At 52.5% G+C, this 51838-nt stretch carries 43 protein-coding genes and 3 tRNA genes; 37 read left to right on the top strand and 9 right to left on the bottom strand.

Annotated features, from left to right (window positions below):
- Positions 1–288, top strand: a 288-nt coding sequence (locus KJ970_10290; protein ID MBU2691306.1) for a hypothetical protein, incomplete at its 5' end; no start/stop codon positions are given.
- An 85-nt stretch (positions 289–373) separates the two neighbouring features.
- Here KJ970_10290 and KJ970_10285 read toward each other — a convergent pair.
- Positions 374–1588 (bottom strand): hypothetical protein, encoded by a 1215-nt coding sequence (locus KJ970_10285; protein ID MBU2691305.1) that lies wholly within the window; start codon positions 1586–1588, stop codon positions 374–376.
- Between the two features lie 197 nt (positions 1589–1785).
- Here KJ970_10285 and KJ970_10280 point away from each other — a divergent pair.
- From KJ970_10280 to KJ970_10235, 10 genes are all read left to right on the top strand, one after another.
- Positions 1786–1857: transfer RNA gene (locus tag KJ970_10280), tRNA-Gly, on the top strand.
- A 62-nt stretch (positions 1858–1919) separates the two neighbouring features.
- Positions 1920–3275 (top strand): DUF512 domain-containing protein, encoded by a 1356-nt coding sequence (locus KJ970_10275; GenBank protein MBU2691304.1) that lies wholly within the window; start codon positions 1920–1922, stop codon positions 3273–3275.
- A 54-nt stretch (positions 3276–3329) separates the two neighbouring features.
- Complete coding sequence (der, locus tag KJ970_10270) at positions 3330–4646, top strand: ribosome biogenesis GTPase Der (protein ID MBU2691303.1); 1317 nt, start codon at positions 3330–3332, stop codon at positions 4644–4646.
- A gap of 33 nt (positions 4647–4679) precedes the next feature.
- The gene (gene plsY, locus KJ970_10265; GenBank protein MBU2691302.1) at positions 4680–5294 is read left to right on the top strand and encodes a glycerol-3-phosphate 1-O-acyltransferase PlsY; all 615 of its coding nucleotides are present in this window, start codon (positions 4680–4682) and stop codon (positions 5292–5294) included.
- Positions 5291–6349 carry an NAD(P)-dependent glycerol-3-phosphate dehydrogenase gene (locus tag KJ970_10260; GenBank protein MBU2691301.1) on the top strand — a complete coding sequence of 353 codons (1059 nt, stop codon included), beginning with the start codon at positions 5291–5293 and terminating at the stop codon, positions 6347–6349. Before plsY ends, KJ970_10260 begins: the two co-directional genes overlap by 4 nt.
- Complete coding sequence (locus tag KJ970_10255) at positions 6303–6737, top strand: MerR family transcriptional regulator (GenBank protein ID MBU2691300.1); 435 nt, start codon at positions 6303–6305, stop codon at positions 6735–6737. The genes KJ970_10260 and KJ970_10255 overlap by 47 nt, the downstream gene beginning before the upstream one ends.
- A 76-nt stretch (positions 6738–6813) precedes the next feature.
- Positions 6814–6887, top strand: a tRNA-Pro gene (locus tag KJ970_10250).
- 102 nt (positions 6888–6989) lie between these two features.
- Complete coding sequence (surE, locus tag KJ970_10245) at positions 6990–7766, top strand: 5'/3'-nucleotidase SurE (protein ID MBU2691299.1); 777 nt, start codon at positions 6990–6992, stop codon at positions 7764–7766.
- Between the two features lie 65 nt (positions 7767–7831).
- Positions 7832–8446 (top strand): protein-L-isoaspartate(D-aspartate) O-methyltransferase, encoded by a 615-nt coding sequence (locus KJ970_10240; protein ID MBU2691298.1) that lies wholly within the window; start codon positions 7832–7834, stop codon positions 8444–8446.
- Positions 8434–8934 carry a small multi-drug export protein gene (locus KJ970_10235; protein ID MBU2691297.1) on the top strand — a complete coding sequence of 167 codons (501 nt, stop codon included), beginning with the start codon at positions 8434–8436 and terminating at the stop codon, positions 8932–8934. Before KJ970_10240 ends, KJ970_10235 begins: the two co-directional genes overlap by 13 nt.
- A 3-nt stretch (positions 8935–8937) precedes the next feature.
- On the opposite strand, the gene KJ970_10230 is transcribed toward KJ970_10235, so the two are convergent.
- On the bottom strand, positions 8938–9651 hold the full coding sequence (locus KJ970_10230; protein ID MBU2691296.1) for a glycosyltransferase family 2 protein: 714 nt from the start codon (positions 9649–9651) through the stop codon (positions 8938–8940).
- 145 nt (positions 9652–9796) lie between these two features.
- On the opposite strand from KJ970_10230, the gene KJ970_10225 reads away from it, so the two are divergent.
- From KJ970_10225 to KJ970_10145, 17 genes are all read left to right on the top strand, one after another.
- Positions 9797–10324 (top strand): PqqD family protein, encoded by a 528-nt coding sequence (locus KJ970_10225; protein ID MBU2691295.1) that lies wholly within the window; start codon positions 9797–9799, stop codon positions 10322–10324.
- Positions 10325–10335: 11 nt separating this feature from the next.
- Positions 10336–11067 carry a glycosyltransferase family 2 protein gene (locus KJ970_10220; protein ID MBU2691294.1) on the top strand — a complete coding sequence of 244 codons (732 nt, stop codon included), beginning with the start codon at positions 10336–10338 and terminating at the stop codon, positions 11065–11067.
- 4 nt (positions 11068–11071) lie between these two features.
- On the top strand, positions 11072–12244 hold the full coding sequence (locus tag KJ970_10215) for a nucleotidyltransferase family protein (GenBank protein ID MBU2691293.1): 1173 nt from the start codon (positions 11072–11074) through the stop codon (positions 12242–12244).
- Positions 12241–13977 (top strand): ABC transporter ATP-binding protein/permease, encoded by a 1737-nt coding sequence (locus KJ970_10210; GenBank protein ID MBU2691292.1) that lies wholly within the window; start codon positions 12241–12243, stop codon positions 13975–13977. The genes KJ970_10215 and KJ970_10210 overlap by 4 nt, the downstream gene beginning before the upstream one ends.
- Positions 13974–15782: a glycosyltransferase gene (locus tag KJ970_10205; GenBank protein MBU2691291.1), complete on the top strand. Its 1809-nt coding sequence runs from the start codon at positions 13974–13976 to the stop codon at positions 15780–15782. The genes KJ970_10210 and KJ970_10205 overlap by 4 nt, the downstream gene beginning before the upstream one ends.
- 156 nt (positions 15783–15938) lie before the next feature.
- A tRNA-Pro gene (locus tag KJ970_10200) sits at positions 15939–16015 on the top strand.
- Positions 16016–16067: 52 nt separating this feature from the next.
- Positions 16068–17195, top strand: a complete 1128-nt coding sequence (locus KJ970_10195; protein MBU2691290.1) for an RNA polymerase sigma factor RpoD/SigA — start codon at positions 16068–16070, stop codon at positions 17193–17195.
- Positions 17196–17293: 98 nt separating this feature from the next.
- Complete coding sequence (locus tag KJ970_10190) at positions 17294–17833, top strand: adenine phosphoribosyltransferase (protein MBU2691289.1); 540 nt, start codon at positions 17294–17296, stop codon at positions 17831–17833.
- A 164-nt stretch (positions 17834–17997) separates the two neighbouring features.
- Positions 17998–18954: a hypothetical protein gene (locus KJ970_10185; protein ID MBU2691288.1), complete on the top strand. Its 957-nt coding sequence runs from the start codon at positions 17998–18000 to the stop codon at positions 18952–18954.
- A gap of 250 nt (positions 18955–19204) precedes the next feature.
- Positions 19205–21028 carry a sensor histidine kinase gene (locus KJ970_10180; protein ID MBU2691287.1) on the top strand — a complete coding sequence of 608 codons (1824 nt, stop codon included), beginning with the start codon at positions 19205–19207 and terminating at the stop codon, positions 21026–21028.
- The gene (locus tag KJ970_10175; protein MBU2691286.1) at positions 21025–22398 is read left to right on the top strand and encodes a sigma-54 dependent transcriptional regulator; all 1374 of its coding nucleotides are present in this window, start codon (positions 21025–21027) and stop codon (positions 22396–22398) included. Before KJ970_10180 ends, KJ970_10175 begins: the two co-directional genes overlap by 4 nt.
- Before the next feature lie 216 nt (positions 22399–22614).
- Positions 22615–23001 carry a response regulator gene (locus KJ970_10170; protein ID MBU2691285.1) on the top strand — a complete coding sequence of 129 codons (387 nt, stop codon included), beginning with the start codon at positions 22615–22617 and terminating at the stop codon, positions 22999–23001.
- Complete coding sequence (locus KJ970_10165; protein MBU2691284.1) at positions 22988–24307, top strand: TolC family protein; 1320 nt, start codon at positions 22988–22990, stop codon at positions 24305–24307. The genes KJ970_10170 and KJ970_10165 overlap by 14 nt, the downstream gene beginning before the upstream one ends.
- 4 nt (positions 24308–24311) lie before the next feature.
- Positions 24312–26273, top strand: a complete 1962-nt coding sequence (locus tag KJ970_10160) for an efflux RND transporter periplasmic adaptor subunit (GenBank protein MBU2691283.1) — start codon at positions 24312–24314, stop codon at positions 26271–26273.
- The gene (locus tag KJ970_10155) at positions 26260–30078 is read left to right on the top strand and encodes an efflux RND transporter permease subunit (GenBank protein ID MBU2691282.1); all 3819 of its coding nucleotides are present in this window, start codon (positions 26260–26262) and stop codon (positions 30076–30078) included. The genes KJ970_10160 and KJ970_10155 overlap by 14 nt, the downstream gene beginning before the upstream one ends.
- Before the next feature lie 68 nt (positions 30079–30146).
- Positions 30147–31469: a permease gene (locus KJ970_10150; protein MBU2691281.1), complete on the top strand. Its 1323-nt coding sequence runs from the start codon at positions 30147–30149 to the stop codon at positions 31467–31469.
- 192 nt (positions 31470–31661) lie between these two features.
- Positions 31662–33098 (top strand): T9SS type A sorting domain-containing protein, encoded by a 1437-nt coding sequence (locus tag KJ970_10145; GenBank protein ID MBU2691280.1) that lies wholly within the window; start codon positions 31662–31664, stop codon positions 33096–33098.
- Positions 33099–33146: 48 nt separating this feature from the next.
- Here KJ970_10145 and KJ970_10140 read toward each other — a convergent pair whose 3' ends face one another.
- Together KJ970_10140 and KJ970_10135 are read right to left on the bottom strand one after the other, a co-directional pair.
- Positions 33147–36209 (bottom strand): protein kinase, encoded by a 3063-nt coding sequence (locus tag KJ970_10140; protein MBU2691279.1) that lies wholly within the window; start codon positions 36207–36209, stop codon positions 33147–33149.
- Between the two features lie 9 nt (positions 36210–36218).
- Positions 36219–37694 carry an RNB domain-containing ribonuclease gene (locus KJ970_10135; GenBank protein MBU2691278.1) on the bottom strand — a complete coding sequence of 492 codons (1476 nt, stop codon included), beginning with the start codon at positions 37692–37694 and terminating at the stop codon, positions 36219–36221.
- Positions 37695–37949: 255 nt separating this feature from the next.
- Between KJ970_10135 and KJ970_10130 the strand changes: the two genes are divergently transcribed.
- The 3 genes from KJ970_10130 (at position 37950) to KJ970_10120 (ending at position 40349) form a co-directional block, all read left to right on the top strand.
- Positions 37950–38549, top strand: coding sequence for an MCP four helix bundle domain-containing protein (locus tag KJ970_10130; protein ID MBU2691277.1), 600 nt, complete (start codon positions 37950–37952; stop codon positions 38547–38549).
- Between the two features lie 26 nt (positions 38550–38575).
- Positions 38576–39727, top strand: a complete 1152-nt coding sequence (locus KJ970_10125; protein MBU2691276.1) for a PAS domain S-box protein — start codon at positions 38576–38578, stop codon at positions 39725–39727.
- A 121-nt stretch (positions 39728–39848) separates the two neighbouring features.
- Entirely contained in the window at positions 39849–40349 is a 501-nt protein-coding gene (locus KJ970_10120) for a response regulator (protein ID MBU2691275.1), read from the top strand.
- 56 nt (positions 40350–40405) lie between these two features.
- Here the strand turns inward: KJ970_10120 and KJ970_10115 are convergent, their stop codons facing one another.
- Positions 40406–41167, bottom strand: a complete 762-nt coding sequence (locus KJ970_10115) for a hypothetical protein (GenBank protein ID MBU2691274.1) — start codon at positions 41165–41167, stop codon at positions 40406–40408.
- 427 nt (positions 41168–41594) lie between these two features.
- Here KJ970_10115 and KJ970_10110 point away from each other — a divergent pair, with 427 nt between their 5' ends.
- On the top strand, positions 41595–43139 hold the full coding sequence (locus KJ970_10110) for a B12-binding domain-containing radical SAM protein (GenBank protein ID MBU2691273.1): 1545 nt from the start codon (positions 41595–41597) through the stop codon (positions 43137–43139).
- Here KJ970_10110 and KJ970_10105 read toward each other — a convergent pair.
- Genes KJ970_10105 through KJ970_10090 form a run of 4 tightly spaced genes read right to left on the bottom strand, consistent with a single transcriptional unit; the run spans position 43136 to position 46598 of the window.
- Complete coding sequence (locus tag KJ970_10105) at positions 43136–43765, bottom strand: hypothetical protein (GenBank protein ID MBU2691272.1); 630 nt, start codon at positions 43763–43765, stop codon at positions 43136–43138. The two genes, KJ970_10110 and KJ970_10105, sit on opposite strands and share 4 nt — an antisense overlap.
- Before the next feature lie 30 nt (positions 43766–43795).
- Positions 43796–44653, bottom strand: a complete 858-nt coding sequence (locus tag KJ970_10100) for a hypothetical protein (GenBank protein MBU2691271.1) — start codon at positions 44651–44653, stop codon at positions 43796–43798.
- Between the two features lie 4 nt (positions 44654–44657).
- Complete coding sequence (locus KJ970_10095; GenBank protein MBU2691270.1) at positions 44658–45302, bottom strand: hypothetical protein; 645 nt, start codon at positions 45300–45302, stop codon at positions 44658–44660.
- Positions 45303–45353: 51 nt separating this feature from the next.
- Positions 45354–46598 (bottom strand): hypothetical protein, encoded by a 1245-nt coding sequence (locus tag KJ970_10090; protein MBU2691269.1) that lies wholly within the window; start codon positions 46596–46598, stop codon positions 45354–45356.
- A gap of 225 nt (positions 46599–46823) precedes the next feature.
- Here KJ970_10090 and KJ970_10085 point away from each other — a divergent pair, with 225 nt between their 5' ends.
- The 5 genes from KJ970_10085 (at position 46824) to KJ970_10065 (ending at position 51737) form a co-directional block, all read left to right on the top strand.
- Positions 46824–47813, top strand: coding sequence for a dihydroorotate dehydrogenase-like protein (locus KJ970_10085; protein ID MBU2691268.1), 990 nt, complete (start codon positions 46824–46826; stop codon positions 47811–47813).
- 274 nt (positions 47814–48087) lie between these two features.
- Positions 48088–48567, top strand: coding sequence for a hypothetical protein (locus KJ970_10080; GenBank protein ID MBU2691267.1), 480 nt, complete (start codon positions 48088–48090; stop codon positions 48565–48567).
- Positions 48568–48629: 62 nt separating this feature from the next.
- Positions 48630–49112 (top strand): hypothetical protein, encoded by a 483-nt coding sequence (locus tag KJ970_10075; protein ID MBU2691266.1) that lies wholly within the window; start codon positions 48630–48632, stop codon positions 49110–49112.
- The gene (locus tag KJ970_10070; protein MBU2691265.1) at positions 49109–49891 is read left to right on the top strand and encodes a hypothetical protein; all 783 of its coding nucleotides are present in this window, start codon (positions 49109–49111) and stop codon (positions 49889–49891) included. The genes KJ970_10075 and KJ970_10070 overlap by 4 nt, the downstream gene beginning before the upstream one ends.
- A 253-nt stretch (positions 49892–50144) precedes the next feature.
- On the top strand, positions 50145–51737 hold the full coding sequence (locus tag KJ970_10065) for a hypothetical protein (protein MBU2691264.1): 1593 nt from the start codon (positions 50145–50147) through the stop codon (positions 51735–51737).
- The last annotated feature ends 101 nt before the right edge of the window (positions 51738–51838 follow it).

The raw sequence follows: 51838 nt of genomic DNA, 5'->3' as shown, positions 1-51838 counted from the left end.
GAGACGATCGCTTTCAGCAAGCGCCGGCAGAGCGCCGCCGAGCGGCTGGCGATCCTTCAGGTCTGGAGGAATTTCATCAAGCCCTTTTCGGAGCGTTATAATAGCGAGTCACCGGCGCAAAGGCTGGGTTTATTCGATCGAAAGCTGCGGGTTGATGAGATCCTGGCCAAGAGGCTCTTTGCCACACGGACGCGCTTACCGCGAAGGCTCAAACAATATTACAACCGCACGATTGAGACGCGCTGCATCCCGAAAAACCGCCGTCATGAGCTGAAATACGCCTATTAGACCCACGGCGAGCATGAAAAGCGCCCGGCGGCCGCATGGACCGCCGGGCGCTTGACCCCCTCAGATGCAATTTCCGAAGCACAACCTAATACTCAAAGCAGATTATTTCCATTGGCGCCGCATCTTCGTCGCCCTCGCCAGCCAGACCTTGCATGCTGACAGCCGCATCAAGGAGTCCAGTGACGAGAACGACCCGGTGGTCGCCTGCAAACATCAGAAAGTCCTTTCTTCCGTCGCCCTCACCGGCGACATCGACTTGCTTGATGAAATGACCCTCTTTATCAAAGACATCATACGTGGCGATGACGTTCTCGTTTTCATTCCGTTGGCCGTGGCTGGTCAGGACCCATAGCAGACCGGCGGAATCAACGAAGAGGCGGCTGATATCGGGTTCCGTCTCTTCAATGGATGTTTTGATTTCGAAGGGAAACTGAGCGCGGGCCGCCTCCATCGCCGAGTTGATCAGGTTCATCTCCGTTTCATTCCGTTTGACCGGCTCATATTCGCGCTCAATGATCCGGTCTATCGTTCCGTCCGGTTTGTAAACATTGATGATGTAGTCATTGCGATAGGGGGTGGTATAGACACGCCCGTCTTCGGAGAGGGCCGTATAACGCCCGTGCGGGAAATATTGGTTCTTCTCGCTGAGCTCGAAATTGGTGAAATCCCAAATTTGATTCTGTTCGTAGTACCTGACTTTTTCATTCCCCTCCAAATCAAAGGAGGCTATAAAGTGGGTTCTTGTCTGGCCCGTCTCGCCGGGTGTGATCTTGACGCCGCTGATGATAAGGCCAGTCTCATTTCCCGCGGCATTGGTAAAGACAACAAGTCCTTCGGCGGCCTCGCCGCTGGTGGCCGTGATATTCCCCGCGGGATTCCCCTCGAGATCAACTTTGACAATCTTACCCGGCATTGCCTGCAGGATCCCCAGAGTGCCATCGGGTAGAAAGAGCATATCGGCCGGTCCCCGGATCTCTCCCGGTCCGTCTCCTTCGCGGCTGAGGGTTTTGATATTCACACCCTCGGGGGAATAGACCGAAACCTCACTCAATTGGGTGTCCAAAAGGTAGATGTTCCCCTCTTTGTCGACGAGGCACTTAATGATCAGTCCGAAGATCGCCTCATCAGTGTCGCCGCCGGCACGCCATAGCTCTTTCAGTTCCAGTTTTTCAATGCCCTGATCCGGTTGCGCCGAATTTTTGATATGTGTGACACCATCGATTGTGACGACCTCGCCCGCAACAACCCCAGTGGCTGTTAGAAACACCGCCATCAGCGCGACCCACAATATTCTTCTCATCTTGTTCCCCTTTTTCTCCGCACCGTTGATATGGAAACAGCGATCATGCTCTTCTGAGAGATCTACGGAATCACCATGAAGATATTCAATCTCCAAGCCCGATACCTCAGTAATCCACCGGAATCGACTGAAAATCAATAGGATAGGTATGCTTGACAGGGGGAGATGGATCCCGTTACGATATATTTCAGACATCAGCGGGCGTAACTCAGTGGTAGAGTATCAGCTTCCCAAGCTGAGGGTCGCGAGTTCAAATCTCGTCGCCCGCTCTGATAAACTTGGCCCCGGCCTCCGGGGCCTTCTTTTCGGCCGCCGGATAGGTGGATCGCCGATGCCCTTGAAGATTTCCAGCGTCATTCCCGGGTCTCCCGCCGAATCCCTCGGTCTCAAACCCGGAGACCGTCTGCTCTCCATTAACGGGGAACAGGTACGCGATACCCTCGATTTTCATTTTTGCGTCGCAGATGAGGATCTTGAAATCGAGTATCTGCATGAAACCTCCCGACGGTCCCTGTCGTGCTACCTCCCGGCGGGGGAGGATATGGGTATCGAATTTGAACAGGAAAAGATCCGTACCTGTGGGAATGATTGTCTCTTTTGCTTTGTCGATCAAAATCCCGAAGGCCTGCGTAAAACCCTTTATGTTAAAGATGAGGATTACCGTCTCTCATTCCTTCACGGTAATTTTATCACACTGACCAATTTAAAGGATTGGGAAATCGAACGAATCATCCGGCAGAGACTGTCGCCCTTATACATTTCAGTGCATTCGACCGATCCCGATGTTCGAAAAAGACTCCTCCGGCCAAGGCAAGACAGGGATATCCTCAAATTGCTGGGACGTCTCGCAGAGGGCAATATCCGAATGCATACGCAGATCGTCCTTTGCCCGGGTTATAACGATGGAAACGATCTGCTTCGTACGATCGACACCCTGGCGGAATTTTATCCCGCTGTCGAATCCCTGGCCATTGTCCCCTTGGGGATGACCGATCACCGGGAAAAAACCTCTTCCCTTGATCCGGTGACACCGGAGCTGGCCCGTGAGATCATGATGCAAGCGCGCCCGACGCAGCGCCGATTCCGGCGCCGGAACGGTATCACCTGGCTTTATTTGTCGGATGAGTTTTACCGGCTGGTAGGGCGGCCCGTTCCGCCCGCCGTTCACTACGATGATTTCCCGCAGTTGGAAAATGGAATCGGCCTCACCAGGAATTTTTTCATGCAATGTGATGAAGCGCCGGATCTCTTTGGACGGGCGCTTCAGCGGGGCGAGAAGGAGTTCACCCTTGTCACCGGGGAACTCTTTGCGCCGATTCTCGGCCGCACGCTGAGACGCGCACTCCGGCGGACCGGAGAGGATCGGCGGCTCAGATTTCGCATCCAGCCTGTGCCGAACCATTTCTTTGGACGGGGCGTTACCGTGGCCGGTCTTTTGGCGGGATGTGATATTCTCAAGTCTCTTGAGGCTTGGGCCAAAGGGGGCCGCCCATTGGGGGATCGGATCTTCCTCCCACCAGCGACGGTCAATGACAACGGACTATTCCTGGACGACATGCGCCCCCTGGATATTGAAAAAGCTCTGGGCGTACCGGTCAGTGCCGAGCCCTTCGCCTCGACTCACTCACTGGAATTTCGCGGTGGGGGTTATCCTCACGAGCTGGGGCCATCCTGCGGCGGCGGTTGATTTAAGCAGTTATACATAAGGCGTTTGCGTAAAAATTCATATAAGGAGAGTCACGTGTCCCGACCCGTTGTCGCCATCGTGGGCCGTCCGAATGTCGGCAAATCCACATTGTTCAACAGAATTCTCAAACGCCGGCTCGCCATCGTATCCCCGGTCCCCGGTGTGACCCGTGACCGCCATATTGGAGAGTCGATCTGGGAAGGCCTGACCATCGCCTGGATCGATACAGGCGGTTGGCTCCCGGAGAATGAGGAAGAGATCCAGAGCGCGGTCACCCATCAGCTCTTTGAGGCGCTGCACGATTGCGACCTGGTTTTATTCATGACCGACGCACGCGAGGGGCTTCATCCCATTGATGTAATGTTCGCAGGTGAGATCCGGCGGCAGAACCTTTCCGCCCCGGTGCTCGTCGTCGTCAATAAGGCTGATTCGGAATCCCTTGAAAATGTCGCGGTCGAGTTCACAGCTCTTGGATGGGATCGGATTCTGCCGATCTCCGCACAGGAGGGGCGGGGGATAGGCGACATGCTGGATGCCGTCGTCAAGATGTTGCCGGAGGGTGGGTCCGCGTTGACGCCGGATGCCGATGTCCGGGTCGCCGTGCTGGGGCAACCAAACGTCGGAAAATCAAGCCTGATCAATAAAATCCTCGGTGAGGAAAGGATGATTGTCAGCGGTGTTCCGGGAACCACGCGGGATGCCGTCGATCTGGTCTGGAAATGGCATGGACGGAATATCCTTCTGGTTGATACAGCGGGTATCAAACGGCGCACCCATTCGCTGCCCGCGCTTGAATTCTATGGAACCATGCGGGCTCTCAAGGCTTTGGAACGATCCGAGGTTGTCCTTTTTCTCATTGATGCCACGCAACCTATCGCCCGCCAGGATCAGCGGATCGCCGGCTTGATCCGGGATTCGGGCCGGGCGGCGATCATTTTAGTGAACAAGTGGGACATGGTGGAGAAGGATACGCACACTGCTATCGAATTTGAAAAGAATCTTCGGGATGCTCTGCCCTTTCTCGACTTTGTTCCGGTTTATTTTATCTCGGCCCTGACGGGGCAGCGGGTCGGCCGGCTGGCGCCGAAGATTTTCGAACTCCTTGATACGTGGAGAAAGGTATTCCCGCCCAGGCGTCTGATGGAGCTTCTGGAGGAGCTGACCGTGAGCTCGGGAGAACCCCGGGTGAAGATCAAATTCGCGCGCCAAGCCACGACGGGCCCTCCGAGTTTCGCACTTTATGTAAAAGACAAATCGGAGATACGCACCTCGACACTCCGCTATCTCGAGGATCGGATCCGCGATGGACTGGGATTGAAAGAAGTCCCTGTGCGTATCTGGCTGCGTTCTTCCAAAAAAGAGAACCAGTAACCAAGCTTATACGATCGGACCGACATGTGGATATTGGCTCTTCTATCTAGTTATCTTTTAGGATCCCTGCCCTGGGGGCTGTGGATAGGCCAGATGAAGGGTGTTGATATCCGGCGCCAGGGCAGTGGCAATCTGGGGGCCACCAATGTGGCGCGGATCCTGGGATACCACCTTGGTCTGATGGTCTTTTTATTGGATGCGGCAAAAGGAGCCTTGGCGGTGGCCCTGGGACGGATGGCGCTTTCCGGCGGATCGGGGGATGGAGCCTATCTTCCGGCGCTTTGTGGTGTGTTGGCGATTCTCGGACATGTGACCACCCCCTGGGCGGGATTCCGAGGGGGCAAGGGTGTCGCCACCGGGGCGGGCACGGCCGCGCTCCTCATGCCATGGCCCTGTCTCATCGCCCTGAGCGCCTTCGCCGGTCTCTTCGCCATTACCCGCATCGTTTCGCTCGCCTCGCTCACGGCGGCAGCGGTTTTGCCGGTGAGTCTGATTTTACTGAAGAGCGGTGGTGCGGAACGCCCCTGGCTCATTGGATGGGCTCTCATTGTGGCGGCGATGGGGATCTTGAGGCACAACTCCAATATCCGTCGTCTGCTGAAAGGGGAGGAATCGAGGTTCGGCCGGAGGAAAGGGGGCTCAGAGTGACAGCACAGATTCCGAAAATGACGGCTGTCATCGGGGGGGGGAACTGGGGCACAACCCTTGCGATTCATTTGGCCCGATGCGGCCATCAGAGCCGGCTCTGGCATCATGATCCCAAGGTGGCGGCCGAAATTCAGAAATCCAGAATTAATGCGACCTATCTTCCGGATTGGCCTCTCCCCGAAGGGATAACCATCACCGGGCATTTGGAGGAGGCGTTTCAAGGGGCTGATGCGATTGTCATTGCTGTGGCCTCCCAATTCCTGCGCCCGGTTCTCCGCCGAATTTCCTCGCTTTCCTGGAATCCCAAAACCCTCTGGGTATGCGCCACGAAGGGCTTGCAGGATGACGGATCCCGGGCCAGCGAATTGATTCGGGCGGAACTGGGTGACCGGGTTTCAAACCTGACCATTCTGGCCGGTCCGAGCTTAGCCGATGAAGTCCTTCGCGGACTTCCAACAGCCATTGTGGCGGCTTCAGAGGATGATGATGCGGCCAGAAGAGCCCAGAGACTTTTTCATGGTCCCGGGTTCCGGGTTTATACCAGCCGGGATCTGATCGGCGTTGAATTGGGTGTCAGCTTGAAAAACGTCATCGCCATCGCGGCAGGTCTTGCCCAGGAACTCCGCTTGGGACATAATGGTTACGGGGCTCTTCTCACACGGGGTCTAGCAGAGATGAGCCGTCTGGGTCTTGCCATGGGGGCAAGGCGGGACACTTTTCTGGGTCTCGCCGGTCTTGGGGATCTGGTAACAACCTGCGGGAGTCCCTTAAGCAGGAATCATCAGGTCGGCCGCCGTTTGGCCAAAGGGCAGTCCCTTCAGGAGATACTGGATACTCTTGGTTCTGTTTCCGAAGGGGTTCCTACAACCCGGGCGGCGTTGAAGCTGGCCCGGGAAGCCGGTGTGGAAATGCCCATCGCCCGCGAAATTTACGATATTTTGTTCCAAAACAAAGACCCACAACGCGCCTTGAAAGATCTTATGTTGCGTCCACCCAAGGCAGAGGTGGATGAAATCTCCCTCACCGGGGAACAGGAAGATTTCCCGGTGGGCTAGCTGGGAGAGAGCCGTGACGAAATCGGGAAAACTCTATTACTCCATTCGTGAAGTGAGTGAACGGACCGGTGTAAAGCCTCACGTTCTCCGGTACTGGGAAACTCAGTTCTCCATGCTCCGTCCCCAAAAGGGGGCGGGAGGGAACCGCAAGTACCGCCCCCGGGATGTCGGTTTGGTCGAGACAATTCATGATCTTCTCCATGCAAAGGGGTTTACGATCGCCGGGGCGAAAAAGCTTCTCAATGCCCGTATGCGAGGCCGTTCGATGGAGATGCCCGAAGGTCTTCCTCCGGTGAAGGAGGGGGGAATCAAAGAGCCTCAGGAGATCCTGATCGAGATCCGAAAAGGATTGGAGGAGATCCGAGGCTTGCTGGATCGAGAGGATTGACCCTGATCCGATTTCCGGCTGGACGGAGTCCCCACCCTTTGGTAGTGTTCGATCCGTAGGAAAAAACCATTTTGTTCGGGGCGTGGCGCAGCCCGGTAGCGCACTTGCATGGGGGGCAAGTGGTCGCTGGTTCAAATCCAGTCGCCCCGACAGGTCTCATTTGAATCCGGGATCCGGCATTGGTTCGGACCCGGATTCTTTCTGCAGATGAACATCGGCCTTGAAGATGAGCGCCATGAGCGGAGTCACTAGATGCGGATTCTCCTCACAAACGACGATGGAATTCGGGCGGAAGGATTAAAAGCCCTGAGAATGGGGATGGAATCCCTGGGGGATCTCTGGGTTGTGGCGCCGGATCGGGAACAGTCGGCGACGAGCCATGCTTTGACCCTCAGCCGGCCGCTGAGAGTTCATCAGCATGAAGATCAGGTTTTCAGTGTTGACGGCACTCCTACAGATTGTGTCCTTTTGGCGGTCAAAGGCATCCGGAACAGGCTGCAACCGAAGCCGGATCTCGTTGTTTCAGGCATCAACCACGGACCCAATATGGGAGACGATGTCACCTATTCGGGAACGGTTTCGGCCGCGCTGGAGGGGCGTCTCCTCGGCTGTCCCTCGATCGCCATATCGGTCGCTTCATGGAAACCGAAACATTTTGACAGCGCCGCCCGTGTGGCCCAAGGACTCTCCCGCATCTTGCTTGAAACAGGGCTCCCCGATAGAACTTTCCTTAATGTTAATGTTCCAGATATTCCCTATGATGAAATCAAAGGCGTCCGGGTGACAAAGCTGGGTGACCGGGTGTACCGGGATGTGATTATTGATAAAGTTGATCCCCGGGGCCGACCATACTATTGGATCGGTGGGGATGATCCCGATTGGAAGTATGACGAGAGTAGTGACTTCTTCGCCGTGCAGGCCGGATATGTTTCCGTCACCCCGATTTCGCTGGATCGAACCGATTTCCGTTCGGTCCAGGAAATGGGCGGATGGAATTTTGACGCCGTGTTCAACGGCAATAATGGGTGATGGTTTTCTTCAAGCGGACATCGGCTGAAACCTCTTTTCTTCCTTACCCTGCACGCCGCCGCCGGATGGTGGAGGAGCAGATTCAAGGTCGGCGGATAAATCATCCCCAGCTCATCGAAGCTATGTTAAAGACGCCGAGGCATCTATTTGTTCCACAGGAACAATGTGAATCGGCCTACGATGACCGGGCCCTTCCCATTGGTTCAGGCCAGACCATCTCCCAGCCCTATATGGTCGCCCTGATGACCGTGGCTCTCGATCCCGTTCCGGGGATGAAAGTACTAGAGGTAGGAACCGGATCGGGTTATCAGGCGGCGATTTTGGCGATGATGGGCGTCGATCTCTGGACGGTTGAGAGGATCGCCGCCCTGTCCTTGCGGGCGCAAAATCTCCTGACCGGCTTGGGGTTGATCAATGTCCGGTTCAGGATCGGAGATGGGTCCAAGGGGCTTGCCGAGGGCTCCCCTTATGACGGCATCCTCGTGACGGCCGGGGCGCCCGATCTTCCGTCATCCCTAAAGGGCCAACTGGCGGAAGGTGGCAGGCTGGTCATTCCCACCGGGTCCCTTGGTGTTCAGGATTTGGTTGTCGTTACGCGCAGGGGAGATGATTATCACGAGGAGAATCACGGCGCTTGCGCCTTTGTGCCGCTGGTGGGGGAGGAAGGATGGAAGCCATAAGGGAAGCCATTGTCGCCGCGCTTCAAGGGGTGCCGCCGCAAGTGACCGTCGTCATTCTGGCGATGCTGCCGATCCTTGAACTGCGTGGAGCGATTCCATGGGCTTTGGCGCCGATCGGCGGGGACCTGTCACTCGTTGAGGCGGTCCCTTTGGCGATCTTGGGCAATATGATTCCCGTGATTCCCCTGTTGCTCTGGATCGGACCGATCAGCGATTGGCTCCGAAAGATGCCCCTGCTGGATCGTTTCTTCACCTGGCTTTTCCAGCGGACGAGACGAAAGGGCCGGCTTGTCGAGAAGTATCAAGCGGTCGGTTTGGCACTCTTTGTCGCCATACCGCTGCCGATCACCGGGGCTTGGACCGGCGCCGCCGCGGCTTTTTTGTTTGGGATTCCTTTCCGCCAGGCCCTTCTGGCGACACTCGCCGGTGTCTGCATCTCCGCCACGATCGTAACATTGGCAACTCTGGGAGTCCTGGCCCTCTGGTAGGGATCAGGAATTCTTCTCCTTTTCAGCTAGTTCCCGTTTCCTTTTAATCGAGGCTTGTAAGATTTTGAGAAGATGACGGTTACTCTGTTCCGACGGCGCGGAGATATTTCGATCATGAATGCGCCGAACCATAAGGACCTCATGAACCACACCCCCCCTTATCCCCAGATCATTCGCCCGGGCGAACCAATCGGTATCTTCTCCTGTTCGGAGTTCGGGATTAAAAGGGCCGACCCTTTCAAAGGTTTTCTTCCAGGCGAGGAGGGTACAGGGGGAGTAGGCGATCTGAGGACTTTCCAGCAGTTCTTTTTTCAGCCATGCCGGCCAGGGAGTTCCCGGCGCCAGAAGATGGCGGGCCATTGCGCAGACATAATCGATCTCCTGATTTTGCTGAAGAAAAGCGACCTGTAACCGGAGCTTTTCAGGCGTCCATCTATCATCGCTGTCCAGGAAGGCGATCAACTCGCCGTGGGATTTCTCCAAACCGGCATTACGCGCTGATGAGACACCCTTATTCGACTGATGGATGACCGTGAGATGTGGGTACGATTCGATGATCTTGCACGTGCCGTCGGTCGATCCGTCATTAACAACGATAATCTCTTGGGATTCATAATCTTGCGCAAGGATGCTGTCCAGAGCTTCCCGGATGAACGGCTCACCGTTGTAGACAGGTACAATGGTGCTGACAAGTGGATTTCCTGTGCCGGTCTCCATGAGTCCCCCGTTTGAAAAGGAATCTAAAATCAGCTATAATTCCTATTTAGCTATTTCAAATAATGACAAAAAGCCGCAAACCGAAACACAACAAAGGGATGAATCCTGCCGATAATCATTCTATGAATTTCGTCTGGCGGCAAGGGTGATTTATCTAAAAGCGAGGGGATTTACGGTGGAGCCACGTGACATCTATCGGGTGAACAGCCCGACGGCCATCGGGGAAATTCTCGAAGGCGAGCTGGTTATGATCAATCTGGATACGGGCACCTACTACAGCACCGGAGCTGTGGGGGCGGCCCTTTGGGAACTCATCAATGAAGGGAGCAGCATCGGCGAGATCTGCCGCGAGTTCTCCTCGAGATTTGATGCAGAAAAAAAAGATATTGAAAGAGAGGTCCTCTCTTTCCTGTCGAAATTGCAGGCGGAGAAGCTGATCGTTCCCGCTGACGACTCGAATCATGCGAAACCGAAAATGGTAGGCATAAGCGATGGGGCGCCGGAATCAGCAGGTCGGAAGGAACCCTTCGAAGTTCCTGTTCTCAGCAAATATAAAGATATGCAGGATATGCTTCTTCTTGATCCAATCCACGATGTCGAGGAGACAGGCTGGCCCATGGCCAAGAAGCCCGATCCAGAGACCGAAAATAATAATAACGGAACATGGCAATGAATGAATCCCAAATGGGATCGGAAGACGAAACACAGGACGGGTCTCTCATCAGTGTCATTATCCCTTGCTATAATGCGGGAAAGTATATTGCTGAAGCGATCAGAAGCGTTTTGGCTCAAAACCACAGCCCACTCGAAATCATTGTTATAGATGATGGATCGACCGACAACAGCAGTGAAGTGATAAGCAACTTTGGCGAACCGGTCCATTACACTTACCAGCAGAATGCGGGAATCAGTGCAGCCAGGAACACCGGCCTGGAACAGGCGCGGGGTTCCACTATCGCCTTTCTCGATGCCGACGATCTCTGGACCGATGGAAAGCTGGACAGACAGCGGCGGGTGCTCGAGGAGGATCCAAGTTTGGGTCTTGTTTCCGGGTATGCCGTTCAATTTGTGAGTCCCGAATTGCCTGATATTTTGCAGAAGCAGATCAAGTATGATCCAAAACCGATGCCGGCTCAGGTCGCCGGCGCCATTCTTGTTCGGCGCAAGGTTATTAAAAGGGTCGGCGTCTTCTCAACGGCTTTCACGGCAGGGGAAACGATAGATTGGATTATGCGGATCAATGAGGCCGGGATAAAGACAAAAATGATCAATGACGTTGTCCTTAAAAGACGCATCCATACAACAAATATCGGAATCATTGATCCCGATGCGCGGAGTGACTATTTGAAGGTCGCCAAAGCCGCGCTCGATCGCCGGCGAAAGATGGCTGACGATATGATAAGGGAGGAAGAATAGAAAGGTGGCGTCACTTCGAAAAGAAGCCTTCTGGCCGACCAAAGACCAGGAAATTCTCCTCCGCGCCGCTTTGTTAACGGGCGATAAAGCGCTGGACGCCTGGCTAGAATGGACGTCAAGAAACGATTTTATCGAAGAGAACCATGATCGCGGGTCCTTCCGCCTTTTTCCTCTTGTTTACAAAAACCTTGTGGCCTGTGGTCTGAATGATCCCCTGATGACGCGTCTCAAAGGGCTTTACCGCTATTCCTGGTGTGCGAATCAACGTTTATTTCATGAGACAGCGGCAATTTTGAAGAGCCTGCATGAAGCGGGGCTTCAGACGATGGTTCTCAAAGGGGCCCCCATGGCCCTGTATTACTATAACGATGTTGGTGTGCGACCGATGGCCGATGTCGATGTTCTCGTACCCCAGGAACAGGTTCAAGAGGCTATCGCCCGTCTTGAGAAGGAAGATTGGAGAGCCAATACCCGTTCCATTACCGATGATCTTCGATTCCGCCATGCCGTGCAGTTGATCGGGAAGGATGATCATGAGTTCGACCTTCATTGGCATGTCTATCGGGAATGTCTACAGAACGAGGCCGATGAGGAACTTTGGCAACGGTCGATGGAGCTGAGCTTCGCCGGTGTACCGACAAGAGCGATGGAGCCGACGGATACCCTGCTGCACACGGTCGTCCATGGGATCCGGTGGAATCCTGAGCCTTCGATCCGCTGGATACCGGACGCGATGATCATCTTGCAGAAAGCCGGTAACAACATTGACTGGGATCGAGTCCTGGACCAGGCCGGCCGGCGGCGCATTCGGCTGCGGGCGGCCCGCGGCTTGAGGTACCTTCAAGAAATCTTTGAGGCTCCCATTCCCCACCGGATTTTGGATGGCTTGGAGAGCGTTCCGCCGACCTTCACCGAGCGTATCGAGTACCGCTATATCGGCATCGATTCGGATAAAAGGCGGAGCCTCTTCCTGGGGTATTATCCGATTCTCTTCGTTTATTTTCTGCGCTACTCGGCGGGCAAGAGTCTCTTTAGCAAACTCGCGCAAATTCCTGAATTCATGCGTTATCATTTCCAATTGAAAAGGCGATCGCAGGTGCTTCCTGTTGTTCTCGGCCACATCTGGAATAAGATCAAAAAGATGGTGAGAAAGCCAGAAGGGAAGGGGCGCCGATGAGCGCTGAGGCGGTAAGACAGCCGGATAAAAGACTCCTCGATCCAAAGGCTTGGCGCTATCTGGTCGATTTTTATAGGGGCCGCCTGCGGATACTCCTCTTCTATGGATTGGTCGCTGCGGCTCAATCATTGCTGGTCCTCCCCGTGCTGTATCTTATCCGTTATGCTTTTGACAAAGCGATACCTGAAGGTGATGTCTGGAAGCTGGTTTATGTCGGCATCGGGATTTTTACCATACGCCTGCTCAACAGCGGTGTCGCTCTTTGGTTGCGCGACCGACACATCAAATTGATCAAAGAGGCGGTGCAGCATCTTCGCGAGGATATTCTTTCAAAACTTTATGCTTTCTCGCGAGCTCATTATACGCGGCTTGATCGTACAACAACGCATGCTCAGATTGTCCAAGATACCGAGCGTCTCGACAATATGAGCAATGAAGTTGTTTCAAAGCTCATTCCGGCTATCTTCGCGACGCTCGCTCTCATTGTCGTCCTGGTGTTCCTGAACTGGTTTCTGCTGGTATTGATGATCTCTTTGGCTCCGATTCTATTCCTGACAATCCGTTTGACCGGAAAATATGTGAAACGACGTGTCTTTGTTTTCCAAAGGGCGTTCGAGGCTTTTAGCAAAGGGATGCTCTTTGTTCTTCAGCATATGGATCTGACGCGCGTTCAGTCGTACGAAGAAGAAGAGATCATCCGCCGGAAGGCTGAACTCCATCATCTCAGGCGGACAAGCGAGAAGATGGCCTTTATTTATGCCGTGCACGGGCAAATCCAAAGCACGGTCGTTGGGCTGTGCGGTCTCATCATTCTCGTGGTCGGCGGCGCAGCGGTCGCCCGGGGTTCGATGACACTGGGGGAGTTCTTGTCTTTCTGGGTGGCGGCGGGCCTACTCAACGGGCGTGTAAATACGATAACAAATTCAATTCCTCTTCTGATTTCAGGAAATGAATCGATCATCACATTGCACCGGCTGGGAGATACCGGTGAAACAAGACCGTACTATGGAACAAAACGAATACCCTTTACAGGACGGATTGATTTGGAGGGGATCCGGTTTGGATATGATAAGACGCCTATCCTGAGTGGAGTGGATCTGAAAATCAGGGAGAAATCAAATATCGCCATTCTGGGGGCCAACGGCGCGGGAAAGAGTACCATCCTCCTGCTTCTCCTTGGGTTTTACCGTCCGCACGCGGGACAGTTGCTGGCCGATGGAATTCCCTACGACAATCTGGATATGGTTGAACTCCGGCGCCATATCGGCGTTGTCATGCAGCATCCCACTTTCTTCTCTGGCACCATTGGCGAGAATATATCCTATGGATGCTCCGACGCGACGCTTGAAAAAATCCGGCGGGCGGCGCATATCGCGCTTGCGGATGAATTCATTGAGAAACTACCCGATGGATATGATACGCCTGTCGGTGAAGAGGGTGTTCTGCTTTCCGGCGGGGAGGTCCAAAGAATCGCCATTGCGCGGGCGCTTCTCCGCCGTCTGAAGCTTCTCATCCTGGATGAACCGACAAATCACTTGGAACTCTCGGCGATCAACCGGCTCATGAAAAATCTATTGGAACTCGATGAACGGCCGGCCCTGGTGACGATCAGCCATGATCCAGATGTCTTTGCTCATGCGACTGAACTCTATCATCTTGAGAACGGCATTCTACGACGAGGCGGGCCGGTTCCGGCCGGGCCGGGAGGAGCGGGAGGCCCCACCGGCGGATGAAAACCAACCCGAAAACAGAAGCCGAGCAAATCGCTTTCTACGATGAGACATACGACCGGTTCCTGAAGGCCCGGGCCGCGGTGGGAGAAGTTATATGTGATTATCGAATCGCAGGTGTGACCATCCGCCTATCTTTCGCGGGAGAGAGGCTGTTGACGCACCTTACACCTGCGCTTGAACATTTAAAAATAATCCCCGATGGGCTGCCTGATCTGACCTTCTGCTTGTGGGATTCACAATCGACCGGCATCCGGATGCCGGATCCTCCTTGTCATAGAGATCATTTCACTGATCGGGGTGATATTTGGGGTTTCAACAGCGAGCGGATACGAACGGCATTTCACTGGCATGATTATTCGGTGAATCTTCTTGATCATCAATGTAATAATGGAATCTATTGGGTTGCGACGGCGGAGACGCTGCCCTATTGGGTCAAGGCCTCTCCGCTGCGAACTCTTATTCATTGGGGGATGGAACGAAGAGGTCGGCAACTCCTTCACGCCGCCGCAGTGGGGACAGAGAAAGGCGCGGTTTTGATAACCGGCAAGGGGGGGGTAGGAAAGTCGAGTACCGCCCTTGCCTGTTTGCAGGCGGGTTATTCTTATGTGGCGGATGACTATCTTATTGTCGGATTGGATCCTGAGCCGGTGGTCTATAATTTGTACGGTACAGCAAAGCTGGATGCGGACAATATTGATCAATATCCAATGCTTCGTCCCCACATCAAAAATCCAGACAAACTACGAGATGAGAAAGCCGTTCTCTTTTTACATCCCTATTTTGAAGATCAAATGCAGCTGGAAATGCCCCTTAGAGCCCTGCTGGTGCCGGGTATAGTCGATGCAGAAAGGACCTCTTTTAAAAATACAGAACCATCGATTGCAAGGCAGGCGGCTTCTTTCACAACAATGTCTCAGCTCCCCAATGTCGGCCGGCGGACCTATGAATTCTTTGACCGGCTCTGTTCGCGGTTGCCATGCTACCGGATCGAATTGGGACGTGATCGAGCTCTGATTCCAAGGGCGATTGCTGACTTTCTGGACCGGGACCCCGGGATGGTCTCACAGGGCCCCCTTGTCGAGAAGGTCTCCTCGGCCGGGCGACAAAATCCCCTGATCAGTGTCGTTATTCCCGTATATAACGGCGCGGCCTTCATAAAAGAGGCTGTTGAAAATGTGCTGGCGCAGGCGTATCCCTCTCTTGAGATCATCATCGTGGATGATGGATCAACGGATGGCACGGCTGAAATCATTAGGGGGCTGCCCTGCGATATCCGCTATTTCCGGCAGGATAACAATGGGGCGGCTTCGGCAAGAAACCGGGGTATAAGAGATACGGCTGGAGATTTGATCACCTTCCTTGATGTTGACGATCTCTGGCCGGAAAATAATTTGAGGATGCTTGTAGATGAAATGTCGCGTCGACCGGAACTGGATCTGATCCACGGTTATGCGCAGTTGGTGGAGTATTCTCCCCGGAGTAAGACATATGAGTACAGGGGGAATCCCCGAGAATCGTTTCCTTACTACATCGGTGCGGGACTTTATCGAAAACGGGTTTTTGATAAAGTGGGGCTCTTTGATAAGACCCTCAAGTTTGGTGAGGATACGGATTGGTACAACCGAGCCAATGAACAGAAGATCCCCATGATGAGAATAGAGGCGGTGACACTCCTGGTCAGGCGACATGGGGGAAATATGACCCATGGGAAAAGCCTTGTTGAATTGAATATGCTCCGTGTTTTCAAAAAAGCCCTCGATCGAAAGCGGATTTTGGGGGAAGACACAGGGGCGCGGGAGGATTGAAAGACCCTTGTTGTGTTCTTCTAACATGTAGTAATATATATAGATAGGGCGGATTTAGGAATTGTGGTATGAAGAAAGAATGACGGCCAGCCGTTGTTCTTTGCATTGGTGGCGAAAGATTGATAGAATGTCGATAAGGTAAGTAGTAAAGAAGGTCGGGGCGTAGCGCAGTCCGGTAGCGCACCTGGTTCGGGACTAGGGAGTCGGAGGTTCAAATCCTCTCGCCCCGACCATACGCCTGCCTCAACAGTGATTAACCAAAGGTCCCCCCCCAGGAGGTGAAATATGCCTGGGGGTTTTTCAGTACCCAATGCGATGGGAGGACTTCTGCGCAGGGGTTTCGACCAGGGCAGCATCCAAGCTGCGGACCTGGAGGAAACCCTGGAAAAGCGTTCGATCGATCCCGATGAGCTGGATCTGTTTCTGCAGTTGGTTAGCGATCTGAAGATTCCTATTGTAGAACCCCAAAGGGAGCGACGCCGTTCCCGAAAGGAATCCGATTCCTGCCTGGTCGGCGAAAATAGGGATTCGTTTCCCTCGGGGTTTCAACTTTACCTTCGAGCCTTATCCAAGCATCCGCCCCTCTCGGCGAGTCAAGAGAGGGAACTCATGCGATCCAGCCGAAGAGGATGCACCACATCCAGACAAGAGATGATCAAGTCGAATCTCCGCCTGGTTGTTTTCCTGGCGCGCCGTTATATGGGACGCGGCGTCTCCTTCGAAGATCTTGTCGAAGAGGGGAATCTTGGGCTGATCCAGGCTGTCGAACGTTTTGATCCTGAACGCGGCTTCCGGTTCAGTACCTACGGTTCCTGGTGGATCCGGCAGGCCTTTGCCCAAGCCGTGGCCAACCTGGGGCGCACGGTGCGGTTTCCCATGGATTTCCTCCGCCGTCTCTACAGGCTTTTGGAGGCGGAAAGGCGCTTGACGCAGGAACTGGGGCGGTTTCCCAGCGAAGAAGAACTTGCGCGGGGTCTTCGAATCACCCCGGCCAAGGTCCGCCGCCTGCAGGCATTACGGGAAGGGTCGATCTCCCTGGATACGGCGATCTCCGGAGATGAGAAGGGGGAGAGTGTGATCAACCGGTTTCCCTCTCCTGAGAATCTCGAGGTCGTTTTGGAGGGGCATCTTCAGAAGGCGGAGCTGGATGGCTGGCTTCGGGCGCTGCCACCCACAGAGGAAATCATTCTGCGGGCGCGCTATGGATTTCTGGATGGACATCCCCAATCACTCGCAGAGATTGGGCGACGCATGGGACGGAGCCGCGAGGGCATCCGCCAGATGGAGAAGCGGGCGCTGAGGCAATTGCGCGGATGGGTCCTTGCACAACCCGGTTGTATGGGCAAACATAGGCTGGATAGAGCAGTCCCGAACGTTGCTTCACGGAAGAGATTCGCTCCACCGGCCGGCTAAGCCGGTTTCGGGCCGGCCGGACAGCCGAGGATGGAACGGAGGCTTTAAAGATCCCCGTTCATCCGGAGAAATGCCTCGCATGAGAGGAAGGTCTGCCCATGCAAAACCCCGTGGTGGAAAACCTGCGTCAGACGATTCGATCAATCCCTGATTTTCCAAAGAAGGGAATTCTCTTTCGGGACATCACCCCGATACTCTTACAACCCCAATCTTTTGAAGATGCTGTTACGGCCCTTTGGGATCCTTTTCTCGATAAGGGTGTCGATGCCATTGCCGGGATTGAATCCCGTGGCTTTATCTTCGGCGCCGGGATGGCTCTTGAGCAGGGGCTGCCTTTTATTCTCATTCGGAAGAAGGGGAAGTTACCCGCTGAAGTCTACCAAGAGTCCTATGAGCTGGAGTACGGGCAGGATGCTGTTGAGATTCATAGGGACGCCGTTTCAAGAGGCCAACGAATCCTAATTGTCGACGATCTCTTAGCGACGGGTGGGACGGCCGCGGCGGCTGTGAGGCTCGTGTCAAAAGCCGGTGGAGAAGTTGTCGGCTGTACATTTCTTGTCGAACTGGCGGGATTGAACGGGCGCCGTCTTCTGGAAGCGCAGACCGTGACTTCCGTGCTCTGTTATGAAGGGGTCTAAGGCTCCCACCACGGGGACAATCGATGCCATTCCTTGATCATTGTTCTGAACTTCAGCAAATGATAACTTGACAAAAGCCCTGAAATAAGATTGAATCTATTCGTAACCTGGTGCGTTAAAAGTAGTAACCATCCGTCAAGATCGAGATCTTAGAGGGGGTCGTTTTGAACGCACTGGAAATACTCGAATACCAGTTGGAACGCAGTGCAGCCTCTCTCACCTCTAGAATACTTAAAATCTACGATGTTCTTGAGGAATTGCGAGACAAAACGCTGAGATGCTTCCGCGACACAAAAAACGACAGGCGCTCTATCAGTCAGTGGCTTCGAGAGGAAGCATTTGCCGAGGACCCAGACGGATTTTTTCAGAGTCTCGCGGCCTTGGAAAAATACCGGAACGGACAGGCCGATCCTGACGGCATAAGTTATTTCTGGAATCCACAGGGCCAGAATGATCCCCAAACCCGTTTTCGGATGTATGCGCTGAGGGATTTCGGGACGATCCTCACAGCGGTGCGTAAGACTTTGCCGGGTATTGCCTGGGTTTATTATCAGGATGTGACCAATGCGTCGATACAACACCCCTATATTGATTTGGCCGCCGCCATATCTCCGGACTTTGATTGGTCCCAATATCACACCTATCTTTCTGTTAGCCCAAAACACAACCCCGGCCGGGCCATCCGATGGACCGCACCAACGGTCGACTATGCCGGAGAGGGAATCATTCTTTCCGTATCAATACCGGTTTACGAGAAAGACAATTTTCTCGGTCTGTGGAGCATCGACGTTCCACTTGAATTCCTACAGGATAGGCCACTGGTCGAAGTTCAGTTTCCCGGTTCAGACATCTTGCTGGTTGATGACAGCGGAAATATCATTAGCCACAATTCCATAGTGGCTGAAATAAACAAAGAAAAGGGAAGTATTCTTTACAAGACGATTGACAGCCTGAGCTCCGATTTCGATAGACCTGATTTTATGACCTCTGTGCTTAGAAAAAAACAGGGCCGGATGATTGTGAAAATGAGCGATGGGAGGGAGTGTTACGCCCACTTTCAATCATTGCCGCAGATCGGGTGGGTTCTTTTCTCAATCGTCCCTCTGAAGAAGTTGGAATAGAGGTATTTATTCTCCCCAAGTAAGCGTATTTGATCTCCAACGATTCCAGGAATTTAACCATCATGCGCCGGTTAATCTTGGAAGATTTCCATCTATATGTTGAAATGTCATATTATTGTAACAAGAATATGGGGTAGGGTTGGAGTGAATGAGGAATCCGGAGGCCAGAGAATGGGAAATCGTCTGTGGTCCGCCTGGATAACCCCGTCTTGGTGACTCGATGATAAAAAATAGAAAAATGATCCGTCTCATGACGATGAGATGGCGGATCCTGCTCTGGATGTTGCCGGTGGCGCTGGGGCCTCTCTTCATTATGGCGGCGCAGGGTTATCATTGCGCGCGTCAAGCCATCATCGCCTCGCAGAAGGTCCATATGCAATCGGTTCTGGAGGCTCGGCGGATTGAAATCGAATCCTGGTTTGCACAAATCGAATCCGATTTCGGTTTTCTGCAGATCTCTCCATGTCTTCAGGGTTTATGTGGTTCAACTCCGGCTTCCGCGGATTCATCCTGCTGCGCCGAAACGTGCAATCTCCTTTCAGATCTTCATGTAGGAACTCCATTCTATCACTCGATCAGTACATTTGATGTCAACTGGAATCAATTGGTCAGTTCCGCGGGAACCGGGAATCGAGTAGGGAGTATTCGCCCTGATGATTCCGGTGTTGTTAAAAGGCCGGATCCTGCCGGAGGCGCCTTCCCTTCAAAACTGTTGAAGGAAAGGCTTGCCGCGCAGGATGGATTGCTGACCACACCCCCGATTCAACGTGAAGACGGAACGGTGATGGTGCAGGCGGGAAGTCGGGTTTTGAATCCGCGGCACGGTGGATTGGCATACATTGCCGCTGAGATAGATATCGATAATAGGATGAATACAATCCTGAAACATGGAACCGGTTTGGGGAGGACAGGCGAGGCCTTCCTGTTTTTACCAGGTGGCGTTTTCCCCATGATTGATGGATTCGATGCCGAAAATAATAAGTATCGGTTCCATTCCTATCCAAAGCAAATTACGGACGGTGGTGGAGAGGTTGTGCGCTACAGAAGCGCGTCTGGCAAGAAAGTCCTTGGTGTTTCCGCTTTGATTCCTCGCCTTAATGGGACACTGGTTATCGAGATAGATGAACAGGAGGCTTTTGCCTGGCTCCGCGTCTTTAGAAACCGGGCTCTGATGACCGGCTTGATCACCCTTGTTTTGATTCTCGTGATTGCGAATTATGGGGCGCGAGTTTTAGCGCAACCTTTGAGAGAGTTCGCGGCCGTGGCGCACCGTATTGCCGCCGGGCAATCAGAGGAGCGTATCGGCCGCCTTGCCGGGGCCGAAGCGCAGGAAGTCGCCGAGGCGTTCAATCATATGATCGATGAGCTGAGTGCGAGTCACCGGCGGTTATTGCAGGCCGCATCATTGGCCGCCGTTGGTGAGTTGAGCTCCAGCATTGTGCATGAGATGAGGAATCCGCTCTCTTCAATAAAAATGAATCTTCAGGCTCTGCGTCACAACGTCGAGGAGGATCCGTTTCACAGAGAGCTTGCTGATATTGCCTCCGAACAGGCCCTTAGGCTGGAGCGAATGCTGTCAGAGTTGTTGAATTATGGAAAACCATTGGAGTTGAACAAAACGCGCCTTCGCTTTATCGAAATAGCCAATAATGTGAAAGATATTCTTCGATCGGAATCAGAAGAGAAGGAGATACGGGTCATTATCAAGGATTTGACGGGGGGAACGGCCTTTTGCGCCGATCCGGAACAGCTGCGACGGGCTCTTACAAATCTAACGGCCAATGCAATCCAGGCATCGCCTCCCGGTGAATCAGTTATTCTATCGGCCGAATATCCGGTGCATAGTCCAGGCACCATCCGTTTGTCTGTGGCTGATAACGGACCTGGATTTAGAACCGCCGACATCCATCGCCTATTCCAACCGTTCTATACAACACGCGATGAAGGGACGGGTCTTGGGCTGGCGAATGTAAAGAAGATAGTGGAGGGTCACAGCGGGTTCGTATTTGCTGAAAACCGGCGGAAGGGAGGGGCGCTCTTTTCTCTTTCACTTCCGCGAGGGGCGGAGGAATGAGCCGGATTCTGATTATCGATGATGACCGTGCCCTATGCCGGTCGCTGCAGATTCAAATCGAGGCGGAAGGTCATATTGCCGAGGTTTCATATAATCTTTCCGATGGATTGAAAATGATCGAGAAGTCGGCGCCCGAGCTCATCTTTTTGGATCTCTCCCTGCCTGATGGTAATGGATTGGATCTTCTTCGAGAGCTGATGGAAAGGGATTCCCTGTTACCAATTGTAATGATCACAGGATCGCATGAGATGTCTACAACGATTGAGGCGATGCGCCTTGGCGCCTTTGATTATATTCGCAAACCAATAGGGCGGGAGGAATTTCTCCTGATGATTGAGAAATATAACCGTCTAAAAAATGCGGGATTGATGCAAGCACCCGGCGGAATGCCTTTCGGCGAGATGGATCTTCAACCGGAAGAGGTGTCACGTGAGATCGTTGGAAAAGACCCCAAAATCATTGATCTCCTGAAGGAGATCGGATTGTCGTCCCGGGGCCGGATCACTATTCTTATTGAAGGTGAGAGCGGGACGGGAAAGGAATTAGTCGCGAGAGCCCTCCATGAAGCGACCAGTCCGGGAAAGCCATTTGTCGCCATCAATTGTTCATCGATTGTCAGCACATTACCCGAGAGTGAGTTATTCGGACATGAACGCGGAGCGTTTACCGGTGCAGAGAAGCGCAAGCTCGGAAAATTTGAATATGCTCAAGAGGGTACGGTTTTTCTCGATGAAATAGGTGACATGGCATTCGAACTTCAAGCGAAGCTGCTCAGAGTGCTTCAGGAAAGGGAGTTCGAACGGGTTGGAGGGCTCGAAGCTCTTCCCTTTAAGGCGCGTGTTATTGCAGCGACAAACCGCGATCTTGAAAGGATGGTCAAAGAAAAGGAGTTCCGAGAAGATCTCTATTACCGTTTGGCTGTCTCAAAAATCAGAGTTCCGCCTCTTCGGGAACGGCGGGGGGATATCCCTCTGCTATTGGATCACTTCATCCCAAGAATCTCCCGGCGTATCCACAAACCCGCTCAATCGATTGATGAGAAGGCTCTGAATCTATTGAGCCAATACGAGTGGCCGGGAAATATCCGTGAATTAGAAAATGTGCTTACCCGCGCGATCGCGCTGACAGCAGGTCCAGTTATTACCGCGGAGCACCTTAGCTTCTTATTCCCCACCATGGGATCGAGAAACGCGACCATGAGTTTTCCCGCCAAGATAATTCCACTTTCACAGATGGAGAAGGAATATATTCATTCGGCTTTAGAGGTCAACAAATGGAATATAAACCGGACCGCCAAGCTCCTGGAAATATCACCCACCACATTGAGAAAGAAAATTACCGATAATGAATTAAGGCGTCCGCCCCGCTAGGCTGCAGAAAGACCGAATCTTGCGAGAGTGGAACGCCAGAAACTGGCGGGCGGACGTGTCAGAAACTGGTATCTAAACCCTGAAAAGCACCCTTCATATTCTTCGACAATGCCTGTAATCGCATACTTTATCATGGGTTACGACTTCTCTACGCGGGTGGCATCTCTCCTGCTTTAATACAAATCAATGAATCCGTATTAAAGGGAGAAGCTGGGAATGCAGATCGCGGTTGTAGACAATGACAAGGCCCTCCTCAGAAGCTTGGCGATCGTCTTGGGCGGAAAGGGGCGCCATATTACCTGTTTTGACGGCCCTCAATCGGCGGCTCAAGTTATTGGTGTGACCCTCCAACCCGATCTCCTCATCATCGATTATCTTATGCCGGGTTGCGACGGTATTGAATTATTGTTACGCGTAAGGCCGTATCTCACAAAGAAATGTTCAATTATCATGATCAGCGGTCATACAGAAATGCTGGACCAGCGTCGGATCAAAGAATTGAACCTTTCAGGTTTTATCCCAAAACCGATTGATCTGAATGAATTATACAATATAGTGGCGCAAGAAGAAAGGGCAAGGCGAAGGAACCATGAATCGAATTAAAAAGACCGGCATCGTGCACACCTTGACTCTTTTCTGCCTGGCGGCTCAATTGGCCGTAGTCCTTCCTGACAATGTTCGGGCGGATGAATTAGGTAATCCCGATGATTTGAAGGAGTCATCCAATCTCCAGGATCTCATCGAGTACGCCATGGCCAACAATCCTGGTCTTCAGGCTTCGGAAAGCCGTTGGAAATCCTCGAAGGAAGCGATCAGCGCGGCCCGTGCTTTGCCCGATCCACGGATGACTTACGGTCATTACTTGGAGCCGGTCGAAACACGGGTCGGCCCACAAGAGCGGAACTTCGGCCTTTCCTTGACGATTCCCTGGTTCCAGAAGCTTATGATTCGAGGGGAAGTTGCTGGTTTGACCGCCCATGTTGAGGAAAAAAAATATGACATGGATTGTCAGAAGCTCATTTACTCTGTAACAGAGGCTTATTATGAACTCCATTATCTGGACGAATCGATAGCCATTACTGAGGAAAATCTAAATTGGATCCGGCAATTTGAAAGTATCGCCCGGACTCGATACGCCACCGGCCAAGAATCTCAGGTATCCACCTTGGCGATTCAGTTAGAATTGGAAAAACTCAAGGATCGCGTGGTGAGTCTGAAGGACGACCGGCGCTATGCGGCATCTCACCTCAACACCCTCCTGGGCCGACCCGTTGACGCCGAATTACCGGGATATGAAACGCCCTCTTCAACAATTCTACAAATGTCCATCGATCAACTCCTAGCGCGAATACAGAAAGAAAATCCATCATTGCAGGCGCTTCAATTGAAGGCTCAGAGGGAAGAAGCGTCAAGCCGGCTTTTGGGGAAGAGCCATTATCCTGATGTCACGATCGGTATCAATGTCATTATGACGGAAGATGCATTGGATCGCTCCCTGACCGATAGCGGGAAAGATCCTGTCATTCTAACCGTCTCACTCAATCTTCCCATCTGGTTCGGCCAATATAATTCCGCAAAGGAAAGTGCGAAGTTGCGGCGGCAGGAAGCCTTATATGAATTCGCCGATCTCGAGAATCGTTTGTCGGCTGAGTTGGAGGAGGCCCTCGGCGATGTCAAAGATGCAGAGAGACGAATTGATCTTTATCAGTACCGGCTGATCCCGATGGCAAAGCAATCACAGGATGTGACGTTAAATGCATTTTCTGCAGGTGAAGCGGCCTTTCTGGAGGTGATTGAAGCCCAGAGAACAATTTTGGATATGAACCTCGCGCTCGAGAGGGCTCAAACCGACAAGGGGCTGAGTCTGGCGCGGGTCGAATGGCTGATGGGAAATGAGAGACGGAGCTGAAACAATGATCAGGAACATATTTCAGAGACCTCTTACACGTCGATTTGTAATTCTCCTTCTGATCCTTCTGCCGCTGGGTATTGGATATCTTATCGGGCGGATTGGGAATCCTCAGCCCCCCACAAGGGCCATGGATCACCAGGATCATTCAGGCAGTGAAGCAACTCAGAGTTCAGCAGTCGAGATGTGGACCTGTTCAATGCATCCACAGATTCGATTGCCGGAACCGGGATCGTGCCCGCTCTGTGGTATGGATCTCATCCTTGTCGCCATTGGAGAGGCCGCCGAGGGCGCCACCTCACAAATAACACTTTCAGCGAATGCGCGGAAACTTGCCGGCATTACAACAGCCTTGGCTGAAACGCGCCCCGCAGTGGTGGACATTAGGATGTCGGGCAAGCTTGAGCTGGACGAGACTCGAATCACGACGATCAGTGCCTGGATTCCGGGGAGACTTGACCGCCTCTTCATCAATTACACCGGTGTCTCCGTTCGAGCGGGTGATCCTCTGGTCAGTTTGTATAGCCCGGAATTATTAACAGCGCAGGAAGAATTACTCCAGGCCCTGAAGATGAAACGAGCGGATGCCGCCCGATATGGAGGTCTTTCCAGCGGCGATGACTCATTTGGTAGAACCCTTCAGGCGAATGTGGAGGCGGTCAGAAAAAAACTCCGGCTGTGGGGCTTGACGGATCAGCAGGTTCAGGCGATTGAAACGGCGGGAGTATCCACGGATCTGATTACTATCAAATCGCCGATCAGCGGCGTGGTTCTTCACAAAACCGCGATTGAGGGGAACTATGTGAATATAGGAACCCCCATCTATACCATCGCCGACTTATCCCATCTTTGGGCGGGATTGGATGCCTATGAAAGTGATCTGACCTGGTTGAGAGAGGGACAAGAAATCGAGTTTTATTCAGAGGCCTATCCGGGGGAGGTGTTTGGGGGAATCATTGCTTTTATCGATCCGGTGATAGATCCGCGAACAAGAACAGCCAAGGTCCGGGTCGATGTTGAGAATCCCGCCGCCAGACTCAAACCGGAAATGTTTCTCAAAGCGATTGTAAAGGCGAGGATCGGCGCGAATGTCCAGGTGGAGATTCCAGGCCGGGATGGAGAGTGGGATCATGGAGATCCGCTCCTGATACCGGCGGCAGCGCCTCTGCGAACCGGCAAGAGAGCGATTGTCTATGTAGCAAAACCTGGGGAAGAGGGGATCTATACGGGCCGGCAGGTGGTCCTGGGACCCAAAGCCGGGGAGGACTATGTTGTGATAGATGGACTTAAGGAAGGTGAGATGGTCGTTGTCAACGGCAATTTCAAGATCGACAGCGCGGCTCAAATTATGGCTCAGCCCAGCATGATGGAGCCGATGCCTGCAGAGACCCTTCAGGGTCCCGGTGCGCCTCTTGAGCCTGCAAATATCCCGGAGTCCTTTAAGACGGATTTGTCTGCGCTGTATGACATCTACTTTGAGATTCAGAATGCCCTAAGTCATGACGACCTCACCATGGCGAGTGAAGCCGCCGGAAAGATGCAAAAAGTCCTTCCGCGTGCCGGTGTAAAAAGGAGCGCTTCATCAAAGAGCAATGCGCAAAGATTCGGGACTCAGAATCTTCCTCCGGGGGCGCGTTCGGCATGGGATGATGCCATGGGGCCCATCGGCGAGGTCATAGGGCGGATTCACAAGACGGGTGGTATTGAAAGTGCCAGGCAGGAGTTCGAGTATCTATCCTTATGGGTCACTTGGATTGTCAATAGCTTTGGCAGCGCTACGGTCCAACCGATTCTGCGTTACCATTGTCCGATGGCTTTCGATGGGCGTGGAGCCGATTGGCTTCAAAATAAGGAAGGAACGGAGAATCCGTATTTTGGAAGCGCCATGTTCCAATGCGGGACAGAAGAGGAAGTGATTTGGGCGGGCCATTCGCAACGGGATGGAAATGATCATGAAGCCCAATAGTGCTCTGACTCATCATCCCACAGGCAGTCCTCGCAGGCCCAATCCCATTGATCGTCTTATAAGATTCTGCTTGGAAAACAAGCTCATCCTTCTGCTGATTGTGATTCTCGTTTTCGGGTGGGGGCTCATCGTTGCTCCGTTTGATTGGGATCTTGGAGGGCTGCCACGGGAGCCGGTGCCGGTCGATGCGATTCCGGATATCGGAGAGAATCAACAAATCGTTTTTACGGAGTGGTTGGGGAGTTCACCGCAAGATGTCGAGGATCAGGTGACCTATCCCTTGACGGTGTCGCTTCTAGGGATCCCCGGTGTCAAAACAATACGAAGTTACTCCATGCTCGGTTTTGCGAGCATCTACATCATTTTCAATGATGATGTGGAATTCTACTGGTCCCGGTCCCGCGTGCTTGAAAAGCTGGCCAGCCTCCCGGCGGGGACGCTCCCGGAAGGAGTGAAGCCGAGCCTGGGACCCGATGCCACCGCGCTCGGCCAGGTCTTTTGGTATACCCTCGAGGGCCGAGATGAATCCGGGAATCCAACAGGGGGATGGGATCTTGCCGAATTGCGGTCCATCCAGGATTGGCTGGTCCGTTATGCCCTCACTGCTGTTGACGGCGTGAGCGAAGTGGCTTCCATCGGTGGTCATGTTAAAGAATATCAAATAGATGTGGATCCAGACGCGATGCGCGCCGCCGGGGTCAAACTGGGGGACGTTGTCGCAGCCGTTAAGATGTCCAACAGGGATGTCGGCGCACGAACAATAGAGGTGAATCGCGTTGAGTATGTCGTCCGCGGCATCGGATTTGTAAAAAACATCGAGGACCTCGAAAACGCTGTCATCAAAGTAAACGATAATGTTCCCATCACTATTCGTAACGTGGCCCATGTCACTTTAGGCCCCGCTTTGCGCCGGGGAGCGCTCGACAAAGAAGGGGCGGAGGCCGTTGGTGGTGTTGTCGTGGCAAGATATGGTGAAAATCCTCTTGCGACAATCACAAATGTAAAAAATAAAATCCGTGAAATCGCGCCGGGGCTGCCCAAAAAGACACTACCGGATGGCACTCAGTCCCAGGTGCAAATTATCCCATTTTATGATCGCTCAGGTCTCATCTACGAGACCTTGGGAACACTCAACTCAGCATTGATCCATGAAATATTGGTGACCCTGATTGTCGTATTGCTCATGGTCATGCACCTGCGCAGCTCCATTTTGATTTCCAGCTTGCTTCCACTGGCTGTTCTGATTTGTTTCATTGCCATGAAGGCATTTCATGTCGATGCAAACGTTGTCGCACTATCGGGTATCGCCATCGCCATTGGGACGATGGTGGATATGGGAATCATCGTTACAGAGAATATTTTGAGAAGACTCAGCGAATTCGATTCGAATGAAAATCGGCTCGAGATCATCTACAGAGCCTCGAGCGAAGTGGGAAGCGCAGTAGTTACCGCTATTGCCACGACGGTTGTAAGCTTTCTCCCGGTCTTTACAATGGTTGCCGCCGAAGGAAAGCTCTTCCGGCCATTAGCTTTTACAAAAACATTTGCGCTTCTGGCTTCCGTCATTGTCGCGTTGACGCTTATACCACCGATCGCCCATATTCTCTTCAGAAAGAAGAAGAATGCCGGATCGGCGAAACTCCAAGCAAAGTTTCCAGCGGCCATCGTACGGAGATCATCCTGGATGATCATCGGAATGGCCGCCCTCGTTATTACCATCATGTTGACAAGACATTGGGTCCCGCTCGGCCCTGAAAAGGGACTTATTAAAAACCTGGTCTTTGTCGGCCTGCTCATCGGCGGGATTCTGGGTTTCTTTCGGGTATTTCTTCACTTCTATCCATCTCTTCTGCGCTGGTGCCTCGGACACAAAGCGCTCTTTCTGACCGGTCCAGCCCTTTTGATCTGTCTGGGTCTCATGATTTGGCTTGGAGTTCCCTCACTCTTTGGATGGTTACCTCGCTCAATACTGGCATGGAAACCGGTCTCTGAGGTGGCGCATCTCTTTCCTGGATTGGGCAAAGAGTTTATGCCGCCCTTGGATGAGGGCTCGTATTTGTACATGCCGACAACCATGCCTCATGCCGGGATCACTGAAGCTCTGGATATGTTGCAGATACAGGATAGGGCGATCGCGGCTGTCCCGGAGGTGGATGAGGTTGTCGGCAAGATCGGGCGCGTTGAGAGTTCTCTGGATCCGGCCCCGGTCTCAATGATTGAGACGGTTATTAATTACAGACCGAAGTACATTCTCAATGAAAGTGGAAGGCGGATAACCTTCCGATTTAACGCGGCGGAAACAGATTTCGTCAGGGATATTGCGGGAAATCTATTACTCGCCCCGGATGGTGAACCCTATATGGTCCAGGGTCGTTACCAGCGCGATGAAAGTGGCGATCTCATACCGCAGCGGGGGGGACGACCCTTCCGTCTGTGGCGGCCTGCGCTCGATCCGGAGCTAAATCCGGGGCGACGGGAATGGGAGGGAATTGAAAAACCCGATGACATTTGGGATGCCATTATTGATGTCGCCCAGGTGCCGGGATCAACCTCTGCGCCGAAATTGCAACCGATCTCGACAAGAATCGTCATGTTGCAATCAGGCATGCGCGCGCCGATGGGCGTGAAAGTAAAGGGACCCGATCTTGAATCGATTGAACAGGCCGGTCTCGATATTGAGCGCCTCCTAAAAGAGGTTCCATCTGTGGCGGCCGAGAAGGTCTTTGCCGACAGAATCGTCGGTAAACCCTATCTTGAGATTGAGATCGATAGAACCGCGGCGTCTAGATACGGCGTCACGATTCAGAATGTACAAGAAGTCATAGAATACGCTATAGGCGGGAAGCCCATTACGACGACTGTAGAAGGGCGGGAGCGCTACGGTGTGCGTGTTCGCTATATGCGCGAGCTGCGGGATAGTATTGAAGGCCTGGAGAGGATTCTTATCGACGCACCGGATGGAGCGGCGATACCGTTGGCTCAGCTCGCCGATATTAAATATGTTCGTGGGCCGCAAATGATTAAAAGCGAGGATACCTTTCTTATCGGATATGTCCTATTTGATGGAAAAATCGGATTTGGCGAAGTCAATGTTGTCGAACAAGCCCGCGATTATCTCGATCAGAAGATTGCAACGGGGGAATTGGAGCTACCCAGCGGGGTGAGTTATTCTTTTGCCGGAAGTTATGAAAACCAGGTTCGGGCCGAGAAAAAGCTCATGATTGTCCTTCCACTGTCGCTTTTTCTTATTGTGATGATACTCTACCTCCAATTCCGCTCGATTTCTACGACCACACTGGTATTCTCCGGTATCGCAGTAGCCTGGGCCGGGGGATTTATTCTGCTCTGGTTGTACGCTCGTCCATGGTTTATCGATATATCTTTTTTTGGTGTAAATATGCGCGAGCTATTTCAAGTTCACCCGGTCAACCTAAGCGTCGCGGTTTGGGTCGGATTTCTGGCTCTCTTTGGAATTGCGAGTGATGACGGGGTGGTTATCGCCACCTATTTGAATCAGAGTTTTGCCGAGAAAAAGCCAAGCTCGATTTCAGAAATCCGGGAAATGGCGATCTTGGCCGGATGCCGCCGGGTCCGGCCGTGTCTGATGACCACGGCCACCACTATCATAGCGTTAATCCCGGTGTTGAGCGCGACAGGCCGGGGCGCCGATGTTATGGTTCCGATGGCCATACCTTCTTTTGGCGGAATGTCATTCGAGATTCTAACAATGTTCGTAGTCCCGGTCCTGTATACAATGGTTAAGGAAATTCAGTTCAAGCGGGGGATGAAGGCGTCATCATTTTGAACATGTCTAAAAAATCGTATAATGTGCTACGTTAGTTGATGCATCATGAACCTAGAGGATTGTGTGAGATGGCACTATCATATTTGCAGAGTTGGCTCGTTGGTTCCCTGCAGCTGTTTTTGCTCATGGCGCCCTATCTCTTGTTGGGCTTTTTCCTGGCGGGCGTCTTGCATGTGGCGGTCCCGCAACATTGGATTGTCCGGCATTTGGGTGGTCATGGATTCAGGGCGGCGCTTAAGGCCGCATTGATTGGAACACCGCTGCCCCTATGTTCCTGCGGCGTGATTCCCTTCGCCGATCTCTTGAAAAGGCGGGGGGCCTCAAGGCCGGCCATAACCTCCTTTCTGATCTCGACCCCTCAAACCGGCATCGATTCCTTCCTGGCCTCCTACGCCATCCTGGGGCTGCCCATCGCTCTCTGGAAGGTCCTGACGGCCTTTGTGTCGGGTGTCATCGGGGGCACGGTTCTCTCTCTGCTTGAACCGCTCAGAGCGGTAAATGTCCCCATCAGCGGGGATGCTCCAGTGATCGAGGAGGCCTCTCCTGCAAGGGCTTCTTTCTCGGCCAAGGGGCGGTCGGCCCTTTCCTATGGTTTGGGGATGCTGGTGGAGGATATCGCCGGTTGGCTGGTTCTTGGAACCCTTATCGGCGGGGCGATCTCGGTCTTCATGCCGGATGAGTTTCTAACGCGCACCTTCCCTAATCCGTACCTGCAGATGCTGGCGGTGCTGCTCGTCGCGGTGCCCCTCTATGTTTGCGCCACCGGCTCTCTGCCCGTCGCCGCCGCGCTGGTACTCAAGGGGCTTCCCCTTGGAGGAGCCATCGTTTTTCTCATCGCCGGACCGGCAACCAACGCCGCGACATTGAGTGTTTTTATAAAAGTGCTGGGCCGCCGGGTCGTCGCGGTCTACTTAACAACCATCGTGGTTACGAGCTACCTTTCCGGTCTTCTTTTCCAGCAGTTTTTCCCTCATGCGAGGCTGCCGGTATCACTTCAGCAGGATCCCTCCCATGGCGGGCATCTCGAGATGGCCGGTGCTCTCTCGCAGGCTCAGTGGTGGGAGTGGGGCACGGCCCTGCTCCTCGGGGCTCTTGTCTTGAGGGCCCTCGGGATCAAGTTGAGACATCGAAGAGAGGCCCGGGGTTCAAGGGGCCTGGCGCAAAAGGAGACAGCCGATATGGAAACAGCTTGCTTCAATGTTAAGGGGATGTCCTGCGGTCATTGCACAAGCAGCGTCGAGCGGGCGATACGATCGATTGAGGGTGTGGCGGATGTTTCCATCTCCCTTGAAGATGGCCGCGCCATTGTCAAAGGCCACGCTCTCTCAGATGAGGTTTTGATGGCGGCCATTAAAAGTGCCGGATATGAAGCCTCGCCGGCGCCCTGTTGACACCTTTGAGGAACTCCAGTGTTACCTCTTGATAAGATCGGATGGTGACAGGCCATCAATGATATTCGCCTTATGTCAAGCATCTGTGACATCTCGGATAGAAGTTGACCCCTGATAGATGCGGTGCTATCCTGACTGCATCCAACTGTGTAGCGTCGCGCTAAAAAAGAGTGTCACGTCAAGGAGGTCGCCATGAGAACCCTGCGGTTCAACTGCTGGTTGTCGAGTTTTCTTTTCGTTTCTCTCACTCTCTTCCTGGCAAGGGTCACCACGCCTCAGGCCCAGTATATCAACATCAGCAACTCAGAGGAATATTCGGAGGAGCCGGATCTGGCGGTGGGATCGGACCTCTCCCTCCATATTGTTTGGTCGGAAGTCACCGGGGGGATTGGAAAGATTATCTATAGGCAATGGAAGGATGGGGAATGGAGCAGTCCCTTCCAGGTTTCCGACGGGCTTCACAATGCCACCGTACCCTCCATTTCAGTTCTCGATACAGAGCATATTTGGATCGCGTGGCAAGAGAATCATGCCAATATATCCAGGGTGGTCACCGTCGTAACCGACGGCGTCATCTGGGACCGTTATCCCATTGCGCCGGAAATCGAAGGTAATCAGCTCAATCCCTTCGCCTACTTCAGAGCCGACGGATCCCGTTGGGTCTCCTGGACCGATAGTGATTCATCCGTTTATGTGGCGAATGAAATCGAGAATTGGGTGCCCTTCACCCATGAATCATGCTTTGGAATCGGAGGAAATCTTCTTTGTGAAAGTCCTCTTGGTCTAACACTATTTTCGAGCCGTCTGGACGCTGATTGGTTGTGCCATTATGTTGCGACGATCTGGAACGGATCGAGTTGGATCGATCCAGGGGGAGAGCCATCCGAAGCGAGCGCTCCCCTCGCCGGAGTCTCGAGGGGTGGCTCATCCCTCGTCCATCTCGCCGCTCTGCCGGGCGCCTTACCGCCTTGTCCATGCTGGCATCTGCTTTATACACCTTGGGAAGCGCCCACCGGATGGGGGCCGGCCGAGGTTCTCTCTAAAACATTTTCGGAATGGTGGACCTGTCAGGACGCCAGCATCGCCGTCGATAATGACGACCAGCCGATCGTGAGTTATGTCTACCAAGAGCTGGATGAGTTGTTTGAAACCACCAGGAGAGACCTTGTCATCGCGCGGCGTTCTGAGCTCGGTTGGTACTGGGAATACTCCGATCTTGCCATCGAAGATGATGTCAGATCACCGGATGTTGAATATTTCGTGGGGGTTCCCGCTGTCACTTGGAGCCAGATGGTGGGGGGAAACCGGGAGATTATGTTAAGCGCGGCCATATCCGGTCTGGAAGATTCGCCGATAACGTTGAAGAGAGATTTTAGAATCTGGCCGAATCCCAGTCATGGAATCGTTAACTTCGCCATCGATAATGTTCAACAGGCTCCGATACAATTGGAGGTTGTCAATATCCTGGGACAGAGGGTGCGATCATTGGCCTTCGGGCGGGGGCAGAGGGTGATCTCATGGGATGGAATCGATACCCGGGGCGCGTCTCTTGGATCGGGGATCTACTATGCCCGGATACAACCAGCCGAGGGTCCGGTGGTGACGAAAGAATTCATCCGGTTGCGTTAATCTCCTCATAGCCTCCGTCTGCCGGAGATGGAGAATACAGGTAATCTATTACCGATTACGGGCCGCCATGTCCAGTGATGCCCCGGAACCCTTTGATGTCCAATATCCGAAAAGAGGCAAGGCGGCGAGGAGCAAGAAGCCGAAAATAGAGGTGCCTGCATACCAAGTCGTGAGATCGAGCGAAATCGGAAATGTATTAAGAATGTTTAAGATCCAGAGCGCCGCGACAAAAGCCAGAAGCCTGAGACGGATAATGAGAAAAGAGATAAAGGTGCTGGCAACGAGCGCGAAACCGATAATGTAATAAATTGTTGGCGCCCCAGTTCCATAATCATCGATGGCGCTCTGGACCTGACCAATTCCAATGAAAAGAAAGATGATGAGGGCGACAATCCAGTCTTTTCGAGCCACAACCTTCAGTACAGGGAAAAGAACCAAAAACAATAACCCGATGGGCAGGGTCTTGATAATGACATCAGGCACTCCCGCCAAAGCATAACGCCCCCCCAGGAGGGTCTGCCAATTAAATTGGCCTACGATCTTTCTTGTGCTGAGGAATGGGAGCAGCGACAGATAGATCGGCTCAATGAGCGCCATGGCGGCGGCCATGGTCGAACCGATCAGTAGATCCCGGCCCACGAGTGGATCCTTCCATCGGCCGGCGAGCAGGCGGTTCCAACTCGTGATTCTCTCAGGGCTGTGCCGGCGCATATAGGGTTCCACGACGACATAGATCAACCAGACAAAACCGGCCAGAAGGAGCGCGACCCCTGATATGCCTATGAGGGAGTTTATCAAAACCTCGATTTCAACGGAGAAGTTCGGATAGTGAGGAGCCGAGCAGAGCTCTCTCACGAAGAAGACGAAGAAGACAAGAATGGCCAGCTTGGTCGCGCTCCGGCGGTCGCTCTTGCCGAGCTTGACATTCTGACGCGCATAGTAAATGGCGGTAAGAATGATAAATCCCAAAAAGATCAACGAGAAGATATTCCACCAAGATCCCCGGACAGAGAGATGGGCCGCCGCCTCCATCGTCGCTGGTAAAATCCCACCCCAAAATGTTGTTTGAAAGAGGACGATCTTGCCGTCGAGTGAAGCGGCCTCAATGCAAAGGGGAACATTAGGATTATCAGAAATGCTCCCTTTCCACGAAACGATTTCATCATATGATGTTTGGGGTATATAGAGGGGCGCGGATTTTGTGAACCGATCCGGCTCATAGCCGGCGGCTTCCAGTATTTCCGGCCAATGAACCGGCTCGACGGCTGTTCTGAGAACATACTTGTACGAGTGATTTCCTGGGGGCAGAGGAAGTGCGATCCGCCAAACCCCATCAACTCCGCGGGTCATGGCATCCAATTTCTGAGACCAATTGTTGAAATCCCCGGACAAATAAACCTGCTCGGCTTCCGGCGCATTGAAGCAAAAGAGAATTTCCCCCGCAACGGCCAGCGGAGGCCCCCGATACGTGATGGTATTACCTGGTGCAAGGCTGCGCGGGGATCCGTCAGTGCCTATGACCCGTCCTTCGGTGTCAATGATCAGAAGACTGTTTGTATTGCCTTGATCGGTGAGAATGGTGTCGGGATTCTGTGGATCCCTTATCCATTCGACCGGGTGATAAGGATCCTCGGGTATGGCACGGAATTCCATCACGCGGCCGTCCAAGTCAATCGTCGCAGAGATCATTCCCCGCTCATGAACTCCGGGCACATTGGACATGAGGCTTGCGCGAAAGACCTCTTGCGCCGTCATCGCATGTTGACTCTGTCGATACCAGAACCAGAGCGATGTCGGCCGGGCCTGTTCAATGGCTTGGAGGGGATCTTTGAAATCGAGCCTCTCTGCAAGCCGGTCGATATAGGCCCAACGATACTTAAAGCCTAATCCCGAATGCTGAGGCTTTTCTTCATATCCGAATCGATTGATAATTTCACGGGCCCTATTTTTTAGAATTTCCGGGCTTTTTTCATGGGGTGATACCTGAAGTAGAGGTGGGCGCATATCCAAAAAGGCAAGGATCAGGATTGAGATCAGGGTGCCCAGGAGAAGCCCCAGACGAACCAAGGGTGAGAGGGCGCCTTTGCCACCCGCCGCGGCGACCATTTCGGGTGATGGCGTCTCACCGGCTGCAATAGCAGCCGCCAATGGATCGCCGCCGGGCAGGGAGATCGCCACCGCTTGAGCGGAGGAGGGCCGTTCGGCGGGGAGTCTTGACAGACATCGCGCGATCAATTGTTCAATGAGGGGGTCGATCCCTCGCACAAGATCCGAAACGCTGCTGGGAGGGCCCGTCTCATGGAGTTTTTGGAGCCCTTTGACCGTTTCGACCTCATAGGCTCGGCGTCCGGTAAAAAGCTCGAAGAGGACGAGACCGAGGGAGTAGACATCGCTTCTCAGGGTGACCCCTTGACCCGAGAGCTGCTCTGGAGCCATGTATTGTGGTGTTCCAGCGATCTTCCCAGGGGAGGTGAGATCCTTGGCCAATCCGGCGAGACCGAAATCCATGATTCGAATCCGCCCGCGGCCGTCGAGCATGATATTCGCCGGTTTTAGATCGCGATGAAGCACCCCTATATCATGAGCCGCCGATAGACCCGAACAAATCTGACGGGCTATGTTCAGGGCCTTTTCCTCAGTCGGCCGACCCATCCGGCGGATAACGGACGCCAGATCCTCTCCATCGATATACTCCATGCTGATGAAGTATTGTCCGTCCGATTCACCGATATCATAGATCCGGCACACATTGGGATGGGTCACCTGTCGGGCGATTCGAACTTCGCTCCGAAGAAGATCAAGAGCGGCCTTTTGTCCGGCAAGATTGTAGGGAAGGAGCTTGAGGGCGACGGGGGAGCCAAGTTCGAGATCATCGGCGCGGTAAACCTCTCCCATGCCGCCGCGGCCGATAAGGCTTACAATACGATACCGCTTGGCGAAAACGGTGCCCGGAATAAAGCGGCCATGTTCAGCGCTGATGGGGTCTGCGCCGATGGAACCGCTGTCGAGCGGCCCGTTGCCGGCCGAACCACTATTGATTGTCTTCTCATCAAAATCCGGATGGCCCCGATTATCGCCCCTGGGATCTTCATCATCCTCACCGCCCTGCATAGCCACCCCCTAAAAGCTCATTTTCGAAAAATCGATATAGCCGTTATCGACATTAGTGTCGACCAACTTCACTTGGATGGAGTCGCCGACATCAAGGCCATCGAAACCCTCAACGAGCATCCCTTCTATGGGCGGATCAAAAATCCGGACCCAGGTTCCTTTCTCGGAGGCGCCTGTGACGATGGCACTGAACCGTTCGCCGATTCGATCCTCCAACAGGATCGCCGCCGCCGATTTCGCCACCTGTCGTTCGACTTTATCGGCATCATCCTCTTTCTGTGTACAATGAGCCGCCAGTTGATTTAGCTCCTCCTCATTGTAAGGCGACGGGGCATCACTGAGAGCCGCCTTTAAAAGACGTTGGGTTATAAGATCGGGAAACCGCCGGTTCGGAGCCGTCGAATGGGTATAATTCTTGACAGCCAATCCAAAATGGCCTTCCACTGATTCTCCAGGCATCGCCACGCGGTATTCACCTGAACCGATAAGTTTAACAACAGTGAGAGAAACATCGGGGAAACGCAAAGGGTCTTTCTCTTCCTGGTTTTTTAAAAAGGCGGAAAGGGCTTTGGAGCTGGGGTTTTGGGGAAGTTGGAAACCGAGATCCATTGCCAAGGTGACAATCCGATCCCACCGCCTTGGGGTGCGGACGACACGCCGGAGAGAGGGGAGTTTCTTTCGATTCAGGAAGCCGGCCGTGACCCCGTTGGCAGCGATCATGAGATTTTCGATGAGTTCGCGGGCGCGGTTCTTCTGATCGATCTCAAGCGCGACCATCGCATCGCCGTCAAAAACGGCATGTGTTTGTATTGTTTGGAGTTCGAGAGCACCGAGCTCATGCCGGATTGTCTTCAGCTTTTGCGCCATCCTATCTTGAAGACGGAGATTTTCTTTCAAGCCCTCAATGGCGGATACCGGCTCCGGTTCCGGGGCTCCCTCCTCCAACCACGCTGCGATGCTGTTATAAGCAAGTTGTGCCTGATTGCGAACGAGGGCCTGGTAAATATCGGAAGCCTGCAGCCGCCCGCCAGCATCAAAGACCATCTCGATGATCATCGCCGGACGATCTTCATTTTCATTGAGCGAGGTTAGATCGTAAGAAAGCTTTTCCGGCAGCATGGAGAAAACCTGCCCGGCGGTATAGACGGATGTTGTATTATGCCGGGCGTGATCATCAACCGCATCCCCTTTTTTGACCAGGGAATCAACATCGGCCACGGCCACGAGCATTTTCACCGATCCGTCAGAGAGCGGTTCGGCCACCGTAAGCTGATCCAGATCGCGGGAATCATCATTATCGATCGATGACCAGAGGAGATGGCGCAGATCCTTCCGCTGAGATCCATCATTCAGCGGGGCTGCGTTCAGACCTTCCAACTCCGATAGGATTTCGCGGGAGAATTCCGGCAAGAGAGACCGCTCCTTCATGACCCTGCGGGCGACATGGAGCAGTAGATCTCGATGGTGACTATTCATTTCATTCATGAGTGGGCTCCAGGCTGAATGCGTCTACTGTTGCTTACATGACAGATTTTTAAAGAATAATCCAGATCCATTACCCGGCGCAATTCAGAGTTTGTGATCAGATGAGACCTGAAATAAGACGTATCGTATTGCAATGATACGCGATAGGTGATTTTATCTTCTAACTATATTCGGTGACTCTGTCAATAAATTGAAGAGAGTTGTGATATTCAGTACCAAAAAGATCCCGTGATCATTGTTGAAAAGGGAAGTCTTATGATCCTCTCCAATGTCTCTATAAAGACTCGGCTGGCGCTTGGCTTTGGGATTGTGATCTTTTTGACCTTCATTTTTGGACTCACGACTCTGGTCAAGTTGAACAAACTGACTGGATTGAACAGAGATATGTATGAACATCCTCTTGTCGTCGAGAATGCGGTGAGGGACATAAAATTAGATATAACGACGATGCATCGATCCATGAAGGATGTTGTCCTATCGGATGACGCCGACGAGATCAAGCCGTTAGCCTCCCAAATCGATCTAAAAGAGAAACAATATCAGCGGTCGTTTGACCTGATTTCAAAAATATATTTGGGGGATAAACGTGAGATTATTGAGGCAAATGACGCCTTTCGGGATTGGAAGGGAATCCGGTCTGAGGTTTTCATCCTGATGGAAGAGGGTGATAGCCGTGCGGCAGGGAAAATTACCATGGATCGGGAAGCCGAACACCTCGCTGCATTGGATGGGAGGATGGAGAAGATTGGAGAGTTCGCCGCATTTAAGGCGGATCAACTCTTTTTGGAAGTAAAACGAACCGGTAGAGAGGCGATTTCAGTCAAAAGGCCATCATCTCCGGGAAGGATGAGATAACTGAATTAGCGCTGTCCATTAACAAGATGACCCAACACCTACAATACACAACAATATCGATCGACAAATTGAATACTGAGATCGGGGAGCGACAGCGAGTCAAGAAGGCTCTGCTTGAGTCGGAATCCAAATATCGCGGGGTCTTTGAACAAGCGGGCGATGCTGTTGTTCTCATCGATTGCGAAACAACAAACTTTTATGAGTTTAATGACCGTGCCCCTGAAATTCTTGGATACAACCGGGAAGAATTCTCTCGTTTCGGGCTCCAGGATGTCGATGCGATGGAATTTCCAGAAGAGACGGTAAGGCCTGTTGAAGAATCAGTGCAGGCCGGACATGAGTCATTTATGGCAAAAATGAAAAAGAAAGATGGCGGCATCTGCGATACTATGATTAGCGCCAAAACCATTTCGCTTCGGGATCACCTTTATATCATCAGCATTTGGCGGGATGTGACGGAGGAGCGGCGGGTGGCGGCCGTGCTTTTGGAGAGCGCGGAACGCCTATGGGGAATTATGGAGAGCATGAGTGACGCTGTCATGGTGGCCAATAGCCATGGTTCCCTCGTCTATGCCAACAGGGAGGCGGAAAAGATTCTCGGATCGGAATATATGCATTCAAGTCACTGGTCCAATGAATATGGTGTATTCAAACGCGACAAAATGACAAAAATTCCGAATGAGGATCTGAATCTCTCCAGAGCTTTGGCAGGTCTGTCCACCGATAATGTTGAGCAATTCATCCGAAATCCGCGGGTGCCTGAGGGATTCACCGTTCTCAGCTCGGGGCGCCCGATGTATGACAAGGATGGAAACGTCATAGGTGCTGTTTTAGTTCTGAAAAATATTACGCAACATAAAATACTTCAAACTCAACAATTGCAATCTCAAAAAATGGAAGCCCTTGGAAAGCTGGCCGGAGGCATTGCTCATGATTTCAATAATCTGCTTCACATTATTCTTGGTTTCACGGAGCTGGCAAAGGAGATGAATGAAAAGAAGGCTTCCTGCTCAGGTGCGCTCGTTCAGATCTTCAAAGCGACGATGAGGGCCAAGGGCTTTGTGAGCCAAATTCTGGCTTTCAGCCGGCAAAAGGAGAGGGAGCGGAAGCCCATCATGATCGCTCCCATTCTTGATGAGGTTATTCAATTTCTAAGGGTTCGCTCCCTTCTACAATAAATCTAAAGTCAAGAATTGATCCGACTGTCGGTTCTGTCTTGGCTGATTCGGACAGCATCCATCAAATCATAATGAATCTTGTGACAAGCTCCTTTCAGGCCATGGAGGATGGCCGGGGGAGTTGGACATTGAACTTGTCGATAGCAAGGTTGGAAGGGGAACCCAGTTTGATGTCTTTATACCGATCCATGGCGGGCATGTCGAATCTGATAGCGAAGAAAGTTCAAGACCGATCTATGATGCGGGGAGAAAACGAATCCTCTTTGTGGATGCTGAAAGGTCTATCCTTGATCTGGCAAAGATATCCTTGGAAAAATCGGGTTATGATGTCACAGTTTTTGAGGACAGCCGCTTAGCCTTGGAGGCCTTTCGGAAGGATCCAGATGAGTATGATATTCTTGTGACCGATCAGACAATGCCCGGATTAGTCGGTTCTGATCTGGCCAAGGCGGTTCTGGAGATCCGCCCGGGGTTGCCGGTTATTCTTTGCTCAGGTTATAGCAAGGCGATCTCAGAGGATATGGCTGACTCCATGGGCATCAAGGGGTATCTCTTCAAACCGGTGTCGAGAGAAGTGCTTTCCAATACCATCCGGCAGATCTTTGAGGCGAGAGCCGCATAAGAGAAAACCCGGCAGAATCTGAAATGAGGCCTTCTGCCGGGTCTTTTCTAGGAAGATCAGGGTCTTACTTGTACTTCATCGGAACCGGAGAATGTCGTTCCATCCAGCCGGTTACCAGTCAAAGTGAGCAGAGTGCTGGGAACCTCCAGTATCGCCTCCACTAAGGATTCATCAAACTTGGCAACCAACTCCCCACGATTATCCGCTTTTGTCCAGGTCACGGGAATACCGTTCAATGTGATCGAAGAGGTGTCGACGGCAGAGTATGGAACCTCGGCATGAACCGTTATCTCGCCGCTCTGAGTGGTGTTGAGTATAAACGTCTGAGGGGCGACCTGGACCAACACTTCATCATCTTCCGTCAATGGGAGGGTTCCTTGGAATTGCGATGCGCTGGAACGTCCCCCATTGGGACCTCGCCGGCCAGGATAGTGCGGACCCGGGAGGTTTGGGCGAAGTGTTAAAAGAAGCTCATATTGTTCCGGAGTGAGGATTTCCTGCAACCTCAATTCGAAGTCCTGGCGTAGAAGCTGAGCCGCCTCGATAGCCTCTTCCATCGTCATTTCACCCGCATGCACCAGTCCTCGCAACTCTCGCAACGCCGTGGCCAATTCCTTCAATGCGGCCTGCAATTCCAAGACCTGCTCTTCAGAGAGTCCCAACGTGTCCGCGAGATGGCTCCACCGATTAACCGGGTGGTCTGTCTGACCCTGGATATCCAGCTGCGGATTGGCATCGAATAAAGCTTCATCCAGTTGGGTCGTTTGGGTCCTGGTCTCTTCCGTCGCAACCGGATTATCCGTTCCACAGCCACTCATCGAGAATAGGAATAAAAACAGTCCAACCAAATGAAGGAACCAACGCGTCGAATTAACCTCTTTCCATCCCAAGCCTTTTCGCATCATTTTCCCCTTTCTTTAATATCGCATATGTGCCGGCCCCAAAATCCTCTGGGCGTGCCCGTATTGGATCGCTGTATGAACAGAGTCGTACAGCTGTGTGTCCCTCCATGGTCAACTTGCATCGCGGGCGGAATTCATCATTCGGCTCGTCGCCACTAACCCACGAAACGACAACTCAATACGGCTTGCCGCTCAGACAATGCTCTTCTGACAGAGATCCATATCTCAAGAACCGTGCCGGGCATTCCACGAAACGAGGGGGGATGCAAATAGACCAATTTGCCAGAGAACCTGAAAGTAAGGTATAATAAAAAATTGCGTTGCAATGGCTCCGGAGGATTCTATGCGCGTTGCCTTCGTCGATGACACCGTTCGCTTTTCAATCCCCTTGGGAATCACGGGGATCGCCGCCGTGTTGCGCGGGGCCGGACATGAGGTCAGCCTCACTGTGATCGGCAGTCATCCAGAGGAAGCGATCAGCCGGCTTGCGGCGATTCAACCTGATATCGTCGCCTTCAGTATCATGTCCGGAAGTCATCAAGCCGTTCTGCGATTCGCCACAAGCCTAAAGGAGCAATTTTCTGTCCCGACAGTATGGGGAGGACCCCATCCAACCTTCTTCCCGGAAATGATAGAGCATCCATGTGTGGACGCTGTTTGTCTCGGTGAAGGGGAGGAGGCCATGGCCCTCTTGGCCGATCGATTCGACCGTGAGGGCAGGACCATCCCGACCGATGTGCGCGGTTTTTGGGTCAAGAGGGAAAAGGAGATTTTTAAAAATCCCATTCTGCCCCGGAATAAAAAACTGGACGAGCTTCCATTTCCCGCGAGGGATCTTTACCTTGATCAATTCCCGATTCTCCATAAGCACGGGATCAAGCACTTTATGGCCCATCGGGGATGCCCTTACAAGTGCACCTACTGCTTCAACGACAGCTACAATCAAATGTACAAGGATCAAGTGGATGACCGGAGTATATTCAGTTCAAGATCCGCTGATTCGATTTGTGACGAAATTCTTGACGTTCGGGAGCAAACCCCGCTGAAGATGGTCGCATTCGTTGATGACGTCTTTACACTGAATCGCCGGTGGACGTTGGAATTTTGCCGTATCTACACACAGAGATGCCGGATTCCCTTCAGCATTAATGCCCGATTCGACAATGTGGATGGGGAGATGGTGGAAGCTTTGGCGGAAGCTGGATTGCGGCTCGTGTATGCCGGGATAGAATCCGGTGATGAGACTATTCGCAATCAGGTGATGAAGAGAAAAATGGATTTGGAGTCTATTTACAAGGCCGCCGAGTTATATAAAAAGAATAAGATCAAACTTTTAACCGAGAATATTCTTGGCGTTCCGGGCGAGACCTTTGACACGGCGATGAACACCCTCAAGGTTAATCAGAAGGTGCGGCCGAATGTGGCCAACGCATCGATATTTACGCCCTATCCGAAGCTGAAGATGACGCAGTATGCCATTGAGAATGGGTACTTTGATGGGGATTTTGACCGCCTTAATCACAACTACTATCATGATTCAATTCTGAGTTTTAACAGTGAAATAGATAAGCGACGGATTCTCAATTTGCGATGTTTCTTTAGCGTGCTGGCCAGGCATCCCGGGCTGTATGGCTTCGTGCGGCCGCTTTTGGATTCGAAGCCCAATATCATATTCCGGTGGTTCGGCGATCTGGCCGACGGTTTCTATTTAAAGCGATGCATAGCCTACGGATTCGGCCCTGGTGAATTTATGCGGACGCTTGTGCATTTTTTAAAATCCTACCGGCAGGGATCCAACGGAGGGAAGACGATCAATGCCAAGCAGCCGGATCTTGTGTCTAACGAAAGCCGGAGAGACCAGACGCATTCACCGACAGGTCAAAACTAGATTCCGGTTCCTCCGGTCCCTGTGAGGAGTCTGACCCAATCAATCAGGAAGTTGACCCGCCCCAACAGCAGTGAAATACGACCCATCACCGTAAAACCGAAGGTTGCACCAAAACCGATCATGAGGGTCCAAATACCGACGCGCGTGGCTCCACCAAAGACCCCCTTGTGAGGTGTGCTGAAGAAGAAGTAGGCGATCCCGCAGAGCACGGTAATGGCGATGAGGAGATTGGTGAGGAGTATTCCCGCAAATCCTACCGGGCGCATGGTCGCGTGGATCTGCTGAAGGACATAGGTCTGCAGCATCAAGGGGATCGCGGCTCCACTGCCGACACCGAGAATATAGGCCATCGGAATCCGGGAAATCCATCCAATTTTGCCAAAGAGACGGGTAAAGAGCAGTATTCCGAGCAGGCAAGGGAATAGTGGCAGGAAATTCCCTTCCCGAAATGGGATGATCACTTTGGCTGTAAAGCTTTGATTGTATAAAATGACGATCCAGTAACCGGCCGAAACACCAACAGCCAGGTGTTCCGCAAAACGATAGAAGGGATTCTCTTTGTATAAGAAAGAGAAGATGCACAGAGTCAAAAAGGCGGCAATCGATGTCAAAATGACTTGAGACATTCGCTATCTTCCCATGGCCCGTGGGCCCGCCTATGCTTCTTCCGTGAGGTGCCGGGCCCGCCGGCGCTCCACCAGAAAGGCGATATTGCCCAATAGAATAAATATTATAATCAAGGCATGCGCCACGGATTGCACATCCATTCCCTTCCGGGCCACATTTCCTTGACCTATGAGGATTTCATACTCCGCGGCGCCCCGCAGCCCGCTGATGATGCCGAAAAGCTGCCCCGACTGAACATACTGGTAATAATTCGTCGCCATGACTGCCGCTGAGCCCAGGCCAAGGGGGAATTTATACCTCCCCTGACCATATATGATCCAGTAATCGATGCCGCTGGTGGCGTTAATTGTGAAGACCATGGAGACATCGTCATAGTTTTTGGTTTTTTTCATCATCGGAAGGCTGTCGAGCGAGGTGCCGTAGTAGTCGAGGGGGAAGGGTGTTCTAAAATTTTCACCCATCGTCATGATAACGATGGCGGGATAGGGTTGGTATCCGAGATAAACGTAATCCGAACCATACTCCTTGTCATATTCCCGGGCGACACGCGCAATCTCATCCTCTACCAAAGAGACACCGGTGGAGGAGAGACAGCAGGCAAGCACCCGCAGATTCCTTGAGAATGCATGCCGCAGCATCGCAAAGGCCATCGGCTCGAGTTCCGCAGCGGTGGAGGGATCATACTCCAATGGGAACATCACGATCTCACCCGGTTGCATCGCCTCAATTCGATCATAGACCGCTTGAACCTCGGGCGTGATTTTGATAGGGAGGCCGAAGGGGAAAAGCGCCGGGACTAGAACAGCGATAAAGACAAACAGATAGAGTATGCGCCGGTCGATCGCCAGCATATGCTCATACCAATGTTTTTTATGAACTTCGGCCAAGATTCTATCCCCTAAGATGCGGCGCCTCGATACCGAGGACGACCTTTAGCGCCGTGGCGGCGCCGCCGAGACCCAATCCGACATAGATGGCCCGCTTTGCGGCGAGATTCGGAACATTCAAAAGCCAGTCAGAGATCGCGGTGACTCCGGGAATGGTGATTGATCCGATCTTGACGGTCGGCCAGATGATTTCTCCCAGGGGTACCCGGCCGAGCATGACGATGATGGCTGAAATGAGAAGTATCGACGCCAGAACCGACCGGCCACGGAAAGAGCGGTAGGCCGCCGACGCAATGTAAAACGCCAAAAGGGCGAACATTGTCGCTTGGACGGGATTGAGGACCGTAAAATAGGCCTGAACAAAGGGAGAGCCCATTCCCTGTCCCCAAAAACCGAGGATGACCATGCCGAAGAGCCCCACAAGCAGGGCGATGCTGTAGGGCCAATTGCGTTCTCTGGTCTTGAGCTTATCCGTATGCTGGCGTAAAAGACCGAGAATGCCGAGCATGATGGCAAACACACCGACAATGATCAACCAATCCATCAGCGTTTCATAAATATGTGCGGAAAGCCGGTGGGGAGAATAATATTGGAGGGCAAGAAATAGGCCCGTCACCATGGTGATGATAAGAGGGACTTCCCGCTTCATGATCTATGCCTCATGACCTGAACCTCGCGGCTTCCTCAAGCGTTCTTGAATTTACTGCGTTGCAAAAAAATCAACAAAAGCATTCCAACCAAAAGTGGCGGCGAGAACGCCGAGAACGATCAGGATCATCATCGCCGCCTTGCCCCAATCCTGTCCCTTCAGCGTTCCCAACAACGGCGGTTCGCGGGATAGATAGGCGCTCGCCGCATAAAGTTCCTCTCCAATAAGAGTGTAATCACATGCGGCGACAAAGAAGGGGATTTGGATGATCTCATCGGTGCCGGCGATTTGGATCGATCCGGCAATATTGCCTGTTTCCGCTAAAATGAGACTCTCCGCGTAAAACTTGCCTATATAGAAATTGGTCGCCGGTTTTTCGCGGATCATGAGACCGTTGACGGCGGCGACATAGGAAAATTGATCCTGTGTAACGAAAAAGACGTCATCCTCTTTATACATATCGGGATAACCGGCATCGAGGTAGGCCGACTTGACGACGTCTTGAGCAATAGTCATGACCATTGGGTCGTAACAGGGAACCCGGACATTTGTTTGATACTCGGCCGTTTTATGTGCGATCCGGCCCAGCATGGTGAAGGCCGCCAGCGTCGCAACGTCTCCCGCTACCCCGAGACCGGGGACAAAGAGAATCGGCCGGCCCATTTCGGTGGCGCGACCGATGGCCTCATCGACGGCGGCGAGACCAGGAATCGGCCGGATATAGAGTTCTTTTCCGGCTCGCGCCCGCTGAATGAGAAAGAGAACCGAGCCGCCGAAGAGGATCATGAAGATGAGGAGCACGGTCTTTCGCGTGTCGAATACCTGGCCGCTGGCCTTCACCGGCCCAACCACGGGCGTCAGGGCGGTGCTCCTGTCATCGCCGCGGGCCTCAACTATGTAATAGAAGGAGACCCCGTCATCCGCGGTGTCATCGGTATATTCCGAGATCCCGGGAAGAACGATGTCAATTTCATTGAAGCCGGTCTGGGGGTGCGGGGACCGAAGGATTCCATAGGTGAGCAGCAGAACACCGGGTTCTTCACCGATCTCCGGGATCCGATCATTCGGACTCAGCTCCCAGGTCAGCGTGATCGAGCCTCCGGGATCGTTGGGCGTGTCATAAGCTGCGAGAGCGGTGGGGGGCTCAATCGCGGCGGATGGAAGGGGAAAAAACGCCGACACGAGAAAGACAAGATATAAGGCAGGGATCAAGGCGAGTGGGGGAACCGAACGATACCATCGATGTTGATTCTGACGCATTCCCGCGACCTCTTTCGTAAAAACCCTCTTCAACATCTCAACATCTCCAGAGCCATCAGACTACAGAAGGAACAGGGATAGGTCAACCAAGTAGTATGGTGATTTGGAAAGGAGAAGGACAACTGGAAGATAGACTCGATCCGGCCGATCTGATAATTTATTGAAGTTCGCCGTGAAGAAAAACCCCGGAATTCTCATAAACCATTCCCTTGGAGAAATCCGGCAATGGCATGTCACTAAACAGGATGACGGAGTGATATAATGAGCGATCTAAAAACCTCTTATATGGGAGTTTCCATCAAGAATCCTATCGTTGTGGCGGCGTCGACCTTTTCCAGCAATCTCGATCGTGTGAAGGAGATCGAAGAAAAGGGTGCGGGAGCTCTTGTCATCCGCTCCATTTTTGAGGAACAGATTCTCCATGAAATCAATGTGATGGAGGAAAATCTCATACCTGGAGAGGCTCTCTCTCATGAAGCCTCCACCTACCTGCCGTCGCTCGAGCATGCCGGCGCCAAGGCGCATCTTCTGCAGGTCGAGGAGATCAGAAAAGCGGTAAAGATGCCCTTGATCGGCAGCGTCAATGCTGTGTCTTCGGGAAGCTGGGTCGATTATACAAAGCAGCTGGCGGAAACCGGAGTTGATGCCATCGAATTGAATTTCTATGCCGTCGAAGTTGATCTGAAGAGGCCGGCCCAACTTGTCGAGCAGAAGCTCTTTGACACGTTCGAGGCGATTCATAAGACTGTCAACCTGCCGATGGCAGTGAAGCTGAGTCCCTTCTACTCGGCGGTGGGGAATGTCGTCGCTGAGTTGGAGAGGCGCGGCGCCGACGGTGTTGTTCTATTTAACCGTTTCTTCCAACCCGATATCAATATTGAGACCGAGGTCCTTGAACGACGGATTACATGGAGTCGTTCAGTTGACGCGCTGCTTCCACTGCGCTGGATCGCCCTGTTGTATGGATGGGTTAAGTTGGATCTCATCGCCAACAGCGGGGTGGACAAGCCCGCCGATGTTGTGAAGTTTTTACTGGCCGGAGCCACGGCCGTGCAGACCGCCACCGCTCTTTACAAGCATGGCGTCTCCTACATCGAGACCCTCCTTGCGGGACTGGAGGAATGGATGGAGAGCAAGGGATATTCAAATATTGATGCTTTTAGGGGTAAGATCAGTCAATCTGATGTTCAATATAACCGTTATAATTACGAGAGGGCGCAATACGTCGATTTAATACTGTCTCAAGAGTAATTCTGAAGAATTGGTTCCCTGCTATCCGGCCTCACGGTCCACTTCAAGCGATGGGTTCAACCGCAGGCACTGCATATCCCACAATACTTTAGGGATATATCATATGTATACACTGTAACATTTATGTGGCGTTTGACACAGCATGGGGATAACCGATTCTAAGGTTCTTTGGCCTCGAAGCCGAAGGATGGGGAGAGTCTTCAGATAGCCGTAATATGCGCACGCCATATTGGGCTTAATGGGGATGAGTCCGTTTAAGGAGAAAGGTGAAATCATGGTTGCCAGACTGATCGTTGCAATTCTCTGTACGGCATTTGTTGCAACCGGTGTTTCGGCCGGAACAACAGCCAATCACACGGTTACGGTTACCGTGGCCGCCATAAACGAGGTCGCCATCGTGGGTGGAAACGTGACTTTGACCATTGATTCAGCTACCGCGGGTAGCCAACCGGACGACGCCACCGACGCCACGACGTCCGATCTGAATTGGACGACGAATGAAGCCAGTAAAAAAATTACCGTTGCCACCGATCTTGCTGATCCAGATTTTACATTGAAAGTTGTGGCCGCCAACGTCGCAGGAGGAACCGCTGCCGCACAGGTAACTTTATCTACAATAGCCGCGGATTTTGTCACGGGAATCTCAACGACAGTTGGAACCTGTGATCTATCTTATACGGCCAGTGCGACGGCGGCACAGGGAACAGGCAGCGATGTGCATACGGTGACCTATACGATCACGGCGGAGTCGTAGATTTGTAACTTGTACTAAAGTGGGATATCACCCTGCGATTTTCCCCATGGATGGGGTTCGATATGAGGACAAAGCGGCTTCTTGCGGCGGTGCTCCTATGCGCCGCGATTTCATCGCCGGCTCCCGCCGTTGATATTTCTCTTCTCGGGAACTGGGTTGAACGTATAGGGGCCAAGGGCCAATTCTCAAGATTCAACGAACAATTCAAGTCGACCTATGAAAGCTCGGTAGACGAGATCATTCTCAATATCACCAATACCGGGGGACACGCCGACAGGTGGCGCGTTGATGTGCGCCGCAGTGACACCAACTGGTCTGATTCCTTGGTTCTGTGGATCAAGCGAACGGGTCCCGGGGTCGGTACGGGGTCCATTACAGAGGGAACATTCTATCAGGAAGTCACAATCAATGATATGGCCCTCTTCTCAGGCGCCGGCGACCGAAGCGGTATTACCATCCGGCTCCGAATAACCGGTATCTCAGCTTCTCTAACACCCAACAATTATCTTACTTCAGTTATTTACACTGTGGTGGACTTGCCATGAAAGCTATGTTGTTAGGAATTCTTATGCCCCTTCCGGTCTTTGCCGGTTCAATCAGTGTCGATGGTCCCTTGGCGTACGATGTTCAATCGCGTCCGGGGCAGACGCATCATGGGGTCATCATTATACAAAACAACAGTGAAGAATATCAGGAGATCATTGCCTACCAGCGTGATTATTTGTTCTATGCTGATGGGAGCAATCTATATGGGGAACCAGGGTCAGAAGAAAGATCAAACGGCGACTGGATCACTTTTGCCCCGCCTCAATTTACGATCCAACCGGAAGGATCTCAGCCCATTGCCTGGACAATGACAGTCCCTGAAGGAAAAGATTTGAGAGGGTCCTATTGGAGCCTGTTGATGGTCGAGCCGATCGCGCACTATTCAAGACAGAATCCCCAAAATGGAGAACTTTTACTCACCTCCGTCGTACGTTATGGAATACAACTCACCACAACCGTGGGGGTGGATGGAAGATATGATCTATTATTCAATTCGTTGGATGCTGTTTGGGGTGACAGTGATGCGAGGATCCAACTTGATGTTGAGAACACCGGAGAAGTCAAGCTGGTGCCTTCTGTATGGGTGGAAATCTTCAATTGGGATGGGGTCTCTCAAGGCCGCTTCCAAGGAGGCCAGAAGCGAATCTATCCGGAGTGTTCAGCCCGGTTTAGCGTCGGGATACCAAAACTTCCCGATGGCCGCTACACTGCACTGATTGTTGCAGACAATGGCGACGATCATGTGTTTGGCTCGAAACTTGAGCTGCAAATCGAATAGCATATTTCTATCTCTTCTGATTTTATTCTTTCTCTCATCGGTCGGGATGGGGGCGGATCTTTCTGTTGCGCTCAGAGATAAAAAAACTATCAAGGTGAGTCCGGGCCAGGTTGCTACTCTTTGTTTTACCTTAACAAACAATCAAGAAAAGGCGCTTTCCCTCAATGAAAATATAATCATTCCGGATGGATGGTCCAACATTCTGCCCGCTGGCGTACTTACCTTATCCGCCGGGGAACAACACTCACGCATAGTGGCTATCGGCGTTTCAAGAAAGGCGGCGGCGGGACATTACAAGATTGAATACTCTCTTGAAAATCTCAATGATACGGGGCTGATGGAAAAGACCTATGCTGAAATAGATGTTCCGGAGGCTCCTGGTTTTATTTTGAATATTGAGCAGCAGTCCGGATGTATCGTCGCAGGAGATATCTTTCAAGTCACGGCGGCGGTTACAAACACAGGAAACGCCTCCCTCGACCTCTCATTCAGGGCGGATGTGGATCGCGGCGCATATATAAAAGCTCAGCCTGGCTCCATCAACCTCGATCCGAGCGAAACACAACTTGTACGTTATAAAGTCGAGACATGCAATGAGGGGTGGGATGGGGGGATCTCCACAGTTTGGCTAATGGCCTATGGACGAGCCCCGGGGGGGCGGCAAATTCAGGAAAAAGCCTGGTGTGCGTGTGAAATCGTATCAAATGCAGGAGATGAAAAGCAGTTTCGGACGGTTCCTAGTCAGTTATCTCTGAATGGTCTGTCCGGATATGAAGTAGTGATTGGACAAGCTGAGCTTTCCGGTCTGGGTCGGATGAGCGATCGCTATAGGATTGATTACTTGGCTCGTGGACCCGACGCATGGGAAGCCGTTCCCTTTGCTGAACCGGAAGAGTATCGAATGTCAATACGGTCCGATCGCCTGGAATTGTTGGCGGGGGATCGAACGTGGCGGCTATCAAAACTCATGAATGAGCAGCGATATGGACGAGGCGCCGGCGTTGTTGTCCGGCCCTGGAAGCTGGAAACCGGGGCGTATATTCTGCGCTCCCGGTGGGAAGAACGAGGCACCGAAATTGGAAGCGCTTGGATGAAGGCGCCACTCACATCCAAATTCGACCTCCAGCTAAGCGCCATCCGCAAGACCATTCATTTTGATGCAGACGAAATAAAATTTGACGGCCTGAGCCTATCGAGTGATCTACGACTGCAAGAAAATGTTCACTTTTATTTGGAGTATGGAATTGGTGGAGATGATGGCTATGAAGCAGCGGCCAATATCCTTAGTGCGGCTGGCTTTCTGGGGCAACTAGAGGGCTCAGTCTTTGAGAGGTTTCGGTATTCACTCATCAAGATTCGCTCGGATCCCAAGTTTTATGGACACTACCATGATATTGAAGAAACCAGAGGATTCCTTTCTGGAATGCTTCTTCGGGGCCGAACCAATGTGCGCATGCATGTTGCGGCGCAGCAGGCGACGAGAAATCTTGGAAAACGTCCGGAGTTTGGCCTGGCAATCCAGGATCTCAAGTTGATAACTGGGATTGATTTGAATCTTGAGAATCATTGGTTCACGCGCCTCTCTGTCGGACATGGAATAAGGGATGATCTCTTGCCGGGGAGCTTGTATGAGATAAAGGAATATCTAGCGCGAGTCTCTACAGGAAGATACTCCGGTATGTCCGGTTTTACATTGGATGGGCAAACAGGAATCCAACATGATGTAGAAACAAACGCGGATACACATACTAAAAGCGCCGGATTTAACATCAATCTGCGATCCGCCATTGGCCCGGGACTCTCCCTTGAGGCGTCCCCAGTTTTCTTGGACACCGAATTGGGGTAAAACCAAGGAAACAAGGAGGGGAAGATGTCCAGGAAAAGAGAGGGTTCAAACAAGCAGGAAGGTGCTGGGAGAGGATTGACGGTGCAAGCGGAGGGAGCCCG

The sequence above is a fragment of the Candidatus Eisenbacteria bacterium genome (assembly GCA_018831195.1).
Taxonomy (GTDB): Bacteria; Eisenbacteria; RBG-16-71-46; order CAIMUX01; family JAHJDP01; genus JAHJDP01.
This window is presented reverse-complemented; position numbering and strand designations above follow the sequence as displayed.

What these genes read in the sequence shown, in the direction of transcription:
- KJ970_10205 (MBU2691291.1), top strand. Translation starts at nt 13,974, where the DNA reads ATGAAAACCAACCCGAAAACAGAAGCCGAGCAAATCGCTTTCTACGAT.
- KJ970_10175 (MBU2691286.1), top strand. Translation starts at nt 21,025, where the DNA reads ATGAGCCGGATTCTGATTATCGATGATGACCGTGCCCTATGCCGGTCG.
- KJ970_10180 (MBU2691287.1), top strand. Translation starts at nt 19,205, where the DNA reads ATGACGATGAGATGGCGGATCCTGCTCTGGATGTTGCCGGTGGCGCTG.
- KJ970_10145 (MBU2691280.1), top strand. Translation starts at nt 31,662, where the DNA reads ATGAGAACCCTGCGGTTCAACTGCTGGTTGTCGAGTTTTCTTTTCGTT.
- KJ970_10130 (MBU2691277.1), top strand. Translation starts at nt 37,950, where the DNA reads ATGATCCTCTCCAATGTCTCTATAAAGACTCGGCTGGCGCTTGGCTTT.
- KJ970_10140 (MBU2691279.1), bottom strand. Translation starts at nt 36,209, where the DNA reads ATGCAGGGCGGTGAGGATGATGAAGATCCCAGGGGCGATAATCGGGGC.
- KJ970_10230 (MBU2691296.1), bottom strand. Translation starts at nt 9,651, where the DNA reads ATGGAGACCGGCACAGGAAATCCACTTGTCAGCACCATTGTACCTGTC.
- KJ970_10195 (MBU2691290.1), top strand. Translation starts at nt 16,068, where the DNA reads ATGCCTGGGGGTTTTTCAGTACCCAATGCGATGGGAGGACTTCTGCGC.
- surE (MBU2691299.1), top strand. Translation starts at nt 6,990, where the DNA reads ATGCGGATTCTCCTCACAAACGACGATGGAATTCGGGCGGAAGGATTA.
- KJ970_10285 (MBU2691305.1), bottom strand. Translation starts at nt 1,588, where the DNA reads ATGAGAAGAATATTGTGGGTCGCGCTGATGGCGGTGTTTCTAACAGCC.
- KJ970_10105 (MBU2691272.1), bottom strand. Translation starts at nt 43,765, where the DNA reads ATGTCTCAAGTCATTTTGACATCGATTGCCGCCTTTTTGACTCTGTGC.
- KJ970_10255 (MBU2691300.1), top strand. Translation starts at nt 6,303, where the DNA reads ATGAAATCTCCCTCACCGGGGAACAGGAAGATTTCCCGGTGGGCTAGC.
- KJ970_10235 (MBU2691297.1), top strand. Translation starts at nt 8,434, where the DNA reads ATGGAAGCCATAAGGGAAGCCATTGTCGCCGCGCTTCAAGGGGTGCCG.
- KJ970_10240 (MBU2691298.1), top strand. Translation starts at nt 7,832, where the DNA reads ATGGTGGAGGAGCAGATTCAAGGTCGGCGGATAAATCATCCCCAGCTC.
- KJ970_10110 (MBU2691273.1), top strand. Translation starts at nt 41,595, where the DNA reads ATGCGCGTTGCCTTCGTCGATGACACCGTTCGCTTTTCAATCCCCTTG.
- KJ970_10160 (MBU2691283.1), top strand. Translation starts at nt 24,312, where the DNA reads ATGATCAGGAACATATTTCAGAGACCTCTTACACGTCGATTTGTAATT.
- KJ970_10115 (MBU2691274.1), bottom strand. Translation starts at nt 41,167, where the DNA reads ATGAGTGGCTGTGGAACGGATAATCCGGTTGCGACGGAAGAGACCAGG.
- KJ970_10155 (MBU2691282.1), top strand. Translation starts at nt 26,260, where the DNA reads ATGAAGCCCAATAGTGCTCTGACTCATCATCCCACAGGCAGTCCTCGC.
- KJ970_10220 (MBU2691294.1), top strand. Translation starts at nt 10,336, where the DNA reads ATGGGATCGGAAGACGAAACACAGGACGGGTCTCTCATCAGTGTCATT.
- KJ970_10080 (MBU2691267.1), top strand. Translation starts at nt 48,088, where the DNA reads ATGGTTGCCAGACTGATCGTTGCAATTCTCTGTACGGCATTTGTTGCA.
- KJ970_10165 (MBU2691284.1), top strand. Translation starts at nt 22,988, where the DNA reads ATGAATCGAATTAAAAAGACCGGCATCGTGCACACCTTGACTCTTTTC.
- KJ970_10125 (MBU2691276.1), top strand. Translation starts at nt 38,576, where the DNA reads ATGACCCAACACCTACAATACACAACAATATCGATCGACAAATTGAAT.
- KJ970_10070 (MBU2691265.1), top strand. Translation starts at nt 49,109, where the DNA reads ATGAAAGCTATGTTGTTAGGAATTCTTATGCCCCTTCCGGTCTTTGCC.
- KJ970_10095 (MBU2691270.1), bottom strand. Translation starts at nt 45,302, where the DNA reads ATGAAGCGGGAAGTCCCTCTTATCATCACCATGGTGACGGGCCTATTT.
- KJ970_10170 (MBU2691285.1), top strand. Translation starts at nt 22,615, where the DNA reads ATGCAGATCGCGGTTGTAGACAATGACAAGGCCCTCCTCAGAAGCTTG.
- KJ970_10135 (MBU2691278.1), bottom strand. Translation starts at nt 37,694, where the DNA reads ATGAATGAAATGAATAGTCACCATCGAGATCTACTGCTCCATGTCGCC.
- KJ970_10090 (MBU2691269.1), bottom strand. Translation starts at nt 46,598, where the DNA reads ATGTTGAAGAGGGTTTTTACGAAAGAGGTCGCGGGAATGCGTCAGAAT.
- KJ970_10150 (MBU2691281.1), top strand. Translation starts at nt 30,147, where the DNA reads ATGGCACTATCATATTTGCAGAGTTGGCTCGTTGGTTCCCTGCAGCTG.
- KJ970_10190 (MBU2691289.1), top strand. Translation starts at nt 17,294, where the DNA reads ATGCAAAACCCCGTGGTGGAAAACCTGCGTCAGACGATTCGATCAATC.
- KJ970_10085 (MBU2691268.1), top strand. Translation starts at nt 46,824, where the DNA reads ATGAGCGATCTAAAAACCTCTTATATGGGAGTTTCCATCAAGAATCCT.
- KJ970_10275 (MBU2691304.1), top strand. Translation starts at nt 1,920, where the DNA reads ATGCCCTTGAAGATTTCCAGCGTCATTCCCGGGTCTCCCGCCGAATCC.
- KJ970_10210 (MBU2691292.1), top strand. Translation starts at nt 12,241, where the DNA reads ATGAGCGCTGAGGCGGTAAGACAGCCGGATAAAAGACTCCTCGATCCA.
- KJ970_10075 (MBU2691266.1), top strand. Translation starts at nt 48,630, where the DNA reads ATGAGGACAAAGCGGCTTCTTGCGGCGGTGCTCCTATGCGCCGCGATT.